31 protein-coding genes, 2 tRNA genes, 2 rRNA genes, 1 pseudogene and 1 CRISPR repeat array (2 of these 37 running past the window's edge) are annotated in these 47,157 nt (G+C 40.8%); of the genes and pseudogenes, 12 read left to right on the top strand and 24 right to left on the bottom strand.

The window, feature by feature from the left end:
• The 12 genes from SK629_RS00910 to argR form a co-directional block, all read right to left on the bottom strand.
• Window positions 1–1,751 (bottom strand): 23S ribosomal RNA (locus tag SK629_RS00910); it reaches 1,150 nt to the left of the window's first position.
• Window positions 1,752–1,874: 123 nt separating this feature from the next.
• Window positions 1,875–1,947 (bottom strand) — tRNA-Ala (locus tag SK629_RS00905).
• A 51-nt stretch (window positions 1,948–1,998) separates the two neighbouring features.
• A 16S ribosomal RNA gene (locus SK629_RS00900) occupies window positions 1,999–3,544 on the bottom strand.
• The 16S and 23S rRNA genes sit together here with 2 tRNA genes alongside, the layout of an rRNA operon.
• Before the next feature lie 242 nt (window positions 3,545–3,786).
• Window positions 3,787–3,858 (bottom strand) — tRNA-Glu (locus SK629_RS00895).
• A gap of 110 nt (window positions 3,859–3,968) precedes the next feature.
• The gene (locus SK629_RS00890; RefSeq protein WP_042900182.1) at window positions 3,969–4,403 is read right to left on the bottom strand and encodes a cytidine deaminase family protein; all 435 of its coding nucleotides are present in this window, start codon (window positions 4,401–4,403) and stop codon (window positions 3,969–3,971) included.
• Between the two features lie 13 nt (window positions 4,404–4,416).
• Window positions 4,417–5,877: a glutamate--tRNA ligase gene (gene gltX / locus SK629_RS00885; RefSeq protein WP_042900181.1), complete on the bottom strand. Its 1,461-nt coding sequence runs from the start codon at window positions 5,875–5,877 to the stop codon at window positions 4,417–4,419.
• 127 nt (window positions 5,878–6,004) lie between these two features.
• The gene (locus SK629_RS00880) at window positions 6,005–7,354 is read right to left on the bottom strand and encodes a glucose-6-phosphate isomerase (RefSeq protein WP_000018268.1); all 1,350 of its coding nucleotides are present in this window, start codon (window positions 7,352–7,354) and stop codon (window positions 6,005–6,007) included.
• A gap of 165 nt (window positions 7,355–7,519) precedes the next feature.
• The gene (locus SK629_RS00870; RefSeq protein ID WP_020902478.1) at window positions 7,520–8,209 is read right to left on the bottom strand and encodes a gamma-glutamyl-gamma-aminobutyrate hydrolase family protein; all 690 of its coding nucleotides are present in this window, start codon (window positions 8,207–8,209) and stop codon (window positions 7,520–7,522) included.
• A gap of 288 nt (window positions 8,210–8,497) precedes the next feature.
• Window positions 8,498–10,264: a multidrug efflux ABC transporter subunit PatB gene (gene patB / locus SK629_RS00860; RefSeq protein ID WP_042900180.1), complete on the bottom strand. Its 1,767-nt coding sequence runs from the start codon at window positions 10,262–10,264 to the stop codon at window positions 8,498–8,500.
• 1 nt (window position 10,265) lies between these two features.
• Complete coding sequence (gene patA / locus SK629_RS00855) at window positions 10,266–11,972, bottom strand: multidrug efflux ABC transporter subunit PatA (protein ID WP_042900179.1); 1,707 nt, start codon at window positions 11,970–11,972, stop codon at window positions 10,266–10,268.
• A 147-nt stretch (window positions 11,973–12,119) separates the two neighbouring features.
• Window positions 12,120–14,654, bottom strand: a complete 2,535-nt coding sequence (gene mutS, locus SK629_RS00850; RefSeq protein WP_042900178.1) for a DNA mismatch repair protein MutS — start codon at window positions 14,652–14,654, stop codon at window positions 12,120–12,122.
• Window positions 14,655–14,704: 50 nt separating this feature from the next.
• A complete protein-coding gene (gene argR, locus SK629_RS00845; protein ID WP_001231476.1) occupies window positions 14,705–15,151 on the bottom strand; it encodes an arginine repressor in 447 nt (148 codons plus the stop codon).
• A gap of 135 nt (window positions 15,152–15,286) precedes the next feature.
• Between argR and argS the strand changes: the two genes are divergently transcribed.
• The 8 genes from argS to csn2 all read left to right on the top strand — a co-directional run bounded on the left by argS (window position 15,287) and on the right by csn2 (window position 26,407).
• Window positions 15,287–16,978 carry an arginine--tRNA ligase gene (gene argS, locus SK629_RS00840; protein ID WP_042900177.1) on the top strand — a complete coding sequence of 564 codons (1,692 nt, stop codon included), beginning with the start codon at window positions 15,287–15,289 and terminating at the stop codon, window positions 16,976–16,978.
• Window positions 16,979–17,356: 378 nt separating this feature from the next.
• The gene (locus tag SK629_RS00835; RefSeq protein ID WP_042900176.1) at window positions 17,357–17,602 is read left to right on the top strand and encodes a hypothetical protein; all 246 of its coding nucleotides are present in this window, start codon (window positions 17,357–17,359) and stop codon (window positions 17,600–17,602) included.
• Between the two features lie 169 nt (window positions 17,603–17,771).
• A complete protein-coding gene (locus tag SK629_RS00830; RefSeq protein WP_042900175.1) occupies window positions 17,772–18,788 on the top strand; it encodes an NAD(P)H-dependent glycerol-3-phosphate dehydrogenase in 1,017 nt (338 codons plus the stop codon).
• A gap of 21 nt (window positions 18,789–18,809) precedes the next feature.
• On the top strand, window positions 18,810–19,709 hold the full coding sequence (gene galU, locus SK629_RS00825) for a UTP--glucose-1-phosphate uridylyltransferase GalU (RefSeq protein ID WP_042900174.1): 900 nt from the start codon (window positions 18,810–18,812) through the stop codon (window positions 19,707–19,709).
• 660 nt (window positions 19,710–20,369) lie between these two features.
• A complete protein-coding gene (gene cas9 / locus SK629_RS00820; protein ID WP_042900171.1) occupies window positions 20,370–24,548 on the top strand; it encodes a type II CRISPR RNA-guided endonuclease Cas9 in 4,179 nt (1,392 codons plus the stop codon).
• Entirely contained in the window at window positions 24,548–25,414 is an 867-nt protein-coding gene (gene cas1 / locus SK629_RS00815) for a type II CRISPR-associated endonuclease Cas1 (protein ID WP_042900170.1), read from the top strand. Before cas9 ends, cas1 begins: the two co-directional genes overlap by 1 nt.
• A complete protein-coding gene (gene cas2 / locus SK629_RS00810; RefSeq protein WP_042900169.1) occupies window positions 25,411–25,755 on the top strand; it encodes a CRISPR-associated endonuclease Cas2 in 345 nt (114 codons plus the stop codon). Before cas1 ends, cas2 begins: the two co-directional genes overlap by 4 nt.
• Window positions 25,745–26,407 carry a type II-A CRISPR-associated protein Csn2 gene (csn2, locus tag SK629_RS00805; RefSeq protein ID WP_042900168.1) on the top strand — a complete coding sequence of 221 codons (663 nt, stop codon included), beginning with the start codon at window positions 25,745–25,747 and terminating at the stop codon, window positions 26,405–26,407. Before cas2 ends, csn2 begins: the two co-directional genes overlap by 11 nt.
• Before the next feature lie 90 nt (window positions 26,408–26,497).
• Window positions 26,498–28,513: a CRISPR direct-repeat array (repeat unit 36 nt; unit sequence GTTTTAGAGCTGTGTTGTTTCGAATGGTTCCAAAAC).
• Between the two features lie 61 nt (window positions 28,514–28,574).
• Here csn2 and SK629_RS00800 read toward each other — a convergent pair.
• The 6 genes from SK629_RS00800 to pbp1b form a co-directional block, all read right to left on the bottom strand.
• A complete protein-coding gene (locus SK629_RS00800; protein WP_042900167.1) occupies window positions 28,575–29,252 on the bottom strand; it encodes a rhomboid family intramembrane serine protease in 678 nt (225 codons plus the stop codon).
• Window positions 29,236–29,775 (bottom strand): 5-formyltetrahydrofolate cyclo-ligase, encoded by a 540-nt coding sequence (locus SK629_RS00795; protein ID WP_042900166.1) that lies wholly within the window; start codon window positions 29,773–29,775, stop codon window positions 29,236–29,238. The genes SK629_RS00800 and SK629_RS00795 overlap by 17 nt, the downstream gene beginning before the upstream one ends.
• Window positions 29,776–29,786: 11 nt before the next feature.
• Complete coding sequence (locus tag SK629_RS00790) at window positions 29,787–30,917, bottom strand: N-acetyldiaminopimelate deacetylase (protein WP_042900165.1); 1,131 nt, start codon at window positions 30,915–30,917, stop codon at window positions 29,787–29,789.
• Between the two features lie 66 nt (window positions 30,918–30,983).
• Window positions 30,984–31,682 (bottom strand): 2,3,4,5-tetrahydropyridine-2,6-dicarboxylate N-acetyltransferase, encoded by a 699-nt coding sequence (dapD, locus tag SK629_RS00785; protein ID WP_000127443.1) that lies wholly within the window; start codon window positions 31,680–31,682, stop codon window positions 30,984–30,986.
• Window positions 31,683–31,910: 228 nt separating this feature from the next.
• A complete protein-coding gene (locus SK629_RS00780) occupies window positions 31,911–32,822 on the bottom strand; it encodes a DMT family transporter (RefSeq protein ID WP_042900199.1) in 912 nt (303 codons plus the stop codon).
• Between the two features lie 56 nt (window positions 32,823–32,878).
• The gene (gene pbp1b / locus SK629_RS00775; protein WP_042900164.1) at window positions 32,879–35,332 is read right to left on the bottom strand and encodes a penicillin-binding protein PBP1B; all 2,454 of its coding nucleotides are present in this window, start codon (window positions 35,330–35,332) and stop codon (window positions 32,879–32,881) included.
• 140 nt (window positions 35,333–35,472) lie between these two features.
• On the opposite strand from pbp1b, the gene tyrS reads away from it, so the two are divergent.
• Window positions 35,473–36,729 carry a tyrosine--tRNA ligase gene (tyrS, locus tag SK629_RS00770; RefSeq protein ID WP_042900163.1) on the top strand — a complete coding sequence of 419 codons (1,257 nt, stop codon included), beginning with the start codon at window positions 35,473–35,475 and terminating at the stop codon, window positions 36,727–36,729.
• Window positions 36,730–36,805: 76 nt separating this feature from the next.
• Here the strand turns inward: tyrS and SK629_RS00765 are convergent, their stop codons facing one another.
• Together SK629_RS00765 and SK629_RS00760 are read right to left on the bottom strand one after the other, a co-directional pair.
• Complete coding sequence (locus SK629_RS00765) at window positions 36,806–38,869, bottom strand: heavy metal translocating P-type ATPase (protein ID WP_042900162.1); 2,064 nt, start codon at window positions 38,867–38,869, stop codon at window positions 36,806–36,808.
• 1 nt (window position 38,870) lies between these two features.
• Window positions 38,871–39,149, bottom strand: coding sequence for a DUF6110 family protein (locus tag SK629_RS00760; RefSeq protein ID WP_000910909.1), 279 nt, complete (start codon window positions 39,147–39,149; stop codon window positions 38,871–38,873).
• Between the two features lie 150 nt (window positions 39,150–39,299).
• Here SK629_RS00760 and SK629_RS00755 point away from each other — a divergent pair, with 150 nt between their 5' ends.
• The gene (locus tag SK629_RS00755; RefSeq protein ID WP_042900161.1) at window positions 39,300–40,148 is read left to right on the top strand and encodes a putative RNA methyltransferase; all 849 of its coding nucleotides are present in this window, start codon (window positions 39,300–39,302) and stop codon (window positions 40,146–40,148) included.
• A 341-nt stretch (window positions 40,149–40,489) separates the two neighbouring features.
• On the opposite strand, the gene SK629_RS12560 is transcribed toward SK629_RS00755, so the two are convergent.
• Window positions 40,490–40,705, bottom strand: coding sequence for a hypothetical protein (locus SK629_RS12560; protein ID WP_080710148.1), 216 nt, complete (start codon window positions 40,703–40,705; stop codon window positions 40,490–40,492).
• Window positions 40,706–40,876: 171 nt separating this feature from the next.
• On the opposite strand from SK629_RS12560, the gene SK629_RS10885 reads away from it, so the two are divergent.
• Window positions 40,877–41,512, top strand: coding sequence for a hypothetical protein (locus SK629_RS10885; RefSeq protein WP_050492323.1), 636 nt, complete (start codon window positions 40,877–40,879; stop codon window positions 41,510–41,512).
• Between the two features lie 274 nt (window positions 41,513–41,786).
• Window positions 41,787–43,135, top strand: a pseudogene (locus SK629_RS11100) (IS3 family transposase).
• A gap of 301 nt (window positions 43,136–43,436) precedes the next feature.
• Here the strand turns inward: SK629_RS11100 and SK629_RS12920 are convergent.
• From SK629_RS12920 to glgP, 3 genes are all read right to left on the bottom strand, one after another.
• On the bottom strand, window positions 43,437–43,643 hold the full coding sequence (locus tag SK629_RS12920) for a hypothetical protein (RefSeq protein WP_042900159.1): 207 nt from the start codon (window positions 43,641–43,643) through the stop codon (window positions 43,437–43,439).
• Between the two features lie 208 nt (window positions 43,644–43,851).
• Window positions 43,852–45,129 (bottom strand): group II intron reverse transcriptase/maturase, encoded by a 1,278-nt coding sequence (gene ltrA / locus SK629_RS00720; RefSeq protein WP_042900158.1) that lies wholly within the window; start codon window positions 45,127–45,129, stop codon window positions 43,852–43,854.
• A gap of 580 nt (window positions 45,130–45,709) precedes the next feature.
• Window positions 45,710–47,157, bottom strand: partial view of a glycogen/starch/alpha-glucan family phosphorylase gene (gene glgP, locus SK629_RS00715; protein ID WP_042900157.1) — the 3' portion only. It continues 811 nt past the right edge of the window; 1,448 of the gene's 2,259 nt are visible here — the last part of the coding sequence; the start codon falls outside the window, past its right edge; it ends in the stop codon at window positions 45,710–45,712.

The following is a 47,157-nucleotide window of genomic DNA, read 5'->3' as shown; positions in this document are numbered from 1 at the left end:
CTGACTTAAAGTCAGCACCCCTTCTCCCGAAGTTACGGGGTCATTTTGCCGAGTTCCTTAACGAGAGTTCTCTCGCTCACCTGAGGCTACTCGCCTCGACTACCTGTGTCGGTTTGCGGTACGGGTAGAGTATGTTTAAACGCTAGAAGCTTTTCTTGGCAGTGTGACGTCACTAACTTCGCTACTAAACTTCGCTCCCCATCACAGCTCAATGTTACAGAACTAAGCATTTAACTCAGTTCACACCTCACTGCTTAGACAGACACTTCCAATCGTCTGCTTTAGTTAGCCTACTGCGTCCCTCCATCACTACATACTCTAGTACAGGAATATCAACCTGTTGTCCATCGGATACACCTTTCGGTCTCTCCTTAGGTCCCGACTAACCCAGGGCGGACGAGCCTTCCCCTGGAAACCTTAGTCTTACGGTGGACAGGATTCTCACCTGTCTTTCGCTACTCATACCGGCATTCTCACTTCTATGCGTTCCAGCACTCCTCACGGTACACCTTCTTCACACATAGAACGCTCTCCTACCATACCTATAAAGGTATCCACAGCTTCGGTAAATTGTTTTAGCCCCGGTACATTTTCGGCGCAGGGTCACTCGACTAGTGAGCTATTACGCACTCTTTGAATGAATAGCTGCTTCTAAGCTAACATCCTAGTTGTCTGTGCAACCCCACATCCTTTTCCACTTAACAATTATTTTGGGACCTTAGCTGGTGGTCTGGGCTGTTTCCCTTTCGACTACGGATCTTAGCACTCGCAGTCTGACTGCCGACCATAATTCATTGGCATTCGGAGTTTATCTGAGATTGGTAATCCGGGATGGACCCCTCACCCAAACAGTGCTCTACCTCCAAGAATCTTTATGTCGACGCTAGCCCTAAAGCTATTTCGGAGAGAACCAGCTATCTCCAAGTTCGTTTGGAATTTCTCCGCTACCCACAAGTCATCCAAGCACTTTTCAACGTGCCCTGGTTCGGTCCTCCAGTGCGTCTTACCGCACCTTCAACCTGCTCATGGGTAGGTCACATGGTTTCGGGTCTACGTCATGATACTAAGGCGCCCTATTCAGACTCGGTTTCCCTACGGCTCCGTCTCTTCAACTTAACCTCGCATCATAACGTAACTCGCCGGTTCATTCTACAAAAGGCACGCTCTCACCCATTAACGGGCTCGAACTTGTTGTAGGCACACGGTTTCAGGTTCTATTTCACTCCCCTTCCGGGGTGCTTTTCACCTTTCCCTCACGGTACTGGTTCACTATCGGTCACTAGGGAGTATTTAGGGTTGGGAGATGGTCCTCCCAGATTCCGACGGGATTTCGCGTGTCCCGCCGTACTCAGGATATTGCTAGGTACAAAGACTATTTTAAATACGAGGCTATTACTCTCTTTGGCTGATCTTCCCAAATCATTCTTCTATAATCTTTGAGTCCACATTGCAGTCCTACAACCCCGAAGAGTAAACTCTTCGGTTTGCCCTTCTGCCGTTTCGCTCGCCGCTACTAAGGCAATCGCTTTTGCTTTCTCTTCCTGCAGCTACTTAGATGTTTCAGTTCACTGCGTCTTCCTCCTCACATCCTTAACAGATGCGGGTAACAGGTAGTACCTGTTGGGTTCCCCCATTCGGAAATCCCTGGATCATCGCTTACTTACAGCTACCCAAGGCATATCGTCGTTTGTCACGTCCTTCTTCGGCTCCTAGTGCCAAGGCATCCACCGTGCGCCCTTATTAACTTAACCTTATTTTTGACCTTTCAGTCATAAACTCTTATTAATACTACAGCGTTTCGGTTTATTTTCTTGTTACTATTTGATATAGATATTCAATTTTCAATGTGCATTACTTGATGATTCTCTCACCAATGGAGCCTAGCGGGATCGAACCGCTGACCTCCTGCGTGCAAAGCAGGCGCTCTCCCAGCTGAGCTAAGGCCCCACAAGACCTCTCAAGACTAAACAAGACCAATGCGCAGTTCCTTATCCTTAGAAAGGAGGTGATCCAGCCGCACCTTCCGATACGGCTACCTTGTTACGACTTCACCCCAATCATCTATCCCACCTTAGGCGGCTGGCTCCTTACGGTTACCTCACCGACTTCGGGTGTTACAAACTCTCGTGGTGTGACGGGCGGTGTGTACAAGGCCCCGGGAACGTATTCACCGCGGCGTGCTGATCCGCGATTACAGCGATTCCGACTTCATGTAGGCGAGTTGCAGCCTACAATCCGAACTGAGACTGGCTTTAAGAGATTAGCTTGCCGTCACCGGCTTGCGACTCGTTGTACCAGCCATTGTAGCACGTGTGTAGCCCAGGTCATAAGGGGCATGATGATTTGACGTCATCCCCACCTTCCTCCGGTTTATTACCGGCAGTCTCGCTAGAGTGCCCAACTGAATGATGGCAACTAACAATAGGGGTTGCGCTCGTTGCGGGACTTAACCCAACATCTCACGACACGAGCTGACGACAACCATGCACCACCTGTCACCTCTGTCCCGAAGGAAAGCTCTATCTCTAGAGCGGTCAGAGGGATGTCAAGACCTGGTAAGGTTCTTCGCGTTGCTTCGAATTAAACCACATGCTCCACCGCTTGTGCGGGCCCCCGTCAATTCCTTTGAGTTTCAACCTTGCGGTCGTACTCCCCAGGCGGAGTGCTTAATGCGTTAGCTACGGCACTAAACCCCGGAAAGGGTCTAACACCTAGCACTCATCGTTTACGGCGTGGACTACCAGGGTATCTAATCCTGTTTGCTCCCCACGCTTTCGAGCCTCAGCGTCAGTTACAAGCCAGAGAGCCGCTTTCGCCACCGGTGTTCCTCCATATATCTACGCATTTCACCGCTACACATGGAATTCCACTCTCCCCTCTTGCACTCAAGTTAAACAGTTTCCAAAGCGTACTATGGTTAAGCCACAGCCTTTAACTTCAGACTTATCTAACCGCCTGCGCTCGCTTTACGCCCAATAAATCCGGACAACGCTCGGGACCTACGTATTACCGCGGCTGCTGGCACGTAGTTAGCCGTCCCTTTCTGGTAAGATACCGTCACAGTGTGAACTTTCCACTCTCACACTCGTTCTTCTCTTACAACAGAGCTTTACGATCCGAAAACCTTCTTCACTCACGCGGCGTTGCTCGGTCAGACTTCCGTCCATTGCCGAAGATTCCCTACTGCTGCCTCCCGTAGGAGTCTGGGCCGTGTCTCAGTCCCAGTGTGGCCGATCACCCTCTCAGGTCGGCTATGTATCGTCGCCTTGGTGAGCCGTTACCCCACCAACTAGCTAATACAACGCAGGTCCATCTGGTAGTGATGCAATTGCACCTTTCAAACAGTTGTCATGCAACAACTGCTATTATGCGGTATTAGCTATCGTTTCCAATAGTTATCCCCCGCTACCAGGCAGGTTACCTACGCGTTACTCACCCGTTCGCAACTCATCCAGAAGAGCAAGCTCCTCCTTCAGCGTTCTACTTGCATGTATTAGGCACGCCGCCAGCGTTCGTCCTGAGCCAGGATCAAACTCTCATTAAAAGTTTGAGTTCTCACTCATTTCTGTCACTGACAGATTTATTGTTTTTTCATTGTTCAGTACTACAACAATTGTTGTAGCGCCCTGCACATTGGTTCGTCTTGTTCAGTTTTCAAAGGTCTTTGTCACTCGCTTCTCTCAAGTGACAACTATATTAGTATATCACAGTCGCTTTCGCTTGTCAACACTTTTTTGAAACTTTTTTAATCTTTTTTTCATCAAGTGTTCCATCCGCAACATACCATAGTCCGTACGGGATTCGAACCCGTGTTACCGCCGTGAAAAGGCGGTGTCTTAACCCCTTGACCAACGGACCAGAGTTGTTATTTTCAACTCTTACTATTATACCCACTTTTCAAACTTTGTCAACACCTTTTGTAAACTTTTTTAAGTTAAGTAAAAAGAGCCAGAACTATACTGACTCTTCTATTTATTATTAAACTTAGAAGCACGTTCTTCTCCCCACCAATAGGGCATTAGTTCCGCGACTTTCACTATCTTTCTTCTATCGTAGTCCATCATAAATTCTGCATCTTTATTTTCAGCATTAAGCTCTAAAAGGAATTCTCTACAGGCACCGCAAGGCATGGCTGAACTTCCACCATAAGGTAGTTTGTCTCGAAAGGCTATGACTTTTTTAACCTTAGTTTGTCCTGAAAATTGGTACATATTAAAGAGTGCTGCTCGCTCTGCGCAGAGATGGAAAACACCACAGGTTCCCTCCATACAGAAACCTGTAAATATTTGTCCATCTTCTGCTTCTACTGCGGCTACGACATGGTTAGCGTAAACAAAATCAGATACTTCATGTGGATCGTATAGTTCCCGTGCTTCTTCGTACATCTTTTCCCAGATGTCCATTATTGCATCCTTCTTATTTAGAGATTTCTTTTAACATATTTTCAATATGCTGGATTGATTTTTCACGGCCTAACAAGAAGATAGTATCTGGCAATTCTGGCCCATGCATTTCACCTGAAACAGCAATACGAATTGGCATGAAAAGATTTTTTCCTTTAATACCTGTTTCTTTTTGAACAGCTTTGATTTGTGGGAAGATATTTTCTGTTACAAATTCATCATCTGTCATCTCTTCAAGTTTTGCTTTGAAGGCTTCAAGAACTGTTGGGACCGTTTCTCCCGCCATGACTTCGTGCTCTGCTTCTGTCAATTCTGGGAAATCTGAGAAGAAGAGATCTGTCAATGGGATAATCTCATCTACTGATTTCATTTGTGGCTTATAGAGTTCTACCAATTTTTCAGCCTTGTCCGTCAATCGACCTGCTTCTTCTAGGAATGGTTTTGCCATTTCAAAGATAGTTTCAAGGTCTGCATTCTTGATATAATCATTGCTCATCCAGTCAAGTTTTTTCTGGTCGAAGGCTGCTGGAGACTTGCTGAGGCGGTTTTCATCGAAAAGTTTAATGAGTTCTTCACGAGAGAAGATTTCATCTTCGCCACCTGGGTTCCAACCAAGAAGAGCAATAAAGTTAAAAACTGCTTCTGGTAAATAACCTTTTTTACGGTAGTCTTCGATAAACTGAAGGGTGTTGGTGTCACGTTTAGACAATTTTTTCCCAGTTTCAGAATTGATGATTAAGGTCATGTGACCAAACTCTGGTGCTTCCCAACCAAGTGCTTCATAGACCATAAGCTGTTTTGGTGTATTAGCAATGTGGTCGTCTCCACGGATTACGTGAGAAATTTGCATATCATAGTCATCGATGACAACGGCAAAGTTGTAAGTTGGGTAACCATCTTTCTTTTGGATGACCCAGTCACCACCGATATTGCCACCTTCAAATTCGATATCGCCTTTGACCATATCATGCCACTTGTAGATACCTGACTCATTAACAGCCAAACGAACTGTTGGAATGATACCAGCTGCTTCACGTTCTGCGATGTAAGCCGCTTTTTCCTCTTCATTCATACCAAGGTATTCATTGATGTAACGAGGGGTTTCACCAGCTGCTTCTTGGCGTTCGCGTTCAGCTGCCAACTCTTCTTCTGTAACGTAAGATTTATAGGCTTTTCCTTCAGATAACAGTTGGTCGATGTATTTTTGATACAAGTCCAAACGTTCAGACTGGCGGTAGTTTTCATGTGTTTCTGGGCTTTCATCCCAATCTATGCCCAACCAACGAAGGTTTTCAAGCTGTGAACGTTCACCGTCCTCAACATGGCGTTTACGGTCAGTATCTTCGATACGGATAATAAAAGTTCCACCATGATGACGGGCGTAAAGGTAGTTGAATAATGCTGTACGGGCATTTCCGATGTGTAGTAGTCCTGTTGGACTTGGTGCGTAACGTACGCGGATATCTTTTGACATAGTTTCTCCTATAAAGTCTCTAGGCATCTGCCTTTTTGCTCTCTATATTATATCACAAGTCTTGGCTGAGTCCAATTTCTATGGATAAAGAGAGTAAAAAGAGTGGACAAACCACTCTTTTCTTCTATTATAGACGTGCGTTAAGTTCTTTGCTCAATTCTTCAAATCCTGGTTTTCCAAGAAGGGCGAACATGTTACGTTTGTAAGCTTCAACACCTGGTTGGTCAAATGGGTTGATAGCATTCAAGTAACCTGAAAGGGCGATAGCCAATTCGAAGAAGTAGATAGTGTAACCAAGAGTGAAGGCATCTTGCTCTGGAAGGGTCACATACATGTTTGGTACATCACCATCTGTGTGGGCAAGAAGAACACCGTCAGTCGCTTTTTTGTTTACAAAGTCAACGTCTTTTCCTTGAAGGTAACCAAGTCCGTCAAGGTCTTCTTCCAAGCTAGGGATAATCACGTTCTTACGAGGTTTGTCAACACGAACAACTGTTTCAAACATGATACGAGTTCCTTCTTGGATAAATTGACCAAGTGAGTGCAAGTCAGTTGAGAAGTTGGCTGAAGTTGGGTAGATACCTTTTTGGTCTTTCCCTTCTGATTCACCAGCCAATTGTTTCCACCATTCTGAGAAGTATTGAAGTGATGGCTCGTAGTTTACCAAGATTTCAGTTGCATAGCCTTTACGGTAAAGGATGTTACGAACTGCTGCGTATTGGTAAGCTTCGTTTTCAGAGATTTTATCTGAAGTGTAATCTTTGCGAGCTGCGTTAGCACCTTCCATAAGGGCTTTGATGTCAGCTCCTGATGCTGCGATTGGAAGCAAACCAACAGCTGTCAATACTGAGAAGCGTCCACCGATATCATCTGGAACAACAAATGTTTCCCAACCGTTAGCGTCTGCTTCAACCTTAACAGCACCTTTTTGGCGGTCAGTCGTTGCATAGATACGTTTGTTTGCTTCTTCTTGTCCGTATTTCTTAACCAAAAGTTCTTTGAAGACACGGAAAGCGATAGCTGGTTCAGTTGTTGTACCTGATTTAGAAATCACGTTTACTGAGAAGTCTTTGTCTGCAACATACTCTACCAAGTCAGCAAGGTAAGTAGATGAGATTGAGTTTCCTGCGTAAAGGATTTGTGGAGCTTTACGCTCTTCTTTTGTTTGCAAGTTTGCAAAGTGGTGATTCAAGAAGTCGATTGCTGCTTTAGCACCAAGGTAAGATCCTCCGATACCGATAACAACCAAAACATCGCTGTCTGACTTGATTTGCTCAGCAGCTTTCAAGATGCGGTCAAATTCTTCGCGGTCGTAGTTTTCAGGAAGGTCCAACCATCCCAAAAAGTCGCTACCAGCACCAGTTCCTTTACGGATCAATTCATCTGCTGCTGTTACTTGTGATTGCATGTATTCCACTTCATGTGGGGCAACAAATTTGTCTAAAACTTTTGAATAATCAAATTTAATATGTGACATGTTATTCCTCCAATATTTCTTCTTTTATATCATAACGCTTACCTTCGTTTTTTTCAAGTTTTTTTGTCGAATTTCTCCAATTTTTATCAGAATTCAAACGTTTGCGTAAAATGTCATATTCCAAAAATTTTGAAAAAAATAAAGAACGACTAGATGTTCCAGTCGTTACAGTTCATTCAATAAATACTCAAATAATTCTAAATTGCCATCTTCTTCATTAACCAGAAACTCTGGATGCCACTGCAAACCGATAATGCGGTGCTCGTCGATAGACTCAATCGCTTCGATGGTCTGGTCTCTTGGATCAATAGCAGTTACACGGAAATTAGGTGCCAAATCTTTGATACTCTGACGATGGACGGAGTTGACCTGACTTTCTTTTCCAAATAGCTTAGCCACCACGCTTCCTTCTACTGTCTTAATAGAGTGAGATGTTCCGAAAGGTAGTCCTTGCCAGTGACCTTCAATTTCTTGATTGAGGGTTCCGCCAAAGGCAACATTGACAAGTTGGACACCGCGACAGATTGCCATAATTGGTTTATTCTGACGGAGCGCTTCCTTCAAGAGTGCCAGTTCAAATTCATCACGGACCAGATTATAGTCATCGCTCTCGATGGTCTTTTTCTCTCCATAAAATTGAGGATGGACATTTTGGCCGCCTGTCAAAATGAGTTTATCAATCATTTCCACATAATCACGTACAACTGACTCATCACCGACAGGAATGACTAAAGGGAGACCACCGACTTGACGAATGCTCTCTGCGAATCTACAAGATACAGATGAATGAATGTTTTTGCCTTCTGCATCTACGGGACATAGATTTGCAGCAACTCCTACAACCGTTCTAGCCATAATGCCTCTCCTTTCAAATGTTAATACTCTTCGAAAATCTCTTCAAACCACGTCAGCGTCGCCTTACCGTAGGTATGGTTACTGACTTCGTCAGTTCTATCCACAACCTCAAAGCAGTGCTTTGAGCAACCTGCGGCTAGTTTCCTAGTTTGCTCTTTGATTTTCATTGAGTATAACGATAGTCCTATCATATCACTCAAAATGACTTTCGTCTAATATGTTTTTTAAAGGCCGTAATAAATATTTTTTATGGACAAGAAAAAGCTGCCCAAGAGGACAACTTCTTTCTTATTCAAAAACAAATTGATTGTGATAGAGTTCTGAATAAAATCCACCTAGTTTCAGGAGTTCATGGTGATTACCACGTTCAATGACTTCTCCATCTTTAAGGACAATAATCTGATCTGCATTGAGAATGGTTTTCAAGCGATGGGCAATGACGAAACTGGTTCTACCTGCTACAACCGCCTCCATGGCATGCTGAATCTTGCTTTCTGTCACCGTATCTACGTTTGAAGTGGCTTCATCTAAAATGAGAACTTCTGGATCCGTCATCAGCGTTCGAGCGATGGAAATCAATTGTTTCTGCCCTGTTGAGAAGATGCTCTGATCATCATCGATAAGCGTATCGTATTTATCAGGTAAGCTTTCGATATAGTCATGAATATGGGTTGCTTTGGCTGCTGCCTCAACCATTTCCTGACTTGCATCTGGCACACCAAAACGGATATTGTCTCGAATGGTTCCGCTAAATAAGACCGAATCTTGCAAGACAATCCCCACCTTGCTTCTGAGACTATCTAAATCATAGTCACGAATGTCTTTTCCGTCAAAATAAATACCGCCAGCATCAACATCATAAAAGCGATTGATGAGATTCATAATAGTGGTTTTTCCTGAACCCGTCGGACCAACAACTGCTGTCATCTGGCCTTTCGGGGCAGAAATGCTGACATCTTTCAAAATAGGTTTATCAGGCAGATATGAGAAATCGATATGACGAATTTCAACACCTTCTTGCAAGTGAGTGAAGGTTGGAGCCTTTTCAGGTCGGATTTCCTCCTCCGCATCAAACATTTCCTGAATCCGTTCAGCCCCTGTAAAGGCCAACTGAAGGCTTCCCCAACTAGCTGCAACTTGGATAATAGGCTGGTAGTATTGCTGAGAAAATTGGGCAAACATAACAATCAAACCTAGGGCTGTACTTGTTTCAATAGTCTTATCATTTAAAAGTACAGCTGAACCCGCAAAGATGACGATGGCTGTGTTAACCAAACTCATCCCATTCATGACAGGAAACAGAATCCCTGAGAACATTCTTCCTTTAAAGGTCGCCTTGCGCACGCGCTCATTTTGTTCAAGAAATCCTGCCATCATATCCTCTTGAATGCCTTGCACAATTACAGCTTTTTGTCCTGAAATACTCTCATCCATATAGGCGTTGAGTTTCCCTACTTCTTTTTGCTGGAGGTTGGTGTATTTACGTGCCATTTTCACGATGAAAATTAGCATAAGGAAGGCTACTGGTGTGCTGGCGATGGTGATGAGGGCCAGCGTCACATTTCTCGAAAACATGACAAGAATCAGACCAATGTATAAAACAATATTGCTCATGACCTGAACCAGACTTTCATTAAAGGCTTGGAGGATATTATCCAAATCACTAGTAAAACGAGACAGGATATCGCCATCTTGTCGGCGGTCAAAGAAAGAAACCGTTAACCGAGCAAGCTTACCAAAGAGGCCTTTGCGCATCTCGTTAGTCGACTCTGCAATCACGCGCGTCATGAGACACATGTATATGACACTGGAGATAAAGAGAACCAAAACTAGCAGGCCAAGATTGACCATAATTCCTGATAGGCTTTGCCAAACAAGTTCTGGATTGCCATCTTGATAAGCTTGAACTAAATTGGCTAGCTCTGTTACCGCTTGTCCAGAAAAGACCGGAAAGAGGGCTTGGGCAAGAGTTGATAGAACCAGCATCAAGATAACAACCACAAATGAGAACTTGTAGACCTTAAAGTAATGCCAGAAAAATTGAACTGTTTTCATGTCACTCCTCCTTTCCTTTTTGTGTTTCATAGATTTCACGATAAACAGCATTGTTGGCAACCAAGTCTGCATGTGTCCCTTGACCAATCAATCGTCCCTGATCTAGAACCAAGATTTTGTCTGCATGAACAACCGAGCTAATCTTTTGCGCGATGATAATGGTTGTTGTTCCCTTCAAATCCTTATTCAAGGCTTCTTGCACTAGGCGCTCTGACTTAGCATCTAGGGCCGAGGTCGAATCATCAAAAATCAGAATACGTGGATTGCTGACAATCCCACGCGCAATCGACATCCTTTGCTTTTGCCCACCTGAGAAGTTGGTTCCCCGTTCCTCAACTGGACTTTCAAAGGTTTTCTCCATACGATGAATGAATTCGCTAGCCTGAGCAATATTGGCTGCACGCTCCATTTCAAATAGAGTGGCATCTCCCTTACCCTGTCTCAAGTTATCTGCAATCGTTCCACTAAAGAGAATGGCACGCTGAAGAACGATAGAAACAGTTTTGCGCAGGGTTCCTTCACTCACTTCTCGAATATCCTTGCCTCCGATTTTGATAGCACCCTCCTGTGGGTCAAAGAGACGTGGAATCAATTGAGCCAAGGTTGATTTTCCTGCACCAGTCGCTCCAACTACACCAACCATTTGTCCAGGTTCTATAGTAAAGCTCACATCTTTCAGCATCGGTTCCTTGTCCATTGGATAGGTAAAGGTTACATTTTCAAAGCTAAGGCTTCCAACCAACTCTTCATCTTGGATATCCTTGAAGGTCATAGCTGGCTCTGCGTCAAGAATTTCTCGAATACGACGCATGGAAATCATAGCACGACTGACAGAATTTCCCAAAAAACCAACCATGACAATGGTAAAGATAATCTGGCTTAGGTAATTGACAAAGGAAGCAATGGAACCAACAACAGACGGATCCGACTGAACCATTCCTGCAACTAGCCAAATAGAGAGGAAGACCGCCCCGTAACCGACCAACATCATGAAAGGTTCCACTACTGAAAAGGCATAACCAATGTAAAGATTTTGACCAAGAAGCTCGTCTGAAACTTCTGTAAACTTAGCAAACTGCTCTTTTTCTTGGACAAAAGACTTAACCACACGAACACCGCGCAGATTTTCCTTAGCGATAGCATTGATGCGTTCAAGCAGGGTTTGAAACTTGGCAAAACGAGGACCCATCATTCCCATCATGACAGCAGTCAAACCAAAAATCAAGACTACCATAAGAACAATTACCCACCACAGCGAAGGAAGAGTTTGAATCGCCAGGATAAACGAACCGATGAACAAGAGGGGAAGCCTGAAAAGAATTTGGAAGGTCATCATGACGACGTTCTGAATCTGGTTGATATCATTTGTCATACGAACGACTAAATTTCCCGCATTAAATTGTTCAATATTGGCATAAGAAAAGGTTTGGATTTTACGGAAGGCATCCTCTCGAAGGTCGGATGAAACTCCTTGAGCAATATAGGCTGCGAGGACAACATTGAGCCCACCAGCAACCAGACCGACCAGGGCTACACCAATCAACCAAGCCCCGATACTATAAATAGCTTCATATTTCCCAGCAAGGAGGGCGTCTAACACTTCCTGCAAATAACGCGGTTGCAAAAGTGAACTAGCAACCATCAAGCCTGTCATCAGGAGCGAAGCCAAGGCCTGCCACTTGTAGGTTTTTACTTTCTGAATCAGCATATTTTCTCCTTAAAAAAATAGACAAAAGGGAGCGACAATGCGTCAGCTCCTTCTCATTCTGTTTGTGTGATGTTATTCTAGCAAAAAAGTGGGGGATTGTCAAAGAAGTCTCCTTGATATAGCTAGAATGACTAGTCATTCTTGGCTTTATAATTTTTGTTTTAACTCGACCAAGACATTCATGGCCTGCATAGGTGTCATATTGTAAACATCCAGTTTAGCTAATTCTGCTAGAATAGGATGCTCTGCTGGCGCGTCAAAGAGTGAAATCTGTTCTGTGACAGCACTTGTTTGCCTCATTGGAGCAGGACTCTCTTGCCCTTGACTCTCTAGCTGCGTCAATATCTTATCCGCCCTTGCTAGAAGGTCTGCTGGCAAGCCAGCAATCTTGGCAACATGGATACCGTAGGATTTGTCAGCTGGCCCTGGTTCAATCTTATGAAGAAAGGTGACCTGCCCATCCTGCTCCAAGGTTGCCACATGGACATTGACCAAGTGCTCCAAACTGGACTCCAGACTGGTCAACTCATGGTAGTGGGTCGCAAAGAGTGTCTTGGCTCCGATGTGCTCATGGATGTATTCGATGATGGACTGAGCAAGAGCCATCCCGTCATAAGTTGCAGTTCCACGACCTAACTCATCAAAAAGAATCAAGGAATTTTTGGTCGCATGCGAAATGGCATTGTTGGCCTCCATCATCTCTACCATAAAGGTTGATTGACCTGAAACCAAGTCATCTGCTGCTCCGATACGAGTAAAAATCGCATCAAAAATCGGTAAATGGGCGCTTTCTGCTGGCACATAAGAACCCAACTGAGTCATAACTGCCGTCATGGCTAACTGACGCATATAGGTTGACTTCCCGCTCATGTTGGGCCCTGTAATCAGTTGAATACTGGTATCTTCTACCATCTGAATCGTATTGGGAATATAGGTCTGAGCTCCCATCACCTTTTCAACGACAGCATGGCGCCCTTTCTGGATATCAATCCGCGAATCATCTCCGAATTCAGGTCGAATCAAATGCTGGGTTTCAGCCACAACTGCTAGACTCTGTAAGACATCAACTGTCGCAATTCCTTGGGCTAGAGCTTGTAAACGTTGGATGTACTTGCTGACCTCTTCACGAATGCGCATAAAAATTTCATACTCTAGGTTAGCTGACTTCTCACGCGCCTCCAGCATATCTCCCTCGATACGGGCTAATTCTTCGGTTCCAAAACGTTCTGAGTTTTTCAGCGTTGCCTTGCGGAAAAAGTGGGCTGGCACATTTCCCAGTTGCGAATTGGTCACATGGAAATAGTAGCCATCCTTTTTATTGTAGTCAATCTTAAGCGTGCTGATACCAGAATTTTCTCGCTCCTTGGCCTCAATCTCAGCAATCCAGCTAGTCCCTTCTCTGAGCACTCGGCGGTATTTATCCAAAGTCTCATCAAACCCCGTCCGGATAATCCCCCCATCTGTAATCACATGAGGAGCTTCAGGAGCAATGGCAGCGCTAATCAAGCTCTCCAACTCAGGGATTCCATCTAATTGTTCGATAAGATAAGCCAGAGAAGGTTGCTCCATCCCTTCTAAAATCGCACGAATTCTTGGCACACTGGACAAGGTAGTCGCCAGCTGCAAGAGGTCCTTTGGATTGGTCTTGCCAAAAGAAACCCGACTAGCTAAGCGTTCGATATCATAAACACCTTTGAGACTGTCTGTCAAATCACTGCGCTCAAAGAAGTGGTCGAGAAAGACCTGTACCACCTCTTGACGCTGGACGATTCGCTCCTTATCAATCAAGGGGCGATGAATCCAAGAACGCAAGAGGCGCATCCCCATAGCCGTTTTGGTTTCATCCAAAAGCCAGAAAAGACTGCCCTGCTTCTTGCCTGAACGGGCATTCTCAACCAAATCCAGACTAGCCTTGGTCGCATAATCCATCTGCAAGAAATCCTTGATTTCATAGCGGATCACAGGTTTGAGGTGGTTCAACTCCCTCATCTGAGTCCGATGAACATACTGGAGCAGCTTACTAGAGGCTGCTTGCTCCACAGTTGCCAATCGTGAATCCAGTAAATGAAGGTCTTCAAAGCCTTCTTTTTCATAGGAAAGCACCAGATTCATCTGGCGACTGAGGATTTGTTCTTCTTCCTCAGACAAGTCATAACCCAACACCACTTCGCGCGCCTTGAGATTGCGGATTTCTCCACAAACCAGCGTAAAATCCAAAAGACCTGTCACATAAAAATCACCCGTCACCAAGTCCATATAAGCTAAGCCAAATTGATTGCCATCACGGTCTATGGCAACCAAGAAGTTGTTCTGACTATCCGGCTTACTGCTATCAACCACTGTCCCTGGCGTAATGACCTGAACAACCTCTCGTTTCACAACCCCAACAGCTTGCTTAGGATCTTCCATCTGCTCTGCGATAGCCACCTTATAGCCCTGCTCAATCAAGACATCGATATACTGTTGAGCAGAATGATAGGGAACACCCGCCATAGGAATCGGATTGTCGGCATTCTTGTTGCGACTCGTTAAGGAAATTTCCAGAATCTGCGCAGCATTGACCGCATCCTCATAAAATAATTCATAAAAATCACCCATCCGAAAGAGCAAAAAAGCATCTGGATATTGCTTTTTAATATCCACATACTGTTGCATGCCGGGTGATAGCTTTTCTATCGCCATTTTCCGTCTCTCCTTGTCAAAAATAAGTCTTGAGAGCAACTCCCAAGACCTTACTTATCTTTCATCAAATCTAGCAAACGATCTTCCATGAGTTTGGCAACGTGCTGGTCCCGACAAATGACCAATAAGGTATTGGCACCAGCAACTGTTCCTAAAATCCATTCATCCTTGTTTGCATCTACAATATTTGCCAAAACAGAGGCTTCTCCCAATTTGGTATGAAGTACCAAGGTAAACTCTGCTCTTGCAACACCTTCTAAATGATGAGACAAAAATTCCACCAAATCAATCTTTTCTGTCTCATTTGCTAGTACATAATACACCATATCATTTTTCTTGACCTTGGTCAAGCCGATTTCACGCAAATCACGAGACAAGGTGGTCTGAGTCACAAAGACATTGTGCGCCTCCAACCGATCTTGAATTTCTTTTTGTGTACTTAATTTCTCCTCAGTAATCATTTTTTTTATTAACTGATGACGATCTCTTTTTCTCATAAAATCCTCTTATGTGAATATTTATAACTAATTTTATAACTATATTATACCAAAAAAATAGGAGATTTCAAAAATTTTTTCTTCTTTCTTTAAAATTGTGATAAAATAGTAGAAAAGTCCAAAAAGGAGCTCTTAATGAATACAAAAGAATTGATTGCTAGCGAGTTGTCTAGCGTTATTGATAGCCTGGACCAAGAGGCTATTTTAAATTTACTGGAAACCCCTAAAAACTCAGAAATGGGAGACATCGCTTTCCCTGCTTTTTCTCTTGCAAAAGTCGAACGTAAAGCGCCACAAATGATTGCTGCTGAACTGGCTGAAAAGATTGACAGCCAAGCCTTTGAAAAGGTTGTTGCAACAGGACCTTACGTCAATTTTTTCCTTGATAAATCTGCCATTTCTGCTCAAGTATTGCAAACTGTTATCACTGAAAAAGAACACTATGCTGACCAACATATTGGTAAACAAGAAAATGTTGTGATCGACATGTCTAGTCCCAATATCGCTAAACCATTTTCTATCGGTCACCTGCGCTCAACTGTTATCGGAGATAGCTTGTCACATATTTTCAAAAAAATCGGTTATCAAACTGTCAAAGTCAACCACTTGGGAGACTGGGGTAAACAGTTTGGGATGCTGATTGTTGCCTACAAAAAATGGGGTGACGAAGAAGCTGTAAAAGCTCATCCAATCGATGAACTTCTTAAACTCTATGTCCGCATCAATTCTGAAGCTGAAAACGACCCTAGCTTGGATGAAGAAGCACGCGAATGGTTCCGTAAACTGGAAAATGGAGATGAGGAAGCTCTCGCTCTTTGGCAATGGTTCCGTGATGAAAGTTTGGTAGAATTTAACCGCCTTTATAATGAACTGAAGGTTGACTTTGACAGCTATAACGGAGAAGCCTTCTACAACGATAAGATGGATGCAGTTGTAGACATCCTTTCTGAAAAAGGCCTTCTTGTTGAATCAGAAGGTGCCCAAGTTGTGAATCTTAAGAAATATGGAATTGAACATCCAGCCCTTATCAAAAAATCTGATGGTGCAACTCTCTATATCACACGTGACTTGGCTGCAGCTCTTTACCGTAAAAATGAATACCAATTTGCCAAATCTATCTACGTCGTTGGTCAAGAGCAATCTGCCCACTTTAAGCAGCTCAAAGCTGTCTTGAAAGAGATGGGCTACGACTGGAGTGACGACATTACTCACGTTCCTTGTGGTTTGGTTACAAAAGAAGGGAAAAAACTTTCTACTCGTAAAGGGAATGTCATCCTGCTAGAGCCTACTATTGCAGAGGCTATTAGTCGTGCCAAGGCCCAAATCGAGGCTAAAAATCCTGAACTTGAAAACAAAGACCAAGTAGCCCATGCTGTTGGGGTCGGAGCCATTAAATTCTATGACCTCAAGACCGACCGTACAAATGGATACGATTTCGATCTAGAAGCTATGGTATCCTTCGAGGGGGAAACTGGACCTTACGTTCAATATGCCTACGCTCGTATCCAATCTATCTTACGCAAAGCCGATTTCAAACCTGAAACAGCGGAGAAATATAGCTTGAATGATGCTGAAAGCTGGGAAATCATTAAACTCATCCAAGACTTCCCACGTATTATCAACCGTGCGGCAGATAACTTTGAACCTTCTATCATTGCTAAATTTGCAATTAGTCTAGCTCAAGCCTTCAACAAGTACTATGCACATACACGTATCTTGGATGAAAGCCCAGAACGCGATAGCCGTCTAGCCCTTAGCTACGCAACCGCAGTCGTTCTCAAAGAAGCCCTTCGCTTGCTTGGAGTAGAAGCGCCAGAGAAGATGTGATTCAGTACTAACAATTGGAACTAAAGTTCCTAATTGTTAGACGCTAGCCGCTTATATGCGGACTAGCTAACTGCTTCACTAGTAAAGAAACATAAATATTATCGATTTATGTTTCTTTACGTCGTAACCAGAGATACTTACCTAAACGCTTCACTAATTCACCTAACCCAATAATATCGATTTGGTTAGGTGAATGTCGTAATCTTTTAATTACTTGATTGTAAAGCAATCTAAGTAACTAACACTAAAGCCTATCGGGACTTTGGTTTAGAGCTCTATCCAAAAATCTTATCAAGTTTTGCTGACTGATTCTGCTATTTTGAATTGACTAATTCGATTTACTCACTACTACTTCTTTATCATACAAGGAGATTTCCTATGAGCCAATATGCTTATGTCCTCGTTGTGATTAGCTTGGTGTTCCTTTTTCTGCTCAATAAGTACGAGAAGGAGAGACTTCAAAGGCTCTACCAAGAACAACTTTTGAAGGATGAAACATTTAGGGCTGACATCAAAGAGAAAATTCACACGACTGAAAATATCAATGATGTCATTGCTTACATCAATAAAACTTATCATCTAGGAATGTTATTATCAAAAGACACTACAGATCAATTGAAATAAACCTAGCTATTCTTTAAGAAATATCAAAACCGAGACTAAGGGTTTTATACTTAGGCTCGGTTTTTGTGTATTCTTCAAACAATAAAGCCACCACTCCCCCAGCAATGCAAGTGCAAAATCCCCTATAATGTGATAAAATAAAAGAGAGAACTCTATCAGGGAGGAAAACATGAAAAAACAAACCGTCGCCGTCTTGGGGCCTGGTTCTTGGGGAACTGCCCTTTCACAAGTCTTAAATGACAATGGACACGAGGTACGTATTTGGGGAAATATTCCCGAACAAATCAATGAAATTAATACACACCATACTAATAAACACTACTTTAAAGATGTCGTTTTAGATGAAAAAATTATTGCCTACACTGACTTAGCAGAAGCATTGAAGGATGTGGATGCGATTTTGTTTGTTGTCCCAACAAAAGTAACACGACTTGTTGCCCAACAAGTTGCACAAACCCTGGACCATAAGGCTATCATCATGCACGCATCAAAGGGATTAGAACCCGATAGCCATAAACGATTATCAACCATCCTTGAAGAAGAAATTCCTGAACAGCTCCGCAGTGATATCGTCGTTGTCTCAGGTCCTAGCCATGCAGAAGAGACCATTGTGCGTGACCTAACTTTAATCACAGCTGCTTCTAAAGATTTACAAACAGCTCAATACGTTCAAGAACTCTTTAGTAATCACTACTTCCGACTTTATACCAATACGGATGTTATTGGAGTCGAAACTGCTGGTGCTCTTAAAAATATTATTGCTGTCGGTGCCGGAGCTTTACATGGTCTGGGATTTGGTGACAATGCTAAAGCCGCCATCATCGCTCGAGGCTTGGCAGAAATTACCCGCCTAGGGGTAGCACTCGGTGCCAGTCCATTGACCTATAGTGGCTTGTCTGGTGTGGGAGATTTGATCGTAACGGGAACCTCCATCCACTCTCGTAACTGGAGAGCTGGAGACGCCCTTGGTCGTGGAGAATCCCTAGCTGATATCGAAGCCAATATGGGCATGGTGATTGAAGGAATTTCAACAACTCGAGCAGCCTATGAGCTAGCGCAAGAACTTGGAGTTTATATGCCAATTACACAGGCCATTTACCAAGTTATTTACCACGGAACCAATATCAAAGATGCCATTTATGACATCATGAACAATGAATTTAAAGCAGAAAATGAGTGGTCTTAACCCTCTATAGAAAGGATTATTATGGCACTGAAAGTTAGAAAAGCAGTCATCCCTGCCGCTGGACTCGGGACTCGATTTTTACCAGCAACCAAGGCACTTGCTAAAGAAATGTTACCAATTGTAGACAAGCCAACTATCCAGTTTATCGTAGAAGAAGCTCTTGAATCAGGTATCGAAGATATCCTCGTTGTCACTGGTAAATCAAAACGTTCTATTGAGGATCACTTTGACTCAAACTTTGAGCTTGAATACAACCTCAAAGAAAAAGGCAAACACGACTTGCTAAAATTGGTAGACGAAACAACTGGCATTCGCCTTCACTTTATTCGTCAAAGTCATCCTCGTGGCCTCGGAGACGCTGTCTTACAAGCTAAAGCATTTGTTGGGAATGAACCTTTCGTTGTTATGCTAGGTGATGACCTTATGGACATCACAGAGGAAAAGGCCGTTCCTTTGACAAAACAACTGATGAATGATTACGAAAAAACACACGCATCAACCATTGCTGTCATGCCCGTACCACATGAAGACGTTTCATCATATGGAGTCATTGCTCCTCAAGGAGAAGGAATCAACGGTCTCTATAGTGTCGAAACCTTCGTTGAAAAACCAGCTCCCGAAGATGCTCCAAGTGATTTGGCAATCATCGGACGCTATCTTCTCACACCAGAAATTTTTGATATCTTAGAAAATCAAGCACCTGGTGCTGGAAATGAAATCCAGCTTACCGATGCAATCGATACGCTTAATAAAACACAGCGTGTTTTCGCCCGTGAATTTACAGGAGCTCGTTACGACGTTGGGGATAAGTTTGGCTTTATGAAAACATCTATTGACTACGCCCTCAAACATCCACAAGTCAAGGATGATTTGAAAGATTACATCATCCAACTTGGAAAAGAATTGGCTGAGAAGGAATAACAAAATCATCTATATTATATAAAGAAGAACTAGGATGCTTAATTATCCTAGTTCTTCTTTATATATCCAGATTAGCCACACATAAATTAAGTAAATTCTCTACTTGAATCTACCTATTTCATAAAAACTAATGAAAACGCTATACTTGTATTTGTTTTTTCATTAAAATAAGAGTACAATAAATTAGTATAGTAAAACAAAAAAGCACCGAATCGGTGCGCACTTTTTCAAGTTGTATACGGACAAAGCCTTATTTTAACTTGCTGTGTTGTTTCGAATAGTTCCAACGATTTTATTGTACTATACTCATCAAATATTATCAAGTGAAATGTAAATTATTTTACAGATAAAGCAAAAAGCTAGTTTATTATTATTTGAAACAATACAGTTCTAAAACTAAAATACAACCCCTTACTAATTCTAACAAATTTCCACAAATATATCATTCGTTTTATTGAAATTATCATTAGAAATGCTATAATCTATTTATAGTTGTATTTTAAGGAGATTATTTTGAAAAAGTTCAAATTTACTAAAGATAATTTAGCTATCCTATCTGAAGTAGTAAAGTTTATGAAAGGTTGCGTTGATTTAATCAAAGCTCTCATTTTGTAATTTTTTAAAAAATTATAATTTAATACAAAGGAGGTTTATAACCATATGAACAATAACAATTACTCTATCGGACTTGATATCGGAACAAACAGCGTCGGATGGGCCGTCATTACGGATGACTATAAGGTGCCATCAAAAAAGATGAAAGTTCTAGGCAATACTGATAAACACTTTATCAAGAAAAATCTAATTGGAGCTTTATTATTTGATGAAGGAACTACTGCTGAAGATAGACGTCTAAAACGAACCGCGCGCCGTCGCTATACACGTCGAAAAAATCGTCTTCGCTATCTTCAAGAAATCTTTTCTCCGGAAATAAGCAAGGTGGATAGTAGTTTCTTTCATCGATTAGATGACTCCTTTTTAGTTCCTGAGGATAAAAGAGGAAGTAAATATCCTATTTTTGCTACCTTAGCAGAAGAAAAAGAATATCATAAGAATTTCCCAACTATCTATCATTTGAGGAAACAGCTGGCGGACTCAAAAGAAAAAGCTGACTTGCGCTTAATCTATCTAGCATTAGCTCATATGATTAAATACCGCGGACATTTTTTATATGAAGAATCTTTCGATATTAAAAACAATGATATCCAAAAAATCTTTAACGAGTTTATAAGCATTTACGACAACACCTTTGAAGGAAGTTCACTTAGTGGACAAAACGCACAAGTAGAAGCAATTTTTACTGATAAAATTAGTAAATCTGCAAAGAGAGAACGCGTTCTAAAACTCTTTCCTGATGAAAAATCCACTGGTTTATTTTCGGAATTTCTCAAGTTAATTGTAGGAAATCAAGCTGAGTTTAAAAAACATTTTGACTTGGAAGAAAAAGCTCCGCTACAATTCTCTAAGGATACCTACGATGATGATTTGGAAAACTTACTCGGACAAATTGGAGATGGTTTTGCAGAGCTTTTCGTGGCCGCTAAAAAACTCTATGATGCTATTCTTCTATCAGGAATTTTGACTGTCACAGATCCTTCAACCAAGGCTCCACTATCAGCATCTATGATTGAGCGCTATGAAAACCACCAAAAAGACTTAGCGGCTCTAAAACAATTCATCCAAAACAATCTTCAAGAAAAATATGATGAAGTTTTCTCTGACCAATCTAAAGATGGGTATGCTGGGTATATCAATGGCAAAACCACTCAAGAAGCATTTTACAAGTACATCAAAAATCTTCTCTCTAAATTTGAAGGATCAGATTATTTCCTTGATAAAATTGAACGTGAAGATTTCTTGAAAAAACAACGGACCTTTGATAATGGTTCTATCCCTCATCAAATTCATCTTCAAGAAATGAATGCCATTATCCGTCGGCAAGGAGAACATTATCCATTTCTGCAAGAAAATAAAGAAAAGATAAAGAAAATCTTAACGTTCCGTATTCCATACTATGTTGGTCCATTGGCTCGTGGCAATGGTGATTTTGCTTGGCTTACTCGAAATTCTGACCAAGCAATCCGACCTTGGAATTTTGAAGAAATTGTTGATCAAGCAAGCTCTGCGGAAGACTTCATCAATAAGATGACTAACTATGACTTGTATCTGCCAGAGGAAAAAGTTTTGCCCAAGCATAGTCTCTTGTATGAAACATTTGCTGTCTACAATGAATTAACAAAAGTAAAATTTATTGCAGAGGGATTGAGAGACTATCAATTCCTTGATAGTGGGCAAAAGAAGCAAATTGTCAATCAATTATTCAAAGAGAAAAGAAAAGTAACTGAAAAAGACATCACTCAGTACCTACACAATGTTGATGGCTACGATGGAATCGAACTAAAAGGAATTGAAAAACAATTTAACGCTAGTCTTTCTACTTATCATGATTTACTTAAAATAATCAAGGATAAAGCGTTTATGGATGATGCTGAAAATGAAGCAACTCTTGAAAATATCATCCACACGCTCACTATCTTTGAAGATCGTGAGATGATCAAGCAACGTCTTGCTCAATATGACTCTCTCTTTGATGAAAAAGTGATTAAAGCACTGATTCGTCGACATTATACTGGTTGGGGAAAACTCTCTGCTAAGCTAATCAACGGTATCTGTGATAAAAAAACTGGTAAAACAATTCTTGACTACTTGATTGATGACGGCTACAGCAATCGTAATTTTATGCAGTTAATCAATGATGACGGGCTTTCCTTCAAAGACATTATTCAAAAAGCACAAGTGGTTGGTAGGACAAACGATGTGAAGCAAATTGTCCATGAACTCCCAGGTAGTCCTGCTATCAAAAAAGGAATTTTACAAAGTATCAAGATTGTTGATGAACTTGTCAAGATTATGGGCCACACTCCCGAGTCCATTGTGATTGAGATGGCACGAGAAAATCAGACAACTGCCAGAGGGAAAAAGAATTCCCAACAAAGATATAAACGCATTGAAGATGCACTAAAAAATTTAGCACCTGGACTTGATTCAAATATATTAAAAGAATATCCAACAGATAATATTCAACTTCAAAACGACCGTCTCTTCCTTTACTATCTCCAAAATGGGAAGGATATGTACACTGGGGAACCTCTTGACATCAACCAACTAAGTAGCTATGACATTGACCATATCGTCCCACAGGCTTTTATAAAAGATGATTCTCTAGACAACCGTGTCTTGACTAGTTCAAAGGATAATCGTGGTAAATCTGATAATGTTCCAAGTTTAGAGGTTGTTCAAAAAAGAAAAGCTTTTTGGCAACAATTACTGGATTCCAAATTGATTTCAGAACGTAAATTTAATAATTTAACCAAGGCTGAACGTGGTGGGCTAGATGAGCGAGATAAAGTTGGCTTTATCAGACGCCAACTAGTTGAAACACGGCAAATCACAAAACATGTTGCCCAGATTTTGGATGCCCGTTTTAATACAGAAGTGACTGAGAAGGATAAGAAGAACCGTAACGTCAAAATTATCACTTTGAAATCCAATCTAGTTTCCAACTTCCGTAAAGAATTTAAGTTATATAAGGTGCGGGAAATCAATGACTACCACCATGCACATGATGCCTACTTAAATGCAGTAGTGGCTAAGGCTATCCTTAAGAAATATCCTAAACTAGAGCCTGAATTCGTCTATGGTGACTATCAAAAGTACGATCTTAAGCGCTACATCTCAAGATCCAAAGATCCTAAAGATGTTGAAAAAGCAACTGAAAAGTATTTCTTCTACTCAAACTTGTTGAACTTCTTTAAAGAAGAGGTGCATTACGCAGACGGAACCATCGTAAAACGAGAGAATATCGAATACTCTAAGGATACTGGAGAAATCGCTTGGAATAAAGAAAAAGATTTCGCTACAATTAAAAAAGTTCTTTCACTTCCGCAGGTGAATATTGTGAAGAAGACAGAGATTCAAACACATGGTCTAGATAGAGGTAAACCTAGAGGATTGTTCAATTCTAATCCATCTCCTAAACCTTCAGAAGATAGTAAAGAAAATCTTGTCCCAATTAAACAAGGGCTTGACCCACGAAAATACGGTGGTTACGCTGGTATTTCTAACTCATACGCGGTCTTAGTTAAAGCTATTATTGAAAAAGGAGCGAAAAAACAACAAAAGACAGTCCTTGAATTTCAAGGTATCTCTATTTTAGATAAAATAAATTTTGAAAAGAACAAAGAAAACTATCTTCTTGAAAAAGGATACATAAAAATTCTATCAACTATTACTTTACCTAAATATAGTTTGTTTGAGTTTCCTGATGGTACAAGAAGAAGACTAGCAAGTATTCTATCGACAAACAATAAACGAGGAGAAATTCATAAAGGTAATGAATTGGTCATCTCCGAAAAGTATACAACTCTTTTGTATCATGCTAAGAATATTAATAAAACACTTGAACCAGAACACTTAGAGTATGTTGAGAAACATCGAAATGATTTTGCTAAACTTTTAGAATCTGTACTTGATTTTAACGATAAATATGTAGGCGCATTAAAAAATGGAGAAAGAATCAGACAAGCATTTATTGATTGGGAAACAGTTGATATCGAAAAGTTATGTTTCAGTTTCATTGGTCCAAGAAATAGTAAAAATGCTGGCTTATTCGAGTTAACTTCACAAGGAAGTGCTTCTGACTTCGAGTTCTTGGGAGTAAAAATTCCACGATACAGAGACTATACACCTTCTTCACTCCTCAACGCCACCCTCATCCACCAATCCATCACTGGTCTCTACGAGACTCGGATTGACTTAAGCAAATTAGGAGAAGACTAATGGGATGGAGAACTATTGTAGTCAATACGCACTCTAAACTCTCCTACAAGAATAACCACTTGATTTTTAAAGATGCCTCTCGAACAGAGTTAATTCACCTGTCCGAGGTGGACATCCTGCTTTTGGAGACGACAGATATTGTTCTCTCCACTATGCTGATAAAGCGCTTGGTGGATGAAAATATTCTGGTCATCTTTTGTGATGATAAACGCTTACCAACAGCATATTTAATGCCTTACTACGGTCGTCATGATTCCAGTTTGCAACTCTCTCGTCAAATTGCTTGGAATGAAGATGTAAAGGCGGAAATATGGACAACCATCATTGCACAAAAAATTCTCAATCAAGCTTTTTATCTGGGGAGTTGTGGTTTTCTGGAAAAGAGCCAGTCCGTCATCGATCTCTATCATGGATTGGATTTGTTTGATCCTAGTAACCGTGAGGGACACGCAGCTCGTATTTATTTCAACACCTTGTTTGGAAATGATTTTAATCGTGAGCAAGATAGTGATGTTAATGCTGCCTTAGACTATGGCTACACTTTGATTTTGAGTATGTTTGCGCGTGAGATTGTTTTGTCTGGCTGTATGACTCAGTTTGGCTTGAAACATGCCAATCAGTTCAATCAATTCAACCTAGCCAGTGATATTATGGAGCCTTTCCGTCCGATTATTGACAGAATTGTCTATGAAAATCGAAACAGTTCTTTTATCAAAATCAAACGAGAACTTTTTACTATTTTCTCAGACACCTTCCACTACAATGGTAAAGATATGTACCTGTCCAATATCATCAGTGACTATACTAAGAAAGTCATCCAAGCTCTCAATCAACCCGAGAAAGGAGTTCCTGAGTTTAGGATATGAATTATCGATATATGCGTATGATTTTAATGTTTGATATGCCAGTTGATACCGTAGAGGAACGCAAGGCCTATCGGAAATTTCGGAAGTTCCTCATAGATGAGGGATTTATCATGCACCAATTCTCCATCTATAGCAAACTCTTGCTCAACAACTCTGCTAATAACGCCATGATTGAGCGACTCAAGACCCATAACCCTAAAAAGGGGAACATTACTCTCTTAACCATTACAGAAAAGCAGTTTTCTCGTATGATTTACTTAAATGGCGAACGAAATACCAGCATAGCAAATTCCGATGCACGCTTGGTCTTTCTAGGAGAGGAGCCTAGAGATGAAGATTAATTTCCCACTACTGGATGAACCATTAGCTATTGAAAATGCCACTTTTTTAGTGTTGGAAGACCAGTTTACCTTTTCAACTATCGTCACGCAATTCTACCAATATACTGATGATGGGGAGTTGAAGTTGTTTGATAGAAATCTAAAAGCTCTGAAAGAAGCTGAATTACTAGTGATAACGGATGTCTTAGGATACAATCTCAACTCACCTGCGATGCTCAAGCTGATACATGCAGATCTTGAAAATCAGCTCAATGACAAGCCCGAAGTCAAATCCATGATTGAAAAGCTGGTTGCTACGATTACAGAATTGCTAGCATTTGAGTGTTTAGAAAACGAGTTAGACCTAGAGTATGATGAAATTACCATTCTAGAGTTAATCGATGCACTTGGTGTCAAAGTCGAAACCCTGAGTGATACACCTTTTGAAAAGATGCTAGAAATTGTCCAGGTTTTTAAATATCTTTCTAAAAAGAAACTCCTTGTTTTCATCAATGCATCCGCCTATCTATCAAAGGATGAGTTAGTAAATTTGATAGAGTATATCCAACTCAATCAACTGTCCGTCTTGTTTATTGAGCCTCGGCAAATCTATGATTTTCCGCAGTATGTATTGGATCAAGACTATTTCTTGAACCCTGAAAATATGGTATAATAAGAGTAACAATTGGAACCTGACGAGCTGAAGTCTGGCTGGGACGAATGGCGCGATTACGAAATTTCGTGAGAAAAATTTTTCTACGAGGTTTTAGAGCTGTGTTGTTTCGAATGGTTCCAAAACAGCGGCAGAAATCGCTCAATCAGTTGCAGCGTTTTAGAGCTGTGTTGTTTCGAATGGTTCCAAAACAACATCTAAAGGTTATGCAGAGGCAGAGGTGTTTTAGAGCTGTGTTGTTTCGAATGGTTCCAAAACCTTTGAGTTATCGTCATCGTATCAATCGCAGTTTTAGAGCTGTGTTGTTTCGAATGGTTCCAAAACAGAACATACCAGAAACGTTTTTCCTATCAGGTTTTAGAGCTGTGTTGTTTCGAATGGTTCCAAAACGTGTAAAGAGGTTTTTTAGGTTGATTTGACGTTTTAGAGCTGTGTTGTTTCGAATGGTTCCAAAACATTTTGTTCTTCAAAAGAGAATGGAACATAGTTTTAGAGCTGTGTTGTTTCGAATGGTTCCAAAACCAAATAAAAACCAGCTAACTCGTAACAAGCGTTTTAGAGCTGTGTTGTTTCGAATGGTTCCAAAACAAAAGAATCAGATATCGTGTTATGTCTTGTGTTTTAGAGCTGTGTTGTTTCGAATGGTTCCAAAACTGTTTCTTTTACAATTACAGATCAAGACGCGTTTTAGAGCTGTGTTGTTTCGAATGGTTCCAAAACTAAGGTGTATTATAGTCTTCCGTATAATATGTTTTAGAGCTGTGTTGTTTCGAATGGTTCCAAAACCACGTAATGCTTGTGATGCAATAACAAGTTGTTTTAGAGCTGTGTTGTTTCGAATGGTTCCAAAACGTTCCGACTCTATGTCAATATGGTTTGTAAGTTTTAGAGCTGTGTTGTTTCGAATGGTTCCAAAACAATCTTCCTAACTCGTTTATGTAGGCAGTTGTTTTAGAGCTGTGTTGTTTCGAATGGTTCCAAAACGAGCAGAAATCAAAGGCAGAGTCGTTCACAGTTTTAGAGCTGTGTTGTTTCGAATGGTTCCAAAACTGGAGAGTTGCTGGTCTTGTTTGATAAGTTGTTTTAGAGCTGTGTTGTTTCGAATGGTTCCAAAACGTGTGTACGCACATTGTAAACAAGCATTTAGTTTTAGAGCTGTGTTGTTTCGAATGGTTCCAAAACTAAGGTGTATTATAGTCTTCCGTATAATATGTTTTAGAGCTGTGTTGTTTCGAATGGTTCCAAAACCACGTAATGCTTGTGATGCAATAACAAGTTGTTTTAGAGCTGTGTTGTTTCGAATGGTTCCAAAACGTTCCGACTCTATGTCAATATGGTTTGTAAGTTTTAGAGCTGTGTTGTTTCGAATGGTTCCAAAACAATCTTCCTAACTCGTTTATGTAGGCAGTTGTTTTAGAGCTGTGTTGTTTCGAATGGTTCCAAAACGAGCAGAAATCAAAGGCAGAGTCGTTCACAGTTTTAGAGCTGTGTTGTTTCGAATGGTTCCAAAACTTGATGATCCGGCTGAACAATTGCAGAAACGTTTTAGAGCTGTGTTGTTTCGAATGGTTCCAAAACTCTGCTCTGTTTCATCCAGTCTTTGACGAAGTTTTAGAGCTGTGTTGTTTCGAATGGTTCCAAAACCAGAGAAGATTATGGCACGAGCCTTGCTGAGTTTTAGAGCTGTGTTGTTTCGAATGGTTCCAAAACAAAATTTCTAATTTAGGACTTTGGTTTGAAGTTTTAGAGCTGTGTTGTTTCGAATGGTTCCAAAACGAATTAATCCGGTCGAATTGAGTGAAATGGGTTTTAGAGCTGTGTTGTTTCGAATGGTTCCAAAACATGGAAGAAGAGGGTAACTGTCACGAACTCGTTTTAGAGCTGTGTTGTTTCGAATGGTTCCAAAACCCTTGAAAAAATCATTAAGGTAGTCAGCTCGTTTTAGAGCTGTGTTGTTTCGAATGGTTCCAAAACTGCTAAGGACAGGACGCTGGCTATCCGTGTGTTTTAGAGCTGTATTGTTTCAAATGGTTCCTAAACAGAAATTCTTTTAATCAAAAGCACTCGAAAGTTTTAGAGCTGTGTTATTTCGAATGATTTCAAAGCACATTAAAAGCTACTCATTTTTTAAGTAGCTTTTTTCTTATTCAAGTTTACATATTAGTCGTCACAACCCCATTCCCTTGTAGAGAAGCAATACTGAGAGTCCTACGAATAACACTACCGCTACCAGTCTCTGACTAGCGCTATACATCCGTCTTTCGCCTCTAACTGGAAAGATAACTGCTAGAAATGCTCCACCAACTGCACCTCCGATATGGCCAGCTAGGCTGATTCCTGGAATCAGAACACTTCCAATAATGTTAATCACAAAAAGTGTCAAATAAGACTGTCCTAGCTGTTGGATATAAGGATTGCGCGTAGCATAGCGAAGAATGATAATCGCGGCAAAAAGACCATAAAGAGAGGTGGATGCACCTGCCGCTATGGATTTAGGACTAAACTCAAAAACAAAGAGATTGCCCATCATTCCTGATAAAAGATATAGAAAGAAAAACTGCTTGGATCCGAAAATCTCCTCTACCTGCCTTCCAAGATAATAAAGCGAAAGCATATTGACAATGAAATGCTCCCACCCAATATGGACAAAAATGGCAGAGAAGAGACGCCAAATCTGCTCAGGAAAGAGGCGAATGGCAGGTCCGTACATGGCTCCAAATCGAAATAGGGTATCTGCCCTGTCAAAGTTTCCACCTGTAGTCACCAACATTAGTAGAAATACCAAGGCCGTCACTAAGAGGAAGAAACTCGTCACAGGGTAACGCCTATCAAAGATTTCTTTCATCAATCAGTACCTCCTGAACAGGAATATCATGGTCCTCAGGTATAAAATCCCGAATTTGACAAGGATAAACCGTACTCAAAGTATGACCAGAAAAATGTTCCAGATAGCGGTCATAATAACCTCCACCATAGCCAATCCGATAGCCCTCTCTCGTAAAAGCCAGCCCTGGAACATGAATCAAATCAATCTGAGAGACATCCACCACTTCCAAATCTCCCTGTGGTTCCAGTAAGCCAAAGGAAGTTTTGACCAGTTGTTGCGGATCATAGACTACAAAGTCCATGCGCCCCTTGGGATAGGTTTTTGGTATTAGAACCTTCTTGCCATCCCTCAGCGCCTGCTCAATCAATCCCTGCGTTTGAAACTCATGAGGAAAAGAGAGGTAGGTTGCGATGATTTTAGCTTCTTGGTAAAAGGGGTGTTGTAAAATTCGCTCGGTTAAAGCTTGGTCTATAGCCTGTTTTTGTTCTTGAGATAAAGCCTTCATTTCTTGCAAGACTTGCTTGCGTAATTCCGATTTCATAGCCAATTCCTCTACTCTGCTGCCTTCTTTTTCAGGAAACTAGAGACCGCATCCACCCCAATTGCTAGAGCCTCTTCCTTCGGAGTCATCTGAGGGTGATGAAGAGCGTAGGGACTATCGATACCCAGCCAGAACATAACGCCATCTACCTTTGAAAGGAGATAACCAAAGTCCTCACCTGTCATAGCAGGCTCGATATCAATCAACTCGATTCCCTCTTTTTCTTCAAAAAAGTCCATCAGTTCACGCGCCAAGACTGGATTGTTCTCGACAGGCAGGTATCCACCTTGTTTGAGTTCGACTTCGACTTCCATATCAAAGGCAGCTGCAACTCCTTCTGCAACTGTTTTGACCCTCTTTTGTACCAAAAGAGTCATGTCCTGTGTCAAGGCCCGAATAGTTCCATGCAGAAAGGCTGTATCTGTGATGACATTGTTTGTTGTTCCAGCTTGGAAAAGACCAAAGGTCACCACTGCTCCCTCGATTGGGTTGACATTGCGGCTGACAACTGACTGCACCTGGGTTATAAAGTAACTAGCCGCCACCAAAGCGTCATTGGCTTCATGAGGAAAAGCTGCGTGTCCACCTTTGCCTTTGAAACGGATCTTCACCTCGCAAGTCCCTGCAAAGAGTGTATGAGTATTGGTCGCAATCTGTCCAACCTTAAGATCCGGTCGAACATGAAGACCATAAAATTGGTCTGGTAGCCAATCTCCAAAAGCCCCGTCCTCATACATGAGCATACCACCTGCTTCATTTTCTTCAGCAGGCTGAAACAGAAAGAGCAGATTGTTCTTGGGTTGCTGCTCAAGGACTCGCTCAAGACAGCCCAAGGCAATGGTCATGTGAAAATCATGACCACAAGCATGCATACGACCTTGGTGCTGAGAAGCGAAAGGTAGCCCTGTTTGTTCGACGATAGGCAGGCCATCAATATCTGTTCTCCAACCAATGGTCCGCTCTGGCTGACTTCCCTGCAAATAGACCAAAATTCCTGTCCGCCAAGTACGAACTTGGACAAAATCCTTGCCCGCAGTCAATTTCTCAATCACATCCAGCAGATAAGCCTGAGTCTTGAACTCCTCCAAGCCAATCTCCGGAATCTGGTGCAAATCTCGTCTAGTCTGAATCAAATCTAACATCTATCTGTCCTCCTATATAGCAGAAAGAGGCTGGAAAAGGGTTCCGCCTCTATTTTTCATTTACAATTACAAGGTACGAAGCGCATCTTCTAGCGCTGTTTTTTGTTGAGTTTGGGCATCAATTTCTTTGATAATGCGAGCTGGAACACCTGCTACTACCACGTTTTCTGGGACATCTTGAGTAACAATAGCTCCTGCTGCGACAACTGAACCACTACCGATTTGGACCCCTTCGATAACCACTGCATTGGCTCCGATAAGAACATTGTCTCCGACGCGGACTGGTTCAGCGCTAGCTGGCTCAATTACACCTGCAAGAACGGCACCTGCACCAACGTGGCTGTTTTTCCCAACGATAGCGCGGCCACCAAGGATAGCCCCCATGTCAATCATAGTTCCTGCGCCAATTTCAGCACCGATATTGATAACAGCTCCCATCATGATAACAGCATTATCACCAATTTCAACTTGGTCACGGATAATCGCACCTGGCTCGATACGAGCGTTGATAGCACGTTTATCTAGCAAAGGAACTGCAGAATTGCGAGCATCTTGCTCAACAACATAGTCTTGATTTTCTACCAAGCCATCAAGAAGCGGAGCCACATCTTTCCAGTCTCCGAATAGGACATTCCCTAGTTTGACAACAGAGCTTGGTACAGCGGTTGCAAGTTCCCCCTCAAAGGTTACTTTAACACTGGTTTTCTTTTCAGCATTGGCGATAAATTGGATAATTTCTTGTGCGTTCATTTTTGTAGCAGTCATAAGCGCCTCCTAGTTCATTTTAATGATACCTATTCTACCAAAAAAGGCCTCAAATTTGAAGCCTTTTTGTTTGTTTTTAGGTATGATTTTTAGGGATGTGAGATAAAACGTGCTGTCGGTAAAAGCAAGCCCCTACCGATACAACCTAAAAACACTCTTCACAACTATCTCCCCGTGTTTTATTGACTATTCTAGTATAGCACACTTTTAGAATTAAGAAAAGACTTTTTATTTACTTTCTTTCGCTTCTTCTATCGATAGGAAAATCATGGGTAAAATAATCAGGGCCATCGCTAGAAGAAGAGACCAATCCACTACCAAGCCTAAAAACAAAACACTCAAAAGGGCAGAAGAGAGGGGTTCACTGGCACTGATAACAGAAACCACCAAAGGAGAAACCAAGGACACAGCCTTCATGGAAATAAAAAAAGCAAAAGCCGTCCCAAAGAAAGCGATAATGAGACAAATCAAGATACTCCAAATATCAAGAGTAAAGGAAAGCTGATATACTGGCGAGAGGACATTGCTAAATAAACCGGCCAAAATCATCCCCCACCCAACCGTCGGTACAAAACCATAGCGCTTAGCAAAAGGTTGAGGTAAGATAACATTAAACATAACACCCATGGCACTCAGCAGACCTGTTATAAGGGCTAGTGGAGTCATAGATAACTGAGAGAGGTCTCCCTTTGTCGCCATCAAGCAAACACCCAGCATGGCAACCAAAACATAGAAAATAGCGCTTTTTGACGCTCGTTTTTGATAAACCAAGCGATTGTAAAAGAGGATAAAGACTGGACTGATGAACTGTAAAATAGTCGCTGTCGCTGCATTTGAGTATTCTACGCAGAGATAGAAAAAATACTGGACTGAGAAAATTCCCAAAATAGCGTAGGCTAAAAAAGGCAGGTAATTTTTCTTATCTCGCCAAATATCTAGCACTTGCGATTTTAATTGCACTGCAGACCAAATGAGCACAAGACTCCCTGCCAGTGTCAAACGCATAGAGGTAATCCAGCCCGAAGAAACCTGATAATGAGTAAAGAAATACTCTCCTAGAATTCCACAGATTCCCCAGATTAAGCCAGATAGAAGCGAATAAATGGTTCCTTTAACAATCTTTTTCTGATACTGATTCATACCTTTATTGTAACACGAAAGGGAAAAAGAAAAAAGTGGCAATCAATGCCACCTTCCTATCTTCTACTATTTGATTGTGTAGATGATGATGAACTTGATGTACTGCTAGAACTACTACTTGAACTTGGTGTAGATGAGAAACTACCAATAATACTTGACCAAGCATTTTGATAGTCTGATTCACTTCCTCCAATAGCAAAGTGATAGCTTGTCGTAGGAGCCCCTGCCTTGTTAGCCCAATAGCTCGTTACAGTAGAACCTGAAAGATCCACCGTTTTTCCGTTAACAGTTACTTTACCCGGCTTCTGCCCTGTAGATCTGAGGACCTGAGATTGAGTCACACTAGAATCAAGATTAAAGCGTTCATTGCCCCAAACGCCAGGCTCTGCCTCTTGGATAGCATTAACCAAGTGAGCCATATATTTGGCATTTCGATAATGCCCCGCTCCCTTGGCCATTGGGCGGTTGTCATCATGACCTAGCCAACCACCTAGAGTCAATCTTGGTGTCGAAAGCATGAGCCACATATTTTCATCTTCATTGGTCGTACCAGTCTTACCAATCCAGTCTGCACGAGCTAAGTTTGAATTAATAGCAGCCAAGTCCGTTTGGAAACTTGAAGTGATTCGAGATGAAATCACTTCACGAAGCAAGCTCTGCATAATCGTTGCTGTTGCCTTCGAGTACACTTGAACTGGTTTGTCTTGGAATTCATAGATTACTCTACCATCAGATGATTCAATCTTAGAAATCACATGCTTCTGATGGTAGACACCGTTATTGGCAATTGTTTGATAACCGTTGGTATGCTGGGCAACTGTGACTTCAATACCACCCCCCATAGGCAGACTTTCGATACCGTACTCTGGAATCTCGTAGCCCATTTTCTCCATGTAGCCCTTGACATCCACACCCTTCTCACGAAGCATACGATAGGTCCAATAGGCTGGGATATTCCACGAATAATTCAGGGCTTCACCCAGAGTCATCATGCCTGTACCTGGACTGTTTACATACATGATAGGATTTCCATTAGAGAATTTTGTCGGATAATTGGACAAGATACTGGCGCTACCCATCAAGCCTTGGTCAATGGCAATACCGTAGGCCAGCAAAGGCTTGGTTGTAGATGCTGGTGAACGCTTGGTATCAAAAGCGTGATTGTTTTGGTTTATCTGGTAATTACGACCACCAACGAAACCTAGAACAGCCCCCGTTTTATTGTCCATCAAAACATTCCCTACCTCAGGCTGACCAGTCGAATCATCTACCAAACGACCGTAGTTAGCAACTGCATTTTGCATGGCGTTATGGATTTTTTTATTGATCGTTGTAGTGATTTTATAGCCGCCTTTACTTAGTTCCTGCTCCGCTCGCTCATGATAAGCCTTTTGAACCGCTTCCTTTTTCAACTCTTGGCTGGAGACATTGTCCTGTTGAACTAAATAATCATACATCCGATCTGTCGCTTCAGACATAGCCGTAAAGTAAAGGTAATCTCTTGAAACAGCATTGACAGTTCCCGATGGCAAGAAGTCTTGTTTAAGATTATAATCCTTGTACTGGTCGTACTCTTCCTTAGTTAAAGCACCCGTACGGTACATGTTATAGAGAACTCCCTTGGCCCGCTTCAAACCAAGTTCTAAGTCTTCATCACTCTTTAACTCTCCAGTATTTTCATAAGGAGAATAAGTAATCGGACTCTGGGGCAAACCTGCTAGGAAGGCAGCTTGAGGAATACTCAACTTATTGGCATCAATACCGAAAATCCCTTCAGCAGCTTGCTGGGCACCTGCAATATTCTGCCCTTTATGATTTCGACCAAAAGGAGCGATATTGAGATAGGCTGTTAGGATCTCATCTTTTCCCATCACTCTTTCTAAAGCAAGGGCATCGACAATTTCTGTAGCCTTACGAGCCAAAGTAGGAGCATCTCCGACCACTTGTTGCTTGATTAACTGTTGGGTCAAGGTCGAGCCCCCGCTAGATGAGCCCAAACCTGCAAAGGTTCCCAAGGTCGCCCGAATCACAGCTTTTGGCACAACCCCTTTATGTTCAAGAAAATGTTCGTCCTCAGTTGCAACGATAGCCTTTTTGAGATTGTCCGATATTTCCTCAGATGAGACAGAAGTTCTCAGTAAGTCACTCTCGATAGAAGCAATGACACTCCCATCTGCATAAACAATTTCTGAGATTGAAGAAACATTTTTAACCTGCTTGACCAAGTCCTCCGCTGGCGGAACCTTAGCCTTATCGAACAAGGCAACTCCATAACCAAGAGCTACACCAACACCAAAAAGCCCACCGATAAAGCCTAGAATAAAGAGAGTATTCAAAACTCCCTTGATAGCAGCCAAAATGCTCCCTAAGATAGACAGAATTCGCCCACCTGTCCCATCCGACTGCTTCTCTTCTGAGACTTTCTCTGATTTTTTATGATTTGTGTTTGATTTTACTAGCTGGAAAAATTCCAGCATTTTTCGTTTTAATTCATTTAATTGATTTTGCATGGATTTCCTCACTCTATCTATTATACCATAAAAGGGAAACTTTCAATAAAATGCCACTTTCTTCCCTATTCTACTAGGCTATTGCCCAAGTTTGTGATACAATAGGTAGAAACAATATTTTTAAAAAGGAGAAAAGACACATGCACATTTTTGATGAGCTAAAAGAGCGTGGTTTGATTTTTCAAACGACTGATGAAGAAGCTTTGCGTAAAGCCCTAGAAGAAGGTCAAGTTTCTTATTATACTGGCTACGATCCAACTGCTGACAGCCTTCACCTAGGCCACCTTGTCGCAATCTTGACAAGTCGTCGCTTGCAGCTAGCAGGTCACAAACCTTATGCGCTCGTTGGCGGTGCTACAGGTCTCATCGGAGATCCGTCCTTCAAAGATGCTGAACGTAGTCTCCAAACAAAAGACACAGTAGAGGGCTGGGTCAAGTCTATCCAAGGACAACTTTCTCGTTTTCTTAATTTTGAAAATGGCGAAAACAAGGCTGTCATGGTCAACAACTACGACTGGTTTGGCAGCATCAGCTTCATTGACTTCCTCCGTGATATCGGAAAATACTTCACAGTCAACTACATGATGAGTAAAGAGTCTGTTAAAAAACGGATTGAAACAGGGATTTCTTACACTGAGTTTGCTTACCAAATCATGCAAGGTTACGATTTCTTCGTCCTTAACCAAGACCACAACGTAACACTACAAATCGGTGGTTCTGACCAGTGGGGAAATATGACAGCTGGTACCGAATTGCTTCGTCGTAAAGCTGACAAGACAGGTCACGTTATCACTGTTCCATTGATTACAGATGCAACTGGTAAGAAATTTGGTAAATCAGAAGGAAACGCCGTCTGGCTCAATCCTGAAAAGACTTCTCCATACGAAATGTACCAATTCTGGATGAACGTGATGGACGCAGACGCCGTTCGCTTCTTGAAAATCTTTACTTTCTTGTCACTTGATGAGATTGAAGACATCCGTAAACAATTTGAAGCAGCTCCACACGAACGCTTGGCTCAAAAAGTCTTAGCTCGTGAAGTTGTGACACTTGTACACGGAGAAGAAGCTTACAAAGAAGCCCTCAACATCACTGAGCAACTCTTTGCAGGAAACATCAAAAACCTTTCTGTTAAAGAGCTCAAACAAGGACTTCGTGGTGTACCAAACTACCATGTACAAGCAGACGAAAACCACAATATCGTAGAACTGCTCGTTTCTGCTGGTGTGGTTAACTCAAAACGCCAAGCCCGTGAAGACGTCCAAAACGGAGCTATCTACGTCAACGGCGACCGTATCCAAGACCTTGACTATGTCTTGAGTGACGCAGATAAGCTTGAGAACGAACTGACTGTTATCCGTCGTGGGAAGAAAAAATACTTTGTATTGACTTACTAAACTGTTCAACATTTCTCTATAAATAAAGGAGTTAACCTCGAGAAAGGTAACTCCTTTTTGTTATTGATAAGCACATCTATCTAGCCTTAATAGACAGGCTACGCAGGACTATACGTAAGGTTGTTAGATTATGTAAGATAGAGAGATTTGAAGGACTGAGCCAATTAAACAAGCCAAAGCCAATCAAACTACTATTTACGACAACGGTATCTTGAATATTCTTCTTGATGAGTGTTTGCAAAGATGATGATAGCCAATCCAACTCTTGGAAGAAATCCAAGCGATTATCTAACAATAAGATATCACTCATCTGCTTAGAAATATCTGCACTCTCATTCATCACCACACCGATATCTGATAGGGTTAGAGCCGCTGAGTCATTCAACCCATCCCCAACCATCAAAATAGTGTGACCTGCTTTCTGTAGTTCCTCTACTAACTCAAATTTTCCATCAGGTTTCAAGTCTGTATAGACCTGATCAAAAGGCAAATCTTTGACTAATTCCTCTGTCCTAACCAAGGTATCCCCTGTTGCCAGAATCAATTTTTTCCCTTGTGCCTTAAGTTTCTCCAAGGCTGCTTTTGCTTCTTTTCTCAAAGGAGTATGAATGCAGAACATTCCAATTAATTCATTCTGGTAGGCTAAGAATAAGAGATTGTAGTGACTCTTGTACTCCTCAATTAAAGCATTTTGTTCTGAACTGATATGAATCTGCTCATCCTGCATCAAGACATAATTCCCAATAAGAACTGGTTGGCCATCTATATGAGATTTGATCCCCTTGCTTGCGATATATTGGAGTTTCCCATGCATTTCCTCATGTTCAATCCCCTCTATCTCAGCTTGCTTGACGATGGCATTAGCAATAGGATGATAAATGTGTTCCTCAAGACAGGCACTGATTCTGAGAATATCTTCCTCACTATAGTCCCCAAAAGGTAACACCTTTTCAACTATAGGATAACTAGTTGTGATTGTTCCCGTCTTATCAAACAAGAAAGTATCAACTTCCAGATATTTCTCCAGAACATCTCCATCCTTAATCACCATTTCATGGTTCAACCCCTCCTTGATAGCTGTCAAATAAGCTACAGGAGTAGAGATTTTCAAAGCGCAGGAGAAATCGACCAATAGGAAAGAGATAGCCTTAGAAAAAGAACCTGTTAATAGGTAAGTCAGCCCAGCACCCAAGAAATTATATTTGACGACCTTGTCCGCCATTTTGATGAAATAGCGTTGTTTCGTTTTCTTGTTTTCTTCAGATTTCTTCATCAACTCAATCAGCTGTAAAATCCGGCTGTTCATCTGATTATCGGTTACACGAATACGCAACTCTCCAGTTTCTAATACTGTATTTGCACAAACCAAATCAGACTCTCTTTTTTCAACTGGAAAACTCTCTCCTGTCAAGGAGCTTTCGTTGACCATACCTAAACCTGAAACTACTTGTCCATCAAACAGAATTTCATTTCCTTGAGATAGGACCAAGACATCTCCTATTTGAACATCGGAACTCTTGATACTAACGACCGTATCGCCCTGCACTAAGAATACATCGCTCTCTTTTGCAAGAAGACTTTGTTCTAAATCTGTTGCAGTTTTTTTCAAGGACCACTGATCTAAATGATTCCCCAAATCAAGCATAAACATGATATTACTTGCCGTCTTGGATTGGTTCATAAACAAAGATAATAAAATAGCCGAACAGTCCAAGACCTCCATCGTTAGTTCCTTACGCGCTAGGGTCTGATAGGCTTCTCTAACATAACCCAAAGCCTGATAACAAGTCCATATATAGCGAATTGGAGACGGTACAAGACTACGAAAAAGCACACGCTTAATCGCTGCACCTGAAACAATAGAATAAGCACTCTCTTCTCTACGAATGGGAAGAGTCATCAACTCAGAAACTTTCCCTTTATCAATTCTTTTTAAAAAGGCTTCTGCATTGTCTAATACAGAGAAGCCTTCTTTTATACGTAGAGTAAAGTGCTGTTGATCCATGTAAAACTGGATAGACTCAATCCCCTTTTCATCTCTCGCCAAGGAACGAAGATAGTCTTGAATATCCAAGGTGAGTGAAAAAGAAGATGATAGTCGGATATGTTGGTATCCTCTATGTAGCACTTTAAAAGACATATTATTCTCCTATAAGGCTATCTAATTGCTCTTCTTTTTTCTCTTGCTCGTACAAATATTTGGCATCTTGCAAGACATCGTCTCCATGTTGCTTCACAACAGAAACAGACGCATCTAGCTCGTCCTTCAATTTGTAAGCCTTAGCCAAAGCTTTAGAATAACCTTTTTTAGCTTCCTTACTTGCTAAGATTTTCAAACCAAGGGTACCAAATGCGACACCACCTAAAAAGAGTGATGATTTTTTCGCAACTTTTGCGACGGTCAATACTTCTTTTAACATACTTATTTCCTCCTAGCTATTATTATATATTAATTTGTATATAAAAGCAATTTAATTTTGGTACTTTGAAAAGTAATTATACTACTATTTAATTCTATTACAAATCATCCTAAAGTTGCTTTCATTTGCCTCTTTTGATACACTTAAACTATGAATACAAATCTCAAACCCAAACTGCAGCGCTTCGCTTCTGCGACTGCCTTTGCCTGTCCTATCTGTCAAGAAAATCTGACTCTGCTAGAGACTAGTTTCAAGTGCTACAACCGCCATTCTTTTGACTTGGCTAAATTTGGCTATGTCAATCTGGCACCTCAAATCAAGCAATCTACCAACTACGACAAGGAAAATTTTCAAAACCGTCAACAAATCCTAGAAGCTGGATTTTATCAGGCTATTTTAGAAGATATTTCGGACTTACTAGCAACTAATCCGTCCGCAAAAACTGTCTTGGATATTGGTTGTGGTGAAGGATTCTATTCTCGCCAACTCCAAGAAAGTCATCCTGACAAAACCTTCTATGCCTTTGACATCTCCAAAGATTCAGTCCAAATCGCTGCCAAAAGTGAAGCCAACTGGGCAGTTAATTGGTTTGTAGGTGACTTAGCTCATCTTCCTATAAAAGACGATAGCATGGATATCCTGCTTGATATCTTCTCACCTGCCAACTATGGAGAATTTCGTCGCGTTTTATCCAAAGACGGTATCTTGATAAAGGTTATTCCAACTAAAAATCACCTCAAGGAAATTCGTCAAAGGGTACAAGACCAGCTGACAAAGAAGGATTATTCTAATCAAGATATCAAAAATCATTTCCAAGAACACTTCACCATTCTATCTAGCCAAACTGCCTCTCTGACTAAGACTATCACAGCAGAACAACTCCAAGCCCTACTCAGCATGACTCCTCTCCTCTTTCACGTTGACCAGACCAAGATTGACTGGAGCCAACTGACAGAGATTACCATTGAGGCAGAGATACTTGTTGGGCAAGCATTCTAAACTAGACTTCCCAAAGGTATAAAACTTACCGAAAATCTTCAATATTACAAAAACGCATAAGAACAGGTACTCAAAAACCTTAATCTTATGCGTTTTGCTATAGTTTCCATACATATTAAGTGGAAATATTTGAAATCTGTTCTTTTAATAGCCATTGAATACCATATATTACATTTACCCCAAATATGATATAGGCCGTATAAATCAAGTATTTCGATTTCTCCCGCCTCAAAGAATAGATCTTGTACAAGATAAACAAATTTAAAATAATAAATAATAGAGACAAAATCTTCCCTCCAAAATAAATCCTAAAAGTACACAGTTAAGCATAGCCCTAATCTTTATTTTCGATTCGAGATAACAAACTTATCAATAAATAGTAAGTGATATAAGGCAAGTGTAATTCCCAATAAGCACCCATGATAAGAGATTTCTTGATGGGTAAGGGGGTAAAGATTACTATTACCCGCCAAGAGGCATGTTAAAATAACAAATAGAATCCAAAATAAATCCGTCCATTTATATTTTGAAAAATATTTTTTAACATAATAGCACATTTTTCTTGACTACAATAATATTATATGATAAAATGTAAGCGAATACAAATAAAAAGAAATTGCCTTATTCAATTAATATTCCTATAAGAAAGCAGATGATTCCAATGTACAAACTATAATTATCAACTCTTAATATCCAACTTAGTTATGAAAGAATGGTAGGTGATTGTCATGAAAAAAACACTAATTACTCTATTATTTAGTTGTTTAGCATTATTTTGTTTGCCTATTTCTGTAAATGCCGACACTAATAATAATCTTGTCATAAAATTCAATGAACTAACATTTACTGTTGAGGATTATAATATCCCTAATCCAGAAGTAATCTATTCAAAATCAGGATTCAAAGAAGTCGCAACTGTTCTTGATAGTGATACTGGAAAAGTTGTTGAAACTATCGAACTTATCCCAGATCTTTCTCGCGCTACAGTTACTTCACATACATTAAAAAGAAGTGCAACATTTGCTAGAACTACAGTTCAATTAAGTGTAAATATTGAGCTATATAATGAGGGTTCTTTCCGTCAAATTAACTCAGTTCAAGGTTATTACCTAGGAATAACAGATTCTATTACAAACACATATATTGAAGGGCAAAATGTTAATGTTTGGTCTCCAAATGGATACCCTACAACAAGTATAAAGTACGCTTATAATGGTACTTTAACAGCAGCTATAAATAGTAGTGGTTCAGCTCAAGTTAAAGCAGAGTTGTTAGGAGCTGGATTTACATTTGGAGGTACTATTGGAGGCACATCTTATTATAGAGTCCCATTTAATCAAAACGGAACTATTAGTCTATACTAACTTAGGAGATAATCGATATTATGAATGAAAAAAACCGTACATATTTTATTTGTGCAAGTATCATTATTTCATCTATAATTTTAGGACTCTTTATTTATAAAGGAATTTATGACGGATTTGACGTTTTGGGTCAATTTATAAACGATGGCCTCAGGGTAATTAGTACTAATAGGTAGTTAATAGCAATAGAATTCAAATAAAAACGGTAATTTAGTGAATGAACTGCACCCCAAAAGTTAGACAGAAAAAATCTAACTTTTGGGGTGTTTTTATCATGAAATTAACTTATGATGATAAAGTTCAGATCTATGAACTTAGAAAACAAGGATATAGCTTAGAGAATCTTTCAAATAAATTTGGGATAAACAATTCTAATATTAGGTACATGATTAAATTGATTGATCGTTACGGAATAGAGTTCGTCAAAAAAGGAAAAAATCGTTACTATTCTCCTGATTTAAAATAAGAAATGATTCATAAAGTCTTACATGAAGGCTGGACTAAAGATAGAGTTTCTCTTGAATACGGGCTCCCAAGTCGTACGATACTTCTTAATTGGCTAGCACAATACAAGAAAAACGGGTATACTATTGTTGAGAAATCAAGAGGGAGAGTACCTAAAATGGGACGTAAGCCAAAAACGAGACCTGAAGAGAGGACAGAATTAGAGCGTCTTCAAGCAGAAAATGAGTACCTGAGAGCGGAGAATGCCATCCTAAAAAAGTTGAGAGAACTCCGATTGAAGGAGAAAAAAGAGAAAGAAGAAAGACAGAAATTGTTCAAGAATTAATGACTGAGTTTTCGTTAGATATTCTTCTAAAAGCCATTAAACTAGCTCGTTCGACCTACTACTATCACTTGAAACAGCTAGACAAACCAGATAAGAATCAAGAGCTTAAAGCTGAAATTCAATCCATTTTTATCGAACACAAGGGAAATTATGGTTATCGTCGGATTCATTTAGAACTAAGAAATCGTGGTTATCTGGTAAATCATAAAAGAGTTCAACGCTTGATGGAAGTACTCAATTTACAAGCTAAAATGCGACAGAAACGAAAATATTCTTCTCATAAAGGAGACGTTGGCAAGAAGGCAGAGAATCTCATTCAACGTCAATTTGAAAGCTCTAAAACAATGGAAAAGTGCTACACAGATGTGACAGAATTTGCCATTCCAGCAAGTACTCAAAAGCTTTACTTATCACCAGTTTTAGATGGCTTTAATAGCGAAATTATCGCCTATAATCTTTCAACTTCACCCAACTTAGAACAAGTAAAAACAATGTTGGAACAGGCATTCACAGAGAAACGCTACGAGAATACGATTCTCCATAGTGACCAAGGCTGGCAATACCAACACGATTCTTATCATCAGTTTCTTGAGGCTAAGGGAATTCAAGCATCCATGTCACATAAGGGTAACAGTCCAGACAACGGTATGATGGAGTCCTTCTTTGGTATTTTAAAATCCGAAATGTTTTACGGCTATGAGAAGTCGTTTCAGTCGCTTAAGCAATTGGAACAAGCTATTGTAGACTATATTGATTACTACAACAATAAACGAATTAAGGTAAAACTAAAAGGACTCTGTCCTGTGCAATACAGAACTAAATCCTTCGGATAAATTAATTGTCTAACTTTTTGGGGTCAGTACTCAAAAACCTTAATCTTATGCGTTTTGCTATAGTTTCCATACATATTAAGTGGAAATATTTGAAACCAATTCTTTTAATAACCATTGAACACCATATAGTACATTTGCCCCAAATATGATATAGGCCGTATAAATCAAGTATTTCGATTTCTCCCGTCTCAAAGAATAGATCTTGTCCAAGATAAACAAATTTAAAATAATAAATAATAGAGACAAAATCTTCCTCCAAAAATCAATCCTAAAGGTACACAGCTAAGCATAGCCCTAAACTTTATTTTCGATTCGAGATAACAAACTTATCAATAAATAGCAATTGATATAAGGCAAGTACAGATCCCCAGAAACTCCCTCGAAGCGAGATTTCTTGATGATTGAGAGGAAACAAATCATGGTTACCTATATAGAGGCAGATCAAAATAACAAATAAAATCCAAAATAAATCAGTCCATTTATATTTTGAAAAATATTTTTTCCACATAAAAACACCTTCTTTCCTACAATTATATTATAATACTTTATGTAAACGAATACAAGAAATATGAGGTTGAAAGAGAATGTTAAACCTTCAATACGTCTATGATTTCTCTTCTTTTAAGACATAATTGACCCAAATCCACATCAATCGAGTAGGGGATAATCTCTAGCCCCTCTCACACCACCGTACGTGCCGTTCGGCATACGGCGGTTCAACTAACTTTTAACGCATGTCGTTCAAGGTAATAATCCAAACACGAAACCAGTCCACGTTTTTTAAGGACTGGTTTTGATATAGCACGTTTAAGTACCGACTTCTGAGCTACTAATTGATAATGGTCGCCCCAGCCAGATACCTTATCTGCTATCCATTTAGGAACTCCTAACTTAAGCAATCCCCATAATCGTCTAGATTTCTTCTTCCATTGCTTCCAGATAATCACTCGTAGGCGAGTGCGCAAGCGCTCATCTATGCTGGTGACAATACTTTTCATATTTCCCAATGAGAAATAGTTTATCCATCCTCGAATGGACAAATTCAGTTGTTCAATACGTCTTGTTAAATCTATACTCCATTTCCTCTGTGTTAGTTTCTTCAATTTAAGCTTAAATCTCCGAACACTATCTTGATGGGGGCGACTTTTCCAACCAGCTGATGATTTCCAGAACCCGAAACCTAAATATTTCAACTCTCTTGGTCTAGTAATCTTAGTCTTGGTTATGTTTACTTTCAAACCTAGCCGTTTCTCAATAAAACGACTGACTGAATACATCACACGCTTAGCGGCAGCCTCGCTTCCGACCGTAATCACACAATCATCTGCGTAGCGCACAAATCGAAGTCCCCTCTTTTCTAATTCCTTATCCAATTCATTAAGCATGATATTGGATAAGAGAGGAGATAAATTTCCTCCCTGTGGTGTGCCAATTAGCGTTTTATGACGCTGACCGTTAATGATAACACCTGAATGAAGATACTTACGAATCAAGGATTCCGTATCTCCGTCTTCGATAATGTTATGTACTAAGGACATCAATCTATCTTGAGGAACTGTATCGAAGAATTTCTCTAGGTCTATATCCACTATCCACTCATATCCATCGTTAAGATACTCTAGTAGCTTGATGATGGCTTTTTCACATGACCGATTTGGTCGGAACCCATAACTCGTTTCAGAGAAATGGGGTTCACAAATGGGGGTAAGGACTTGAATAATGGCCTGTTGAATCATTCTATCCATAACTGTTGGAATTCCTAGTTGACGGATGCCTCCGTTTGGTTTGGGAATCTCAACTCTGAGAACTGGTTGAGGCTTATATTTTCTTTGTTTTATCCGTTCCTTAGTCAGGCGCCAGTTTTGTCTGAGATAATTATCCATCTCTTCGATAGTAATTCCATCAATCCCAGCTGAGCCCTTATTGGATTTTACTTGATTGTAGGCTTCCAGCATATTTTCGCGTGATAATATCTTATCTAGCAATTTTGACATGTGCGTATTCCTTTCTTGTTTTGGTGCCTGAGGGACATCTTATATTGGTGAACCTTCATCTAGTCAATACGTGATAGAGTCCAGTTCTATCAGACCGTTCGTTTTACAGACACAAGTGAAGTAGGATTACTTCAATTAGTTGTTCACCCCTTCGCTCCACTTCCATTACAGAAGTTTCCTCACTACTATGGGCTCGGCTGACTTCTCATGATTCGTTGTTACTACGCTTTCAGCGCTCATGAGACCTCACGGGATAAGTTGTACATCTTTCCTCGTTTACTCTCGTGATTTACGCATATAGGTTACGACTACCTTTTTGGACTTTAGAGTTTGAAGCCCCCTTATCCGCTATATACGCCTTACTATCACGTTCCTGTTCGTAGAGCCACGATTTCGCTATCCCTTCCTCTCCCCGCTACCTCACGATAGTCAGGCTTGGGAATCGCTATTGGGTTCACCGGTAGCGGGTGCCCACGGAGGACTTACACCTCAGATATACGACATGCCCGTCGTACTTCAAAAAAAGCGAATTTCAATCGAAACTCGCTTTTTACAAATCTTATTAGTATAAATTTGTATCTTAATTCAAGTGCCAGATATCTTCGTTGTACTGAGCGATTGTACGGTCAGATGAGAAGAATCCTGCTTTAGAAATGTTAACGATGACTTTATCCAACCATGCGTCACGATCTTCGTAGTCAGCAAGCATTTGCTCTTTGACTTTGATGTAGTCTTCCAAGTCAAGAAGAGTCATGAACCAGTCTTTGTTGATCAATTCATTGTAAAGACGTTCCAAGCGCTCTTTGTTTCCAGCTGCAAGAACTGCATCGCTAACGATGAAGTCAACCAATGGTTTGATAGCTTGACGAGCGTAGAATTCGCTTGATTTGTAAGCTGCTTTTGCGTAAAGGTCGATAACAGTTTCTGAATCTTCACCGAAGATGTAGATGTTTTCGTCGCCAACCAACTCAGCGATTTCCACGTTAGCTCCGTCCATAGTACCAAGAGTCAAAGCTCCGTTCAACATGAATTTCATGTTACCAGTACCTGAAGCTTCTTTAGAAGCAAGTGAGATTTGTTCTGAGATATCACATGCTGGGATAAGGAAGCTTGCTGCAGTAACGTTGTAGTTTTCAACCATAACTACTTGCAAGTGTGGAGCTACTGCTGGATCGTTAGCAATAACTTCTGACATGCAAAGAATCAAGTGGATGATGTCTTGAGCGATTGTGTAGGCTGGAGCTGCTTTACCACCAAAGAAGATTGTGATTGGGCGAGCAGGGATGTTACCAGCTTTGATGTCAAGGTATTTGTGGATTACGTACAAAGCATTCATTTGTTGGCGTTTGTACTCGTGAAGACGTTTGATTTGAATATCAAAGATAGAGTTTGGATTGATTTCTACACCTTGGTGTTCTTTCAAGTGACGAGCCAATTTACGTTTGTTGTGAGCCTTGATGCTTTCCAATTTTTCTTTGACAGCTGCTTTGTCTTCGTAAGACAAGAGTTTTTCAAGCTCATCAGCTTCATGGTGCCAACCTTCTCCAAGAATCTCATCCAAGTAGTGAGACAAGCTTGGGTTAGCATGCATGAGCCAACGACGGAAAGTGATACCGTTTGTTTTGTTGTTGAATTTTTCTGGGTAAAGGTCGTAGAAGGCTTTCAACTCAGAGTTCTTCAAGATTTCAGTGTGAAGTGCTGCTACCCCGTTAACGCTGTATCCGTAGTGGATATCCATGTGAGCCATGTGAACACGTCCGCTCTCGTCAATAATTTGAACAGCTGGATCTTTCACTTCTGCTTTCACGCGACGGTCCAATTCTTCAATGATTGGTACCAAGTGAGGAACCACTTCTTGCAAGAATTCAAGAGGCCATTTTTCAAGAGCTTCAGCAAGGATTGTGTGGTTAGTGTAAGCAGTCATGCTACGAACGATTGAGATTGCTTCGTCAAGCTCAATACCACGAGCAGTCAAAAGACGGATCAATTCAGGGATAACCATTGATGGGTGAGTATCGTTGATTTGTA

The sequence above is a fragment of the Streptococcus mitis genome, from assembly GCF_000722695.1.
GTDB lineage: Bacteria > Bacillota > Bacilli > Lactobacillales > Streptococcaceae > Streptococcus > Streptococcus mitis_O.
The sequence above is the reverse complement of the archived record's forward strand: the minus strand, read 5'-3'. Positions and strand labels throughout refer to the sequence as shown.

Bases quoted from the DNA above. Each gene is read 5' to 3' on its own strand.
- SK629_RS00890 (WP_042900182.1), bottom strand. From the start codon at position 4,403: ATGGACATCTGGGAAAAGATGTACGAAGAAGCACGGGAACTATACGAT.
- gltX (WP_042900181.1), bottom strand. From the start codon at position 5,877: ATGTCAAAAGATATCCGCGTACGTTACGCACCAAGTCCAACAGGACTA.
- SK629_RS00880 (WP_000018268.1), bottom strand. From the start codon at position 7,354: ATGTCACATATTAAATTTGATTATTCAAAAGTTTTAGACAAATTTGTT.
- SK629_RS00870 (WP_020902478.1), bottom strand. From the start codon at position 8,209: ATGGCTAGAACGGTTGTAGGAGTTGCTGCAAATCTATGTCCCGTAGAT.
- patB (WP_042900180.1), bottom strand. From the start codon at position 10,264: ATGAAAACAGTTCAATTTTTCTGGCATTACTTTAAGGTCTACAAGTTC.
- patA (WP_042900179.1), bottom strand. From the start codon at position 11,972: ATGCTGATTCAGAAAGTAAAAACCTACAAGTGGCAGGCCTTGGCTTCG.
- mutS (WP_042900178.1), bottom strand. From the start codon at position 14,654: ATGGCGATAGAAAAGCTATCACCCGGCATGCAACAGTATGTGGATATT.
- argR (WP_001231476.1), bottom strand. From the start codon at position 15,151: ATGAGAAAAAGAGATCGTCATCAGTTAATAAAAAAAATGATTACTGAG.
- argS (WP_042900177.1), top strand. From the start codon at position 15,287: ATGAATACAAAAGAATTGATTGCTAGCGAGTTGTCTAGCGTTATTGAT.
- SK629_RS00835 (WP_042900176.1), top strand. From the start codon at position 17,357: ATGAGCCAATATGCTTATGTCCTCGTTGTGATTAGCTTGGTGTTCCTT.
- SK629_RS00830 (WP_042900175.1), top strand. From the start codon at position 17,772: ATGAAAAAACAAACCGTCGCCGTCTTGGGGCCTGGTTCTTGGGGAACT.
- galU (WP_042900174.1), top strand. From the start codon at position 18,810: ATGGCACTGAAAGTTAGAAAAGCAGTCATCCCTGCCGCTGGACTCGGG.
- cas9 (WP_042900171.1), top strand. From the start codon at position 20,370: ATGAACAATAACAATTACTCTATCGGACTTGATATCGGAACAAACAGC.
- cas1 (WP_042900170.1), top strand. From the start codon at position 24,548: ATGGGATGGAGAACTATTGTAGTCAATACGCACTCTAAACTCTCCTAC.
- cas2 (WP_042900169.1), top strand. From the start codon at position 25,411: ATGAATTATCGATATATGCGTATGATTTTAATGTTTGATATGCCAGTT.
- csn2 (WP_042900168.1), top strand. From the start codon at position 25,745: ATGAAGATTAATTTCCCACTACTGGATGAACCATTAGCTATTGAAAAT.
- SK629_RS00800 (WP_042900167.1), bottom strand. From the start codon at position 29,252: ATGAAAGAAATCTTTGATAGGCGTTACCCTGTGACGAGTTTCTTCCTC.
- SK629_RS00795 (WP_042900166.1), bottom strand. From the start codon at position 29,775: ATGAAATCGGAATTACGCAAGCAAGTCTTGCAAGAAATGAAGGCTTTA.
- SK629_RS00790 (WP_042900165.1), bottom strand. From the start codon at position 30,917: ATGTTAGATTTGATTCAGACTAGACGAGATTTGCACCAGATTCCGGAG.
- dapD (WP_000127443.1), bottom strand. From the start codon at position 31,682: ATGACTGCTACAAAAATGAACGCACAAGAAATTATCCAATTTATCGCC.
- SK629_RS00780 (WP_042900199.1), bottom strand. From the start codon at position 32,822: ATGAATCAGTATCAGAAAAAGATTGTTAAAGGAACCATTTATTCGCTT.
- pbp1b (WP_042900164.1), bottom strand. From the start codon at position 35,332: ATGCAAAATCAATTAAATGAATTAAAACGAAAAATGCTGGAATTTTTC.
- tyrS (WP_042900163.1), top strand. From the start codon at position 35,473: ATGCACATTTTTGATGAGCTAAAAGAGCGTGGTTTGATTTTTCAAACG.
- SK629_RS00765 (WP_042900162.1), bottom strand. From the start codon at position 38,869: ATGTCTTTTAAAGTGCTACATAGAGGATACCAACATATCCGACTATCA.
- SK629_RS00760 (WP_000910909.1), bottom strand. From the start codon at position 39,149: ATGTTAAAAGAAGTATTGACCGTCGCAAAAGTTGCGAAAAAATCATCA.
- SK629_RS00755 (WP_042900161.1), top strand. From the start codon at position 39,300: ATGAATACAAATCTCAAACCCAAACTGCAGCGCTTCGCTTCTGCGACT.
- SK629_RS12560 (WP_080710148.1), bottom strand. From the start codon at position 40,705: ATGTGCTATTATGTTAAAAAATATTTTTCAAAATATAAATGGACGGAT.
- SK629_RS10885 (WP_050492323.1), top strand. From the start codon at position 40,877: ATGAAAAAAACACTAATTACTCTATTATTTAGTTGTTTAGCATTATTT.
- SK629_RS12920 (WP_042900159.1), bottom strand. From the start codon at position 43,643: ATGTGGAAAAAATATTTTTCAAAATATAAATGGACTGATTTATTTTGG.
- ltrA (WP_042900158.1), bottom strand. From the start codon at position 45,129: ATGTCAAAATTGCTAGATAAGATATTATCACGCGAAAATATGCTGGAA.